This is a genomic window from Arthrobacter sp. zg-Y1171, from assembly GCF_025244845.1.
In the GTDB taxonomy this organism is placed as follows: Bacteria; Actinomycetota; Actinomycetes; order Actinomycetales; family Micrococcaceae; genus Arthrobacter_B.
Genome location: NZ_CP104264.1, coordinates 2332564 through 2389371, shown reverse-complemented (window position 1 = coordinate 2389371; position 56808 = coordinate 2332564). Strand labels below are relative to the sequence as shown.

General features: G+C 65.7%; 53 protein-coding genes and 1 other RNA gene (1 of these 54 only partly in view). 28 read left to right on the top strand and 26 right to left on the bottom strand.

Going from position 1 to position 56808, the window contains the following annotated elements; genetic code table 11:
- Positions 1–32: 32 nt before the first annotated feature.
- Positions 33–2732, bottom strand: a complete 2700-nt coding sequence (locus N2L00_RS11250; RefSeq protein WP_304659651.1) for a GH25 family lysozyme — start codon at positions 2730–2732, stop codon at positions 33–35.
- Positions 2733–2961: 229 nt separating this feature from the next.
- Between N2L00_RS11250 and N2L00_RS11240 the strand changes: the two genes are divergently transcribed.
- Positions 2962–3405 (top strand): DUF2304 domain-containing protein, encoded by a 444-nt coding sequence (locus tag N2L00_RS11240; protein ID WP_255764698.1) that lies wholly within the window; start codon positions 2962–2964, stop codon positions 3403–3405.
- Here N2L00_RS11240 and N2L00_RS11235 read toward each other — a convergent pair.
- Positions 3402–4289, bottom strand: a complete 888-nt coding sequence (locus tag N2L00_RS11235) for a glycosyltransferase (protein ID WP_255764697.1) — start codon at positions 4287–4289, stop codon at positions 3402–3404. The genes N2L00_RS11240 and N2L00_RS11235 overlap by 4 nt on opposite strands.
- 306 nt (positions 4290–4595) lie before the next feature.
- Between N2L00_RS11235 and N2L00_RS11230 the strand changes: the two genes are divergently transcribed.
- Genes N2L00_RS11230 through N2L00_RS11200 form a run of 7 tightly spaced genes read left to right on the top strand, consistent with a single transcriptional unit; the run spans position 4596 to position 9235 of the window.
- On the top strand, positions 4596–5822 hold the full coding sequence (locus N2L00_RS11230; RefSeq protein WP_255765691.1) for a CpaF family protein: 1227 nt from the start codon (positions 4596–4598) through the stop codon (positions 5820–5822).
- Positions 5819–6676, top strand: coding sequence for a type II secretion system F family protein (locus N2L00_RS11225; RefSeq protein ID WP_255764696.1), 858 nt, complete (start codon positions 5819–5821; stop codon positions 6674–6676). Before N2L00_RS11230 ends, N2L00_RS11225 begins: the two co-directional genes overlap by 4 nt.
- Positions 6673–7611 (top strand): type II secretion system F family protein, encoded by a 939-nt coding sequence (locus N2L00_RS11220; RefSeq protein WP_255764695.1) that lies wholly within the window; start codon positions 6673–6675, stop codon positions 7609–7611. The genes N2L00_RS11225 and N2L00_RS11220 overlap by 4 nt, the downstream gene beginning before the upstream one ends.
- Positions 7612–7658: 47 nt before the next feature.
- Positions 7659–7931 carry a hypothetical protein gene (locus tag N2L00_RS11215; protein WP_255765759.1) on the top strand — a complete coding sequence of 91 codons (273 nt, stop codon included), beginning with the start codon at positions 7659–7661 and terminating at the stop codon, positions 7929–7931.
- The gene (locus N2L00_RS11210) at positions 7928–8344 is read left to right on the top strand and encodes a TadE/TadG family type IV pilus assembly protein (RefSeq protein ID WP_255765690.1); all 417 of its coding nucleotides are present in this window, start codon (positions 7928–7930) and stop codon (positions 8342–8344) included. The genes N2L00_RS11215 and N2L00_RS11210 overlap by 4 nt, the downstream gene beginning before the upstream one ends.
- Positions 8328–8765 (top strand): hypothetical protein, encoded by a 438-nt coding sequence (locus tag N2L00_RS11205; protein ID WP_255764694.1) that lies wholly within the window; start codon positions 8328–8330, stop codon positions 8763–8765. Before N2L00_RS11210 ends, N2L00_RS11205 begins: the two co-directional genes overlap by 17 nt.
- Positions 8762–9235: a pilus assembly protein TadG-related protein gene (locus N2L00_RS11200; RefSeq protein ID WP_255764693.1), complete on the top strand. Its 474-nt coding sequence runs from the start codon at positions 8762–8764 to the stop codon at positions 9233–9235. The genes N2L00_RS11205 and N2L00_RS11200 overlap by 4 nt, the downstream gene beginning before the upstream one ends.
- Positions 9236–9239: 4 nt before the next feature.
- Here N2L00_RS11200 and N2L00_RS11195 read toward each other — a convergent pair whose 3' ends face one another.
- A complete protein-coding gene (locus N2L00_RS11195; RefSeq protein ID WP_255764692.1) occupies positions 9240–9536 on the bottom strand; it encodes a hypothetical protein in 297 nt (98 codons plus the stop codon).
- A gap of 166 nt (positions 9537–9702) precedes the next feature.
- Between N2L00_RS11195 and prfB the strand changes: the two genes are divergently transcribed.
- The 8 genes from prfB to N2L00_RS11155 all read left to right on the top strand — a co-directional run bounded on the left by prfB (position 9703) and on the right by N2L00_RS11155 (position 16305).
- On the top strand, positions 9703–10821 hold the full coding sequence (prfB, locus tag N2L00_RS11190) for a peptide chain release factor 2 (RefSeq protein WP_227933148.1): 1119 nt from the start codon (positions 9703–9705) through the stop codon (positions 10819–10821).
- 194 nt (positions 10822–11015) lie between these two features.
- Positions 11016–11771, top strand: coding sequence for a cell division ATP-binding protein FtsE (gene ftsE / locus N2L00_RS11185; protein ID WP_255764691.1), 756 nt, complete (start codon positions 11016–11018; stop codon positions 11769–11771).
- Positions 11768–12670: a permease-like cell division protein FtsX gene (gene ftsX, locus N2L00_RS11180; RefSeq protein WP_255764690.1), complete on the top strand. Its 903-nt coding sequence runs from the start codon at positions 11768–11770 to the stop codon at positions 12668–12670. The genes ftsE and ftsX overlap by 4 nt, the downstream gene beginning before the upstream one ends.
- 62 nt (positions 12671–12732) lie before the next feature.
- On the top strand, positions 12733–14124 hold the full coding sequence (locus N2L00_RS11175; protein ID WP_255764689.1) for a M23 family metallopeptidase: 1392 nt from the start codon (positions 12733–12735) through the stop codon (positions 14122–14124).
- A gap of 44 nt (positions 14125–14168) precedes the next feature.
- Positions 14169–14642 carry an SsrA-binding protein SmpB gene (gene smpB / locus N2L00_RS11170; RefSeq protein WP_230020787.1) on the top strand — a complete coding sequence of 158 codons (474 nt, stop codon included), beginning with the start codon at positions 14169–14171 and terminating at the stop codon, positions 14640–14642.
- On the top strand, positions 14639–14998 hold the full coding sequence (locus N2L00_RS11165; protein WP_255764687.1) for a hypothetical protein: 360 nt from the start codon (positions 14639–14641) through the stop codon (positions 14996–14998). Before smpB ends, N2L00_RS11165 begins: the two co-directional genes overlap by 4 nt.
- Before the next feature lie 64 nt (positions 14999–15062).
- Positions 15063–15434: a transfer-messenger RNA gene (ssrA, locus tag N2L00_RS11160) on the top strand.
- A gap of 238 nt (positions 15435–15672) precedes the next feature.
- Complete coding sequence (locus tag N2L00_RS11155; RefSeq protein WP_255764686.1) at positions 15673–16305, top strand: uracil-DNA glycosylase; 633 nt, start codon at positions 15673–15675, stop codon at positions 16303–16305.
- Positions 16306–16550: 245 nt separating this feature from the next.
- Here N2L00_RS11155 and N2L00_RS11150 read toward each other — a convergent pair whose 3' ends face one another.
- Together N2L00_RS11150 and N2L00_RS11145 are read right to left on the bottom strand one after the other, a co-directional pair.
- Positions 16551–16928, bottom strand: a complete 378-nt coding sequence (locus N2L00_RS11150) for a hypothetical protein (protein WP_255764685.1) — start codon at positions 16926–16928, stop codon at positions 16551–16553.
- A 95-nt stretch (positions 16929–17023) separates the two neighbouring features.
- Positions 17024–17524 (bottom strand): DUF1269 domain-containing protein, encoded by a 501-nt coding sequence (locus tag N2L00_RS11145; protein WP_255764684.1) that lies wholly within the window; start codon positions 17522–17524, stop codon positions 17024–17026.
- A gap of 200 nt (positions 17525–17724) precedes the next feature.
- Here N2L00_RS11145 and N2L00_RS11140 point away from each other — a divergent pair, with 200 nt between their 5' ends.
- Positions 17725–19428, top strand: a complete 1704-nt coding sequence (locus N2L00_RS11140) for an alpha-glucosidase (protein WP_255764683.1) — start codon at positions 17725–17727, stop codon at positions 19426–19428.
- A 17-nt stretch (positions 19429–19445) separates the two neighbouring features.
- Here the strand turns inward: N2L00_RS11140 and N2L00_RS11135 are convergent, their stop codons facing one another.
- From N2L00_RS11135 to N2L00_RS11110, 6 genes are all read right to left on the bottom strand, one after another.
- Positions 19446–20540, bottom strand: coding sequence for a glutamate--cysteine ligase (locus tag N2L00_RS11135; RefSeq protein WP_255764682.1), 1095 nt, complete (start codon positions 20538–20540; stop codon positions 19446–19448).
- 69 nt (positions 20541–20609) lie between these two features.
- On the bottom strand, positions 20610–21401 hold the full coding sequence (locus N2L00_RS11130) for a class I SAM-dependent methyltransferase (protein ID WP_255862720.1): 792 nt from the start codon (positions 21399–21401) through the stop codon (positions 20610–20612).
- A gap of 2 nt (positions 21402–21403) precedes the next feature.
- Positions 21404–22213 (bottom strand): histidinol-phosphatase, encoded by an 810-nt coding sequence (gene hisN / locus N2L00_RS11125; RefSeq protein WP_227918322.1) that lies wholly within the window; start codon positions 22211–22213, stop codon positions 21404–21406.
- Positions 22214–22330: 117 nt separating this feature from the next.
- Complete coding sequence (locus N2L00_RS11120) at positions 22331–23446, bottom strand: ribosome small subunit-dependent GTPase A (RefSeq protein ID WP_227918321.1); 1116 nt, start codon at positions 23444–23446, stop codon at positions 22331–22333.
- Positions 23443–24759 (bottom strand): 3-phosphoshikimate 1-carboxyvinyltransferase, encoded by a 1317-nt coding sequence (gene aroA, locus N2L00_RS11115; protein ID WP_255764680.1) that lies wholly within the window; start codon positions 24757–24759, stop codon positions 23443–23445. Before aroA ends, N2L00_RS11120 begins: the two co-directional genes overlap by 4 nt.
- 5 nt (positions 24760–24764) lie before the next feature.
- The gene (locus N2L00_RS11110; protein WP_229949595.1) at positions 24765–25313 is read right to left on the bottom strand and encodes a DoxX family protein; all 549 of its coding nucleotides are present in this window, start codon (positions 25311–25313) and stop codon (positions 24765–24767) included.
- Positions 25314–25625: 312 nt separating this feature from the next.
- Between N2L00_RS11110 and N2L00_RS11105 the strand changes: the two genes are divergently transcribed.
- Positions 25626–26309: a sigma-70 family RNA polymerase sigma factor gene (locus N2L00_RS11105; RefSeq protein WP_227918318.1), complete on the top strand. Its 684-nt coding sequence runs from the start codon at positions 25626–25628 to the stop codon at positions 26307–26309.
- Complete coding sequence (gene rsrA, locus N2L00_RS11100) at positions 26306–26566, top strand: mycothiol system anti-sigma-R factor (protein ID WP_255764679.1); 261 nt, start codon at positions 26306–26308, stop codon at positions 26564–26566. Before N2L00_RS11105 ends, rsrA begins: the two co-directional genes overlap by 4 nt.
- Positions 26567–26671: 105 nt before the next feature.
- On the opposite strand, the gene N2L00_RS16225 is transcribed toward rsrA, so the two are convergent.
- Both N2L00_RS16225 and N2L00_RS11095 read right to left on the bottom strand, forming a co-directional pair.
- Positions 26672–26746: a 50S ribosomal protein bL37 gene (locus N2L00_RS16225; protein ID WP_104061284.1), complete on the bottom strand. Its 75-nt coding sequence runs from the start codon at positions 26744–26746 to the stop codon at positions 26672–26674.
- An 81-nt stretch (positions 26747–26827) separates the two neighbouring features.
- Positions 26828–27961, bottom strand: a complete 1134-nt coding sequence (locus tag N2L00_RS11095) for an acyl-CoA dehydrogenase family protein (RefSeq protein WP_255765689.1) — start codon at positions 27959–27961, stop codon at positions 26828–26830.
- 310 nt (positions 27962–28271) lie between these two features.
- On the opposite strand from N2L00_RS11095, the gene N2L00_RS11090 reads away from it, so the two are divergent.
- Positions 28272–28778 carry a MarR family winged helix-turn-helix transcriptional regulator gene (locus N2L00_RS11090; RefSeq protein ID WP_255764678.1) on the top strand — a complete coding sequence of 169 codons (507 nt, stop codon included), beginning with the start codon at positions 28272–28274 and terminating at the stop codon, positions 28776–28778.
- Positions 28779–28801: 23 nt separating this feature from the next.
- Here N2L00_RS11090 and N2L00_RS11085 read toward each other — a convergent pair whose 3' ends face one another.
- From N2L00_RS11085 to N2L00_RS11040, 10 genes are all read right to left on the bottom strand, one after another.
- Positions 28802–29581 carry an enoyl-CoA hydratase gene (locus N2L00_RS11085; RefSeq protein WP_255764677.1) on the bottom strand — a complete coding sequence of 260 codons (780 nt, stop codon included), beginning with the start codon at positions 29579–29581 and terminating at the stop codon, positions 28802–28804.
- Between the two features lie 55 nt (positions 29582–29636).
- Complete coding sequence (mmsB, locus tag N2L00_RS11080) at positions 29637–30584, bottom strand: 3-hydroxyisobutyrate dehydrogenase (RefSeq protein ID WP_255764676.1); 948 nt, start codon at positions 30582–30584, stop codon at positions 29637–29639.
- Positions 30577–31650 carry an enoyl-CoA hydratase/isomerase family protein gene (locus N2L00_RS11075; protein WP_255764675.1) on the bottom strand — a complete coding sequence of 358 codons (1074 nt, stop codon included), beginning with the start codon at positions 31648–31650 and terminating at the stop codon, positions 30577–30579. The genes mmsB and N2L00_RS11075 overlap by 8 nt, the downstream gene beginning before the upstream one ends.
- Entirely contained in the window at positions 31650–33149 is a 1500-nt protein-coding gene (locus tag N2L00_RS11070; RefSeq protein ID WP_255862822.1) for a CoA-acylating methylmalonate-semialdehyde dehydrogenase, read from the bottom strand. Before N2L00_RS11070 ends, N2L00_RS11075 begins: the two co-directional genes overlap by 1 nt.
- Positions 33150–33367: 218 nt before the next feature.
- Complete coding sequence (locus N2L00_RS11065; RefSeq protein WP_255862721.1) at positions 33368–35152, bottom strand: ABC transporter ATP-binding protein; 1785 nt, start codon at positions 35150–35152, stop codon at positions 33368–33370.
- A complete protein-coding gene (locus N2L00_RS11060) occupies positions 35149–36192 on the bottom strand; it encodes an ABC transporter permease (RefSeq protein ID WP_255764673.1) in 1044 nt (347 codons plus the stop codon). The genes N2L00_RS11065 and N2L00_RS11060 overlap by 4 nt, the downstream gene beginning before the upstream one ends.
- 11 nt (positions 36193–36203) lie before the next feature.
- Positions 36204–37736 (bottom strand): ABC transporter permease, encoded by a 1533-nt coding sequence (locus N2L00_RS11055; RefSeq protein WP_255764672.1) that lies wholly within the window; start codon positions 37734–37736, stop codon positions 36204–36206.
- A 111-nt stretch (positions 37737–37847) separates the two neighbouring features.
- Positions 37848–39608: an ABC transporter family substrate-binding protein gene (locus N2L00_RS11050; RefSeq protein ID WP_255764671.1), complete on the bottom strand. Its 1761-nt coding sequence runs from the start codon at positions 39606–39608 to the stop codon at positions 37848–37850.
- Positions 39609–39855: 247 nt separating this feature from the next.
- Positions 39856–40455 carry a GDSL-type esterase/lipase family protein gene (locus tag N2L00_RS11045; protein ID WP_227918308.1) on the bottom strand — a complete coding sequence of 200 codons (600 nt, stop codon included), beginning with the start codon at positions 40453–40455 and terminating at the stop codon, positions 39856–39858.
- A 63-nt stretch (positions 40456–40518) separates the two neighbouring features.
- The gene (locus tag N2L00_RS11040; RefSeq protein WP_255764670.1) at positions 40519–44328 is read right to left on the bottom strand and encodes a multifunctional oxoglutarate decarboxylase/oxoglutarate dehydrogenase thiamine pyrophosphate-binding subunit/dihydrolipoyllysine-residue succinyltransferase subunit; all 3810 of its coding nucleotides are present in this window, start codon (positions 44326–44328) and stop codon (positions 40519–40521) included.
- Positions 44329–44799: 471 nt separating this feature from the next.
- On the opposite strand from N2L00_RS11040, the gene N2L00_RS11035 reads away from it, so the two are divergent.
- From N2L00_RS11035 to N2L00_RS11015, 5 genes are all read left to right on the top strand, one after another.
- The gene (locus N2L00_RS11035; RefSeq protein ID WP_255862722.1) at positions 44800–46188 is read left to right on the top strand and encodes a hemolysin family protein; all 1389 of its coding nucleotides are present in this window, start codon (positions 44800–44802) and stop codon (positions 46186–46188) included.
- Positions 46185–47252, top strand: coding sequence for a hemolysin family protein (locus N2L00_RS11030; RefSeq protein WP_255764668.1), 1068 nt, complete (start codon positions 46185–46187; stop codon positions 47250–47252). The genes N2L00_RS11035 and N2L00_RS11030 overlap by 4 nt, the downstream gene beginning before the upstream one ends.
- Positions 47253–47358: 106 nt before the next feature.
- Positions 47359–48336: a metal ABC transporter solute-binding protein, Zn/Mn family gene (locus N2L00_RS11025; protein ID WP_255862723.1), complete on the top strand. Its 978-nt coding sequence runs from the start codon at positions 47359–47361 to the stop codon at positions 48334–48336.
- Between the two features lie 26 nt (positions 48337–48362).
- The gene (locus N2L00_RS11020) at positions 48363–49163 is read left to right on the top strand and encodes a metal ABC transporter ATP-binding protein (RefSeq protein ID WP_227918534.1); all 801 of its coding nucleotides are present in this window, start codon (positions 48363–48365) and stop codon (positions 49161–49163) included.
- Positions 49150–50037, top strand: a complete 888-nt coding sequence (locus tag N2L00_RS11015; protein ID WP_255764666.1) for a metal ABC transporter permease — start codon at positions 49150–49152, stop codon at positions 50035–50037. The genes N2L00_RS11020 and N2L00_RS11015 overlap by 14 nt, the downstream gene beginning before the upstream one ends.
- Here the strand turns inward: N2L00_RS11015 and N2L00_RS11010 are convergent.
- Positions 50034–50465 (bottom strand): Fur family transcriptional regulator, encoded by a 432-nt coding sequence (locus N2L00_RS11010; protein WP_255764665.1) that lies wholly within the window; start codon positions 50463–50465, stop codon positions 50034–50036. The two genes, N2L00_RS11015 and N2L00_RS11010, sit on opposite strands and share 4 nt — an antisense overlap.
- A 131-nt stretch (positions 50466–50596) precedes the next feature.
- Between N2L00_RS11010 and N2L00_RS11005 the strand changes: the two genes are divergently transcribed.
- The 3 genes from N2L00_RS11005 to N2L00_RS10995 all read left to right on the top strand — a co-directional run bounded on the left by N2L00_RS11005 (position 50597) and on the right by N2L00_RS10995 (position 52644).
- The gene (locus N2L00_RS11005) at positions 50597–51256 is read left to right on the top strand and encodes an MBL fold metallo-hydrolase (RefSeq protein WP_255862724.1); all 660 of its coding nucleotides are present in this window, start codon (positions 50597–50599) and stop codon (positions 51254–51256) included.
- Positions 51256–52122 (top strand): sulfurtransferase, encoded by an 867-nt coding sequence (locus N2L00_RS11000; protein WP_255862725.1) that lies wholly within the window; start codon positions 51256–51258, stop codon positions 52120–52122. The genes N2L00_RS11005 and N2L00_RS11000 overlap by 1 nt, the downstream gene beginning before the upstream one ends.
- 93 nt (positions 52123–52215) lie before the next feature.
- Entirely contained in the window at positions 52216–52644 is a 429-nt protein-coding gene (locus tag N2L00_RS10995; protein ID WP_255862726.1) for an HIT family protein, read from the top strand.
- Here N2L00_RS10995 and hrpA read toward each other — a convergent pair.
- Both hrpA and N2L00_RS10985 read right to left on the bottom strand, forming a co-directional pair.
- Positions 52641–56573, bottom strand: a complete 3933-nt coding sequence (hrpA, locus tag N2L00_RS10990; RefSeq protein WP_255862727.1) for an ATP-dependent RNA helicase HrpA — start codon at positions 56571–56573, stop codon at positions 52641–52643. The two genes, N2L00_RS10995 and hrpA, sit on opposite strands and share 4 nt — an antisense overlap.
- Before the next feature lie 13 nt (positions 56574–56586).
- Positions 56587–56808, bottom strand: the 3' portion of a protein-coding gene (locus tag N2L00_RS10985; protein WP_255862728.1) for a YafY family protein. The gene runs 777 nt beyond the window's last position; only the last 222 of its 999 coding nucleotides appear in the window; the start codon falls outside the window, past its right edge; the stop codon is at positions 56587–56589.

Sequence of the window (56808 nt, the reverse complement as noted above, 5' to 3'; positions counted from 1 at the left end):
TGCCCCAGCCAGTCTACTTTACCCGCAGTGCCCTAGGCCCGGCGCGGGGTTACCCGGACACCGCCTGACTGTGTCCACGTAACGGTTGTCCGCTCGAAGTTCTGCGTGCAGGAGGTGCTGCCGGAGCAGGTCTGGTTTCCCGTCGACATTCCCCAGGTGCCGTGGATTCCGCCGGAGGCGGTCCACGCGGTGCCGATCTGGCCGGGCAGGTAGATGCTGCTCACTCCGTTGGCCTGGGTCCAGTACGCGGTGGTCCGTTCAAAGTCCTGCGTGCAGTAGGTCGGGTAGCACACCTGGTTTTCCGTCGGCATGCCCCACGTTCCGTGGATCCTGCCGGACGCGGTCCAGGCCTTGCCGATCGGATCCGCAAGGACAACAGTCTTGACGCCCTTGGCCGCAGTCCAGTACGCGACGGTCCGTTCAAAGACCTGCGTGCAGTAGGTGGGCTCACAGGTCTCGGGAGACTGGGGCAGGCCCCAGGAGGAGGAACCGAAGATGGTTCCCGAGGCGGTCCAGGCCTTGCCGATGGGGCCGGTGGTCTGGACCGTGGTTACGGCTCCGTTTTTCGGCCAGTAGGCCGTGTGGCGTTCGAATACCTGCGTGCAGTAGGTCGGGTAGCACGCCTGGTTGGTCAGGGGGATGCCCCAGGACGCGGCGCCGCCGAGCCCGCCGGAGGCTTTCCAGGCCTTGCCGACGCTCTCATTCAGTGCCACGGAGGTGACGCCGGTGGCCTGCATCGAATAGACGGAACGGCTCTCGAACTCCTGCGTGCAGTAGGTCGGGTAGCAGGCCTCGTTGCCGGTGGGCCTGCCCCAGCCGGAGGTTTTGCCAGCACCGGTCCAGGCGCCGCCGATGAGGGAGGACGTCCTGACGGTGTGGACTCCCGAAGCCTGGGTCCAGAACGCGGTGTCCCGTTCGAAGGTCTGGGTGCAGACGTTGCCGGTGCAGGTTTCCCCGCTGGTGGGCATACCCCAGGAAGCGGCGCCGTAGATGGTTCCGGCAGCCCGCCAGGCGCTGCCGATGGCGCCGGGCAGGTAAATGGTGCGCACGGCGCCGTCGTTGCCGCGGTAAGCGGCGGTACGTTCAAAGGACTGTGTGCAGTACGTGGGCTCACAGATGTGGTTGCTGCTGGGGATGCCCCAGGACGCAGAACCGTAGATTGTGCCTGCAGCGGTCCATGCCCGGCCGATCTCCGTGTTGAGGAGGACCGTGCTGACGCCCGAGGACGGCCGGAAGTAGGCCACCGCCCGTTCGTAGCTCTGCGTGCAGTAAACGCTGCCGTAACAGACTTCTGCGCCCGTGGGCAGGCCCCAGGACGAGGCGCCGTAAATGGTGCCGGCGGCCTTCCAGGCATTGCCGATGGCTCCGGCGGTGTAAACGGTCCTGACTTCTCCTGTGGAGGTAATCAAATAGGCCGTCGTCCGGTCGAAAGCCTGGGTGCAGTAGGTCGGATAGCAGCTTTCGTTGCCTGTCGGCAGCCCCCAGGAGCCGTCAACGCCGTTGGCTGCCTGCCAGGCCGCACCGATCGGCCTGCGGGTATCCACGTTGTAGCTGTCGGCGCGGCGGCTGAATTCGTGGAGCTCGGTGGAGCTGCCGTTGAAGACGTTGGAGTCCCCGGCGAACGGTCCGCTGCTGCTGTACTGCCAGACGTTGTAGCTTGACCAGCCGGCGGGCAGGGCGCCTGCACCTACCTGGTTGTAGTTGGCGATGTGCAGCGGGTGGTCGGCAAACGCCGTGCTGCTGCCCGTGCACCGGTTCCACCAGTCCGTCGTGGAATAGATCATGGGCAGCCGGCCGGTCCGTGCCTTCACCGTATTGGAGAAGTCCCGGATCCAGGACACCATCTGCGCCGCGGAAAGGTTGTAGCAGGTGTTGCCCAGCTCGGCGTAGGGGTTGTACTCGATGTCCAGCAGCGGGGGCAGCGTGCGGCCGTCGGCGGACCACCCGCCGCCGTTGTTGACGAAGTAGTTTGCCTGATCCGCGCCCGAAGAGACACCGGGAATGGCAAAGTGGTAGGCCCCGCGGTACATGCCTACGTCCACCGAGCCGTTGTACTGCTGGTTGTAGTAAGGGTTTTTGTACGACGTCGCTTCGGTCGCCTTCACGTACGCGAACCGGGAACCCTGGTTCCAGGCGTAGCGCCAGTCGACGTCGAGCTGGTGGCTGCTGACATCCATGCCCTGGATGCCCGGCGGACGCCAGTCCGCTGCGAGCTGGATGTTGGCTGCCAGCGAGATGGAGGCGGCCGGGGCAGCCTGCGGTGTTTTCGTTGCCGGAGCGTCCGGCAGCACGCCGTCCCCTGCCAGCCGCTCGACCTTTGCTTCCAGCGCTGTTTCCTCAGCGGTGGGCACCTGGGCATTTCCCGTTTCTTCCAGCCGTTCCAGGCCCTGCCCCATTTTCGCTCCGAGCGGTCCGATGAGTTCGGCCAGCCAGTCTTCCTCGACGGCGCCGCTTTCGGGCTCCACCGGCGGGGTCGCCTCGGGCGTGCCCTCAGCGGGCGCGGACGGTGTGGCGGGCACCGGAGCCGCTGTCGGCCGGGGTGCCGGCGCGGCGCTCTCGGCGGGCTCCGCGGGTTCAGCCGTGGGTGCCGGGCTGGTTGCGGGTGTTTCGACCGGTGCCGGCTGCTGGACGGCGCCAGGTTGTTCCGCGGCTACGGCGGGAAGTGTGCCGGAGGTCAAGGCAACGGCGAGGGCGACCCCGGAAAGCCATTTAAGGGAAAGGGTGCGTGTCATGGGAGCTCCGGTGGGGCAAATGTTAAAGAAGGGGCGGGTGAGAAGAGAATACCGGAAGAACCGGGACGTTTCGGGATATCGGCAATAAGCCGGAGAAGCGCCTGTCGGAGAACGAATTGACCGCGTAACACTCGTTTTTAAAGCAGTGATCTTCTAGTGTCGGGCTTCAAGTCATCACAGGAAGTAAGGACCAATACCCCGTGCGGCTCACCTTGATCCACCCTGAACAATGACCGGTTTTCCGGTAATCGCCGGTGCGGTCGTAGTGCTGGCGGCGATTACTGTCCTGCTTCGCCGGCGGAAGCTGCGGGAGAAATACACGTTTCTCTGGTTGATCGTCGGGACGGTGACCCTGGTACTCGCCCTGTTCCCCGGAATCCTGCGGTGGGCGAGTGAACTTCTGGGCGTTCAGGTGCCCTCCAATCTGCTTTTCGCCGTGGCAATTGTTTTTCTGGCCGGGGTGTGCCTCCACCTTTCACTCGAGGTGACAGCAGTGGAAGATGAAAGCCGCATATTGGCAGAGGAACTTTCGATTCTGCGCGCACAGTTCGAGCAGGCACGGCAGCGCGGCGAACCGGGCAAGCGCGGCGAACCGGGCAGGGGACTGCCGGGCGACGGCGGGCAGGAATCCGGAGGCAGGGCCGGCGGGAACGGGGAAGACCCGCCGGGCTAGGTCAGTGCGTGGCGGCCCAGGACCTGGATCCCGGTGGACGTGGGCCGCGGCAGGGAACGCATCAGCAGCGACACGGCGTGCAGCCGGGATGTCCAGTGCAGCCGGGCGGCGCGGGCCGCCCGGTTCCAGCCGAGCCCGGTGAAGCGCAGCGCCTGGTCCTGGAAGAACCGGCGTTCCTCATCAAAGCGGCGGCCGTCCATCGCCCGGACCGAGGAATCCGAGGCGTCGTGGCGGCGGTAGTGGAAAACGACGTCGCCCGTGGACACCACAATGGAGCCGCCCGAGGCGGCAATGTCCATCAGCAGCGCAAGGTCCTGCACGACGTCGTACTCCGGCCGGAAACCGAATCCCTGGATCACCTCCCGGCGCCAGGCCAGCGAGGGAAAGTAATGCCAGCCGGCGTGCAGGAGGCTGGCTGCCATTTCTTCTCCCGCGAGGGACACCGTTCCCCCGGAACCCGGCGTCAGCACGGATTTGATCCGGTCCACCAGGGTCGAGACGGCCAGCCCGTCACCGTCGATGACGCTGACCCCCGGCTGTACGACGGCGGCCCCGGGGTAGGCGTCCAGCAAACCCAGGACGGCGTCCAGGTAACCGGGGAGCATCACGTCGTCGGCGCCCATCATGACCACTACCGGAGCCTCGGCAAGGCCGAGTGCCTTCTGGAAATTCCTGTTGGCACCGAGGTTCTCTTCGTTGCGTTCGTAGTGGATCCGCGGATCCTGCAGCGAGGTGAACCACCCGCGCGGATCGCCGCCGGGATACGCATCATCCAGCACCAGCAGCCGCCAGTCCGGACTGTCCTGGTCCTGGACGCTGCGGACGGACTGCCGCATCAGGTCTTCGTCGCCGTAATAGGGGAGCAGAATGTCGACCGCAGCCATGGCGCCGCCCTTGAATCGCGCCTTTGGCGCCGGGAAAGCAGAGAAACCCGGCTGCCTTGAATACGGCCAGTTTAGGATCCGGGTACCTAGCCAACAATAGAAAATCACCTAGGTGGTACCTGCTTCCGGTGATTCTCCTGCGGAGTTTCGCGGGCCGCATCCACCGGGGCGGTCTTTATCCACAGCTGCCGGGCACTACCCTCGCCTTCGCCCGGCGCAGCCTTTATCGTGTGGCCCGTTGGCCGGAGCGGACCAACGCCAGTCTCGTGCCGGTGCCTTCGGGCAGCGGCCATGCCGGGGGTAGCGATGGATGCAGCGCGGATAGTCGAAGACGAGGTACGCGAGCTCATCCGCGTGCGCGGGCTGGATCCGCAGGAACAGTCCGCGGAGGTTCGCCGGCTCGTGGATGCTGCCGTCTCCGATTACGACGACCGCTCCCTGCTGGGGACCCTGCCGCCGCTGGGGCGGCCGGAATCCGTTCGCCGGCAGGTCTTCGACGCCGTGGCGGGCTTCGGTGCGCTCCAGCCGCTGCTGGATGATCCCACGGTCGAAGAAGTGTGGATCAACTCGCCCTCCGAGGTTTATGTCGCACGGGACGGCCGGTCCGAGCTGACTTCCCTGACGCTGACGGCCGAGCAGGTCCGGCTGCTGGTGGAACGGATGCTGAAGTCCTCCGGCCGGCGGCTTGATCTTTCCTCCCCGTTCGTAGACGCGGCGCTACCGGACGGGTCCCGCCTGCACGTGGCCATCCCGGACGTGACCAGGCGGCACTGGGCCGTGAATATCCGCAAGTTCGTCGCCCGGGCCCGCCGCCTCGACCACCTTGTGGAACTGGGCACGCTGACCCCTGATGCTGCCCGCTTCCTCGGAGCCGCCGTGGCTGCCGGGTTGAACATCCTCGTCTCCGGCGCCACGCAGGCGGGGAAAACCACCATGCTCAACTGTCTTGCTGCGGCCATCGGACCAAGGGAACGGGTGGTTACGGTCGAGGAGATCTTTGAACTGCAGCTCCCCCTTCGGGACGTGGTGGGGCTGCAGTGCCGTCAGCCGAACCTGGAGGGACAGGGTGAAATCCCGCTCCGCAGGCTCGTGAAGGAAGCATTGCGCATGCGCCCGGACCGGCTGATCGTGGGGGAGGTCCGTGAAGCCGAGAGCCTCGACATGCTGATTGCGCTGAACGCGGGTTTGCCCGGCATGTGCACCATCCACGCGAACAGCGCCCGGGACGCGGTAACCAAGCTGTGCACACTGCCCCTGCTGGCGGGGAACAATATTTCCAGTGCCTTCGTGGTTCCGACCGTGGCGTCCTGCATCGACCTGGTGGTCCACTGCTCCAGAACCGGCACGGGACGACGCGAGGTCACCGAAATCCTGGCCTTGGGACGGCGGGTGGAAGGCGGAATCATCGAGTCGTCCCCGGTATTCGGCCCGGTGGACGGCAAGCTGGCCGTGACGGCTTCCTCCATGCCGTCGGCTGACAAATTCGCTCTGGCCGGCGTGAACGTCGCTGCCCTGCTCGGGGCGGCAGCATGAGCGCTGCAGCGGGGTTGACCCTGGGCATGGGATTGCTGCTGCTGTGGCAGTCCTGCTGGAGCACGACAGCCCGTACCCCTTCCCGGCGGCGTCGAACCGGATACCTGGACGATCTGCTGCGGCAGGCCGGCATCGAACGGGTCAGGGCCGCCGGACTCCTCGCCGCGTGCGCCGTCACGGGTGTTTTCGTCCTTCTCCTGTTCTTCATCCTGACGCTGTCATTACCCATCGCGGCCTGCTTCGCGCTTTTCGGGGCGGGACTGCCTTACGCGTTAGTGCGTATGCAGGCCCGACGCAGGAGGGCCTCGCTGGCGGAACTGTGGCCCGACGTCGTCGACCACCTGCGCTCTGCAATCCGGGCAGGCCTGTCGCTTCCGGAGGCCCTCATCCAATTGGCCGGGAACGGCCCGGAGGAGCTGCGGGGATACTTCCGGGCCTTTGCCGCCGACTACCGGTCCGGAGGCAACTTCGAGGATTCGCTGACCCGGCTCAAGGACAACCTCGCGGACCCGGTGGCGGACCGCATCATCGAAGCCCTGCGGATCACCCGCCAGGTAGGCGGCACCGATCTGGGCAGGCTCCTCGGCACACTGGCCGGTTTTCTCCGTGAAAACGCGCGGACCCGGAGCGAGCTGCTGGCACGGCAGTCCTGGACCGTCAACGCAGCGAGGCTGGCCGTGGCGGCGCCCTGGGCGGTGCTGCTGCTGCTGGCGGCGCGCCCGGAAACCGCCGCAGCCTACAACTCCGCTGCGGGCGCGACGGTCCTGGTCGCCGGAATCGGCATCTCCGTCCTTTGCTACCGCCTGATGCTCCGGATAGGCGCGTTGCCCGAAGACGTGCGGGTGCTGCGGTGACGCCCGGGATGGCGGCAGCGGTGCTGGCTGGAGCCCTGATGGGCACCGGGCTGTTGCTGGTCCTCCACCGGCTGCCGCCGCTGCGGCAGAGGACCTTCACTGCGCGCGTGGAACCGCAGCTGCGTTCCGTGCGGCCCGCGTCGGGGCTCCTGCTGTCCGCCTCCGACATCACGCCTTTCGGCCCGCTGGAGCGGATCCTGCGTCCGTTGCTCCACGACGCCGTCCGCCGGCTGGCCCGCTGGTCTCCGGCCAACCGGACCCTCGCGCAGCGGCTGCAGCAGGCAGGCGGGAACAAATCCGTGTCGGACTACCGTGCAGAGCAGGTCTTATGTGCCGGTTCGGGGTTCCTGGCCGGGGGAGCCGCAGGCGCGCTTCTCGCCGGGAGCGGTCGCATAGGACTTGTATCGGTGGCCTTTGGTATATGTGCCTGCGCCGTTGCCGGATTCCTGCTGCGGGACTACCTGCTGACCCGGCAGATCGAACGGCGCAACAGCCGCATCCTCGCCGAATTCCCCAGCCTTGCCGAAATGATGGCGCTCGCCGTCAGCGCAGGGGAAAGCGCCGTCGGTGCGCTGGAACGCGTTTCCGTCGCTGCGCAGGGGGAACTGGCAGACGAGTTCAGTCGTGTCCTTGCCCAGACCCGCTCAGGACACCCGCTCACCAAAGCCCTGCAGGACTTCTCCGACCGGATCCGTCTGGCGCCGTTAACCCGTTTCGTCGACGGAGTCACCGTTGCCGTCGACCGCGGAACACCATTGGCAGATGTTATGCGTGCACAGGCCCAGGACGTCAGGGACAGCGCCAAGCGTGAACTGATGGAGACCGCAGGCAAGAAGGAAATAGCCATGATGGTGCCCGTGGTTTTCGGAATCCTGCCGTTGACCGTGCTGTTTGCGGTGTTTCCGGGCCTGGCGCTGCTGAGGCTGGGGCTATGAGGCGGCAGGTGAAGGCAAGGCCAAGCATGTCGAGGGATGGAGACAGGATGAGCAGCAATAATGCGAGCAGGCACCGGAACAGCGCACATGCGCCAGGTGAAGGATGGAGAGCGGCCGTCGCACTGGCAGCGGGATGGTGGTACCGGCTGGTGCGGCAGTGCCAGGCAGCTCTGCACCCGAAGGACCCGGAGCGCGGAGATGTGCCCGGGTGGGTGATGATCACCCTCATGTCCGCCATCCTCGTGGCTGGACTGCTGCTCCTGGTGCAGCCGGCCCTTGAGCGGTTGTTCGAATCCGCAATAGAACAGGTGCAGCCATAAAGCGCTGGCAGGGTCGCCGGGCGGACCGGTTTGCCGGCTGCGGTCCGGAGCGGGAACGGGGATCCGCCGTCGTCGACTTCGTTATGGTGGGCGCGCTGGTGAGCCTGGTGTTTATGGCTGTGGTGCAGTTGGCGCTGGTGCTGCACGTTCGCAACACCCTGATCGACGCCGCAGCCACGGGCGCGCGCTACGGCACGCTGGCGGACCGCACCCCGGCGGACGGCGCGGCGCGTACGGCCGCCCTGATCGGCAGCTCACTCGGCGAGGAGTATGCCGGGGACGTTAGCTACGCAGAGCAGACCGTGGACGGCGCACGCCTGCTGGAGATCACGGTGCGGGCACCGCTGCCGGTCATCGGTTTCATCGGACCCGGTGACGGAATCGAGGTGAAGGGGCATGCGGCCAGACGGTGAGGGAGAGACGGGACAGGCACCAAACGACGCCGGCAGTGCCGTCGTCGAGTTCATTTTCCTGGGCCTGATCCTCCTGGTGCCCGTGGTGTATCTCGTGATCACCGTCGGCCGGATCCAGGCGGCGTCCTTCGCAGTGGTCGGTGCGGCCGACGCTGCGGCCAAGGTCTATGCGGCAGCACCCGACGCTGTGGTTGGCGAACAGCAGGCGGCAGATGCGGCCGAGCTCGCGCTGAGCGACTTCGGGCTGCAGGCGGACGGCATGCTGATGGACATCAGCTGCTCCGAAACCTGTCTGGCACCCGGCTCGACCGTCACTGTCAGCGTCCGGTATGAGGTGCCGCTTCCCGGGCTTCCGCGGGCTGACGGGTCGCCGGTAGCGGTGGATTCCGAGTCCACGCAGGTTGTGGAGCGCAACGGATGAGCCGGGGGTTTGGGAAACGGCCGCCGGCCGGGCAGCGGGAGGACGGGGAGCGCGGGCAGGTCGGGGTGCTGATCATCGGGTACACCGTGCTGGCACTGCTGACCGTCACAGTGGTGATGGCGGCGTCGTCCGTCTATCTCGGGCAGAAAAAGCTGCTTTCGGCTGCCGACGGTGCGGCCGTGGCTGCGGCGGACACGTTCTCGCTGGGGGAGGCCGCCGCAGGAACGGGGCCGGCGGCCGTGCTGGAGGCCGACGCCGTCCGCAGCGCCGCCCGCCGCTATCTCGCCGAAACGGGTGCGGAGGAACGGTTCACGGAGCTTGCGGTAACCGAAGAGACCGGCACGGCGGACGGCCGGACCGCGCGCGTGGTTCTGGCGGCGCGGGTCCATCCGCCCATCGTCAATTTCCTGGTGCCGGACGGAATCTCCATCACCGCGGTCAGTGAAGCCCGGGCCCGGCTGCTGCAGTGAAAAGTTACGAAGCCTTCCGCTGTGCCTGCGCCTGCGCCTGTGCCTCGCGCACCGGGCCGTGGCCCCAGCCGCCGTGGTCCACGTCCAGGATCCGGCCGTCCTCGCCGTAGCAAATGGTCACCGGCTCACCGAACTGTTCGCAGTCGCTGTCAGGGCACTTGTCCTTCATATTGCCCACATACTCGTTGGAAAAGTGTTGCTCCCACTCGTCCACTTTGCCCATGGCCCAGGGATCGCCCTGCTCGGCAAGGTCGTTGAGTTCGTCCAGGGTGTACATGCGTCCGCGCTCGGGATGGGTCAAGAGAGGCTCCTTCGAAAGGGCGTACATTCCATATCCGTCCCCATTAATCTAACGCCGCCCACGGACACCGCCGCGCGCATCGGCCCCGGCGCGTCCCGGTGTCGGCATTGCCCGGCACGACGACGGCGGGCAGCGGCGCAGGGACATGGCGTAGTCTGTAAGCACCATGGCAGAAATAGATTTTCCCGCAGAAATCCGCGCCCTCCGCTCCACTTTCGCCTCCATTGAAGAGGTCTCGGACGTGGCAAAGATCAAAGAGGACATCGAAGAGCTGAGCGAGATGGCCGGCGTCCCCGATCTTTGGGACGACCCCTCCGAGGCGCAGAAGATCACTTCCAAGCTCTCGCACCGCCAGTCGGAGCTGGAGCGCCTGCAGACCATCGAATCCCGCATCGACGACCTTGAGGTCCTGGTGGAACTGGCCCAGGACGAGGCCGACGCGGATTCCAAGGCCGAGGCCGTGACGGAACTGGAGTCCCTGCGCCGGTCCCTGTCCCAGCTGGAAGTCGTCACCCTGCTTTCCGGTGAATACGACGAACGCGAAGCCGTGGTGACCATCCGTTCCGGTGCCGGGGGAGTGGACGCCGCAGACTTCGCCGAGATGCTGCTGCGCATGTACCTGCGCTGGGCCGAACGGCACGGATACCCCACCACCGTCCTGGATACCTCCTACGCCGAAGAGGCCGGCCTCAAGTCCGCCACCTTCGAGGTCAAGGCTCCCTACGCCTACGGCACCCTGGTGGTGGAGGCCGGCACGCACCGCCTGGTCCGCATCAGCCCGTTCGACAACCAGGGCCGCCGGCAGACGTCCTTTGCCGCCGTCGAGGTCATTCCGCTGATCGCACCCACGGACCACATCGACATCCCGGACAACGAAATCCGCGTCGACGTCTTCCGCTCCTCCGGTCCGGGCGGCCAGTCCGTGAACACCACCGACTCCGCCGTCCGGCTCACCCACCTTCCCACCGGCACGGTGGTCTCCATGCAGAACGAAAAGTCTCAGCTGCAAAACCGTGCCGCCGCCATGCGCGTGCTCCAGTCCCGCCTGCTGCTGTTGAAGAAGGAGCAGGAGGACGCCGAGAAGAAGGCCTTTGCCGGCGACGTCAAGGCTTCCTGGGGCGACCAGATGCGCTCCTACGTGCTCAACCCGTACCAGATGGTCAAGGACCTCCGCACCGAACACGAGGTGGGCAACACCTCCGCAGTGTTCGACGGCGAGATTGACGACTTCATCGATGCCGGCATCCGCTGGCGTGCGCACGGCAGCGTCTCCGCCCGCAAATAGGCCGCGGCGGCTGCGGTCGGGGACTGGACCCCGTCCGCGGGCAGGTTCCCGGCCCCCTGGTGCCGGTGTGCAGTCCGACACGCGCTATCGGGTTGTGGCTCACTGCGTCGGAAGCTGGCTATAGTCGAGAGGCCGGTGCCCATACCCCGAACCAAGGCCCGTGTCTCCGGCCGCTTCATGGGCACTAAGTAGTGATGATCACTTTCGACAATGTCACCAAGCTCTATGACCGGAACTCCCGGCCTGCGCTCAACTCGGTCAGCCTTGACGTGGACCGCGGCGAGTTCGTGTTTCTCGTAGGCGCTTCCGGCTCCGGTAAATCGACGTTTATCCGGCTGATCATGAAAGAGGAGCACGCCACCAAGGGCACCGTCTACGTAGCCGGCGCCAACGTGGCGAAGATTCCGAGCTGGCGGGTGCCGCGGCTCCGCCGGGGGATCGGCGTCGTATTCCAGGACTTCCGCCTGCTTCCCAACAAGACGGTTTTTGCGAACGTTGCCTTCGCCATGCAGGTGATCGGCCGCAGCCGTGCCGTTATCCGCGACTCGGTGCCCGAAGTCCTCAAGACGGTCGGGCTCGAGGGGAAGGGTAACCGCATGCCGCACGAACTTTCCGGCGGTGAACAGCAGCGCGTGGCAATCGCAAGGGCGATTGTGAATAAGCCCGGCATCCTGCTCGCCGATGAGCCGACCGGAAACCTGGACCCCACCACGTCTTTGGGCATCATGAAGGTGCTGGACCGGGTGAACCAGAACGGCACCACGGTGGTGATGGCTACGCACGACGACGATATCGTCAACGCCATGCGCAAGCGCGTGGTGGAACTGCGCAACGGCAAGATCATCCGTGACGAGCATGAGGGCATCTACCTGGGCGAACCGGAGCCGGAGCGGGACGGATCAGACGTGCCGGATGGGTCCAGCCGTACGGAGAGCGGGGTAGCCGAATGAGGCTCGCATTTGTCCTGGGCGAGATCGGTTCCGGGCTCCGCCGGAACCTGTCCATGGTTGTCTCCGTAATCCTCGTGACCTTCGTGTCGCTGACGTTTGTGGGGGCGGCAGGGCTGCTGCAGCTGCAGATCGGCCAGATGAAGGGCTATTGGTATGACCGCGTGCAGGTTGCGGTCTACCTGTGCACAGAGAACGACACCTCCGCGTCCTGCGCTTCCGGTGCCGTCACCGACGAGCAGCGCTCTGCCATCGAGGCGGACCTGCAGGCGGACCGTTACGTGGAAACCGTTGAGTATGAAGACCAGGAAACCGCGCTGACCCACTTCCGCGAGCAGTTCGCGAACTCTCCGATCGTGGACAGCATCACCGCCGACATGCTGCCGGAGTCCTTCCGGGTGTCCCTGGTGGACCCCGAAAAGTATGAGGTCATCAACGAGGCGTTCTCCTCCAAGCCTGGCGTCGAGTCCGTCAGCGACCAGCGTGAACTCTTCGAAAAGATGTTTACGTACCTGAACCTTGCCTCCGTTGCCGCGCTGTCCATCGCCGGCGTTATGCTGGTCTGCGCCATCCTGCTGATTGCCACCACCATCCGGCTTTCGGCGTTCAGCCGACGGCGGGAAACGGGCATCATGCGCCTGGTGGGCGCCTCCAAGGCCGTCATCCAGCTGCCGTTCGTGCTGGAAGGTGTGATCGCCGCCGTCATCGGTGCAGTGCTGGCCTCAGCGGCACTATGGAGCACCGCGCACTTCTTTATCGGAAACCTGGCGCGGCAATACCCCACCACGGCCTTTATCTCGTCGGAACAGGTCCTGTACCTGACACCCGTTCTACTTGTTCTCGGAGCGCTGTTGGCGGGAGTATCCTCGCTCTTGACACTCCGCCGGTACCTGAAGGTCTAGAGTCATGAGCACTGGGAATGGAATCTGCAAGATCATGGAGAGTCTCATCAATGGATAATGCTGTGCCTAAACGAATCGGACGTGCGCCGGCGTCCCGGGCCCTGGCGGCGGTTGTCGCCCTCCTGACGCTGACGCTCTCCGTTGCGTTCAGCAGCGCGGCAAGTGCAGACGACCTCGAGGACCGCAAGGCTGCCATCGAAGCCGAGAAGCAGAAGGTCCAGGAAGACTACGAGTACCTCGGCGAAGATATTGCCGAGACGGTAGCCAAGCTCAACATCTACAAGGGCCAGCTCCCGGCCGCACAGCAGCAGCTCGCCGATGCCGAGGGACGTGTCGACAGTGCCGCCGGCAAGGTGAGCGCCTTGAATGAACGCGTTGCCCTCGCCCAGAACACCCACGAAACCATTACGGCGCAGATCGAGAAGGACCGTGAGAACATTGCGGCCACCGAAAAGGCGATCGGACAGATTGCCTCCCAGGCCTATAAAAACGGCGGTGTTCCCTCCACCCTCTCGCTGATGTTCGGCGCCAAGGGTGCGGACAGCCTCACCGATTCGCTCGGCATGGCGGAACAAGCGCTTAAGGGCCAGAACGCCGCCGTGGAAAAGCTGTCCCAGCAGAACGCCAATAACGTGAATTCCGAGGCGCGGCTGTCAGCTGTGGCCGACGAGATCAGCAAGCTCAAGGCCCAGGCGGAAGAAGCACTCAAGGCCGAACAGTCCGCGCGTGACGCGGCAGCCGCGGAGAAGCAGAAGGTGGACGACCTGGTTGCCCAGACCACGGCGATGAACCAGGAGCTGGAGGCGCAGAAGCCGAAGCTCCAGTCCCAGATGGCCAGCTTGGAAAAGGAAAGTGCCCAGGTCACTGCGGATATCGCGGAGCGGCAGCGGGTCCTGCTCGAGGAACACCGCAAACGCGAACAGGCCCGCATTGACGAAGCCAACCGCGCAGCGGCCGAAGAAGCAGCGCGGAACAACCGTCCCGCACCGCCGGCCCAGAACATTCCGCAGCCGGGCAGTCCGTCCTCCTTCGGGCTTCGCCCTCCGGTAGTCGGCGCTCCTATTTCCTCCGGCTTCGGCTGGCGCGCAACCCCGGCCGGATCCATCGACTTCTTCGGCAACGGCGGTTACCTGCACTCCGGCATCGACTATGCGCCGTCCTGCAACACGCCGGTCTATGCGCCTGCCGCAGGCGAGGTCTGGCGGGCCGACCAGGGCGGCGGGGAAATGATCGGAACGGGCAACCGGATTGTCCTCAATCACGGTGTGGTGAAGGGCAACGTCCTGGCCACCAACTATTACCACCTCAACGGCTTCGCGGTGGGCGCCGGACAGTGGGTGGAGCAGGGCCAGCTGATCGGATATGTGGGGAGCACCGGAAATTCCACCGGCTGCCACCTGCATTTCGAGACAGTGCTCAATGGTGCCCTGGTGGACCCGAGGACGTTGCTCTAGGCCTACAATAGAGCTTTCGCTAGAACCTACTAAGGAGTTGCCCCGTGCCTAAGGAAAGTGGCCGTAAGGTAGTGGCCACCAATCGCAAGGCCCGGCACGACTACGAAATCCTCGATACCTACGAGGCCGGGATGGTTTTGATGGGGACCGAGGTGAAGTCGCTGCGTGAGGGCCGCGCCTCATTGGTGGACGGGTTCGCCACGTTCTACAACAACGAGCTCTGGCTCGAAGCCGCCTACATTCCCGAGTACCTCAACGGCAGCTGGACCAACCACTCCGCCCGCCGCCGCCGCAAGCTGCTGCTGCACCGCGAGCAGCTGGAAAAGATCATGCGCAAAACCAGCGAATCGGGTTTTACCATCGTGCCGCTGCAGCTGTATTTCCTGGACGGACGGGCCAAGGTGGAGATCGCCGTCGCCCGCGGTAAGCGGGAGTACGACAAGCGCAATACCCTGCGGGAGAAGCAGGACAACCGTGAAGCACTTCGCGCGATGCGCGAGAAGAACCGCGGCGCATGAGTGGAACGTTCTGGGAGCCGCAGGCAGAAGTGGACGAGGAAGCCGCCGCCCGCAAGCCGGCCTGGACGTGGATCGTTACGGCCGTCGACCTCCTGATAGTCCTCGCAGTGTTGCCGGTGGTCATCCTGGTAGTGGTTCCGTTCTTTGCCGCGTACTACCTGTTCCTTGCACACGTGCTGGTATGGCTCGCGCCGGTGCTGGTCCTGGCGAACATCGCCTTGTTCGCCTGGGCCTTCCGCAGCAAGGCGCCGGGCATGACCGCGCTGAGCATCCTCTCGGTCCTCTTCGTGCTCGTCTCGTGGATTCTGCTGGTGGTTTGGGGCTCACCCGTAGTGGTCTTCGGCATCCGGCTCTGAAGCGCTCTGTGAATCATGCGGTACAATGAGTGTTCCGGCTTCGGCCGGATTGGTAACTCAATAAGGGGATGACCGGTTTCGACGATGTTTTGTTGAGACAGGGGAAGCGGGCCGAGGATACAGGGTTATCTCGTTAACGATCTCTGTAAACCAATAAGTGCCGAATCAAAGCGCACTGACTTCGCTCTTGCTGCCTAAGCAGTAAGGCATAGTCCGTCAGCCCGGGGATGCTCTCGCCCCGGTGCCTGGCGTCATTTAGAGGGCCACTGCTGAACACCTTCGCCGTTGGGGTGTTCGGGACTTTTAGACGGCTGGGTCCGGATCAGCCACTTGTCTGCGTGATGGCTGGGACCGAGAAAATCCGCTGCAGACTGCGCCCGGAGAAGCCCTGACAAAGCGACATCGGACGGGGGTTCGATTCCCCCCATCTCCACTGAGAAATCTCCAGCCAAAGCGGGAAGCGCCTTAGGGCGTTCCCCGCTTTGCTGGTTTAAGCCGGGTTGCACGGGAGAGTTGTTTCTCACACCCGTGCGGTTTACCCCGTTGCGGGGCCTCTTCCCGTCCGGCAGGGCAAGGTGCGTTGGTAAACTTTGTCGTAGGCAGTACCCGCGCCGGCAGGACCCGGAGCGGGCGATATAACCGGTCGGAAGACCTTGTAGGAGACGCACCACTTTATGCAAAGCCCGGCACTCGAATCCCAGCATGACGACCTTTGGAACCGACGCTATGAGCCCAATGTCGCTGAGGTGAACCAGCTTTGCGACTCCCTGGCTGAAATGAAGCCGGGAAGCCAGGTGCCCTACGTCGATCCCATGCACGATATCGGGGAATGCCGGATCGTGAGCCTGTTTTCCAACATCGGCACCGCCCACGAGTCCGGGTTCATCACGGCAGGTGACAATGAGGCCGTGGCACGGCTGCTCGGCGTGCACTGGCAGGCAGGACTGCGGCCGGAGTTCGTTATGCCGTGGAACGCCTACCCGTGGCATGTGCCGGGTGAGCCCAATGGCAAGCTGAGCAAGGAACAGGTCCAGGAGGGGCTGCGGCCGCTGCTGCGCTTCCTGGCCCTGGTGCCCCGCGCTTCCGTCATCGTGGCCCACGGCACCGAGGCGCAGCGCCTCGCCGCGCTGTTCCTCAAGACCGAGAACCGGATGATCTACCGTCGCAGCATCAAGGTCTACAAGGCCCGCTCGCTTTCCGGGCGGTCCTTCGGCGCCACCGCGGAACGTCAGCAGGAGGCGCTGGACGATATGCGCGCTGCCTATACCGACGCTATGGCCCGCACCGGGCTGACTGCCGCACGCTAGGCATGTGACCGGCCGGCGCCGGTCAGGTTCCGGCCCGGCCGTTCCGGCCCGCACCGGGCTGACTGCCGCACGCTAGGCATGTGACCGGCCGGCGCCGGTCAGGTTCCGGCCCGGCCGTTCCGGCCCGCACCGGGCTGACTGCCGCACGCTAGGCATGTGACCGGCCGGCGCCGGTCAGGTTCCGGCCCGGCCGTTCCGGCCCGGACAGGCCCCGGCCGGAACGGTCCGGCGGGGCAGCGAGCGGGTCAGGCCTCGGCCGGCTCAGCCGGGGCGTCCACTACCCCGATGAAGCGGGAGCCCACTCCCGGGTACTCGGTGCGGACTGATCCGGCGGCCAGCTCGGGAAGTTCCCGTACCCGGTGGTCTTCGCACGCTATGAAGGTGAACTCGGGCCACCACTTCTTGGGTCGGGCAGCCTCCGTGTAGCCGCAGACTGTGCAGGAAAGCTGTACCCACACGGGACGTTTTCCGGTGCGGTTGGCCCTGGACTGGACCAGCCATCCGGGCGGGTCGGCCTGCATCCGTGCCAGCTCGGCGTCATCCACGTGCGCGGGAATACCGTGGCGGATGGCCATTTCAAGCGGAATATCAAGGATCAGGGCGGCCTGGCGTCGAGTAGTCATCAGTTAAACGATACGCGTTGAAGCATCGCCGCACGCACCGCGGGGCGGCGGCCGCCCGGCCGCCGCCCCGCCGTCGTGCAGGGGAAATATCCGCCCTAGGCCGGCGTTGACTCGAAGAAGGCATCCCGCAGGTTGGCTTCCTCATCCTTGGAGAGGTTCGTGTAGATCAGCTTTACCCCCGAGAAGTCCTTGAAGGCCTCGGCTACCCGGTCCTCCACCGCATCGGAGGACAGGACGAACAACGCCGAGGTGCCGGGAGTGACCTCCTGGCGTACCCGCGAGATGAAATCGTCGTTGATCCCCACGTCCACCATGGAGCCGGACATCGCGCCGATGGCGGCGCCCACCGCCGCACCGATGAGCGGAACAAAGAAGATGAGCCCAAAAAGAAGTCCCCAGAAGCCGCCGCCCAAGGCACCGGCCCCCACCATGTTGTGTTCCTGGATGGTCTTGGGCTTCTTGCGCCCTTCAGGCCAGGTCACGATGGCTTCGTCCTGGACAGCGATGAGGCCCTGGGACTGGAGGCTGGCGAGGGTCTGCGTGGCGCGTTCCGCAGCGTCCGCATCCGAAAATTTCCAAACGGTCAGTGTTGCCATGTCAGTTACTCCAAACGCTAGAGTTCGGGGCAGGTCCGCATACGGAACCTGTCGGCAGCGCCAACGTTAGTGCCGCGCCCGGGCACGTACAAGGAAAACTGCCGTCCCGGGCAGAGCCTGCACTGTAACTCCCGGCAGCCCTGTGCGGGCTGACGGCTCGGACGTATTATGCACAGGACACGCTGAAAGGACGGCCGTCCATGGTGCCTCCCAACGATCCCGCCTGGTGGACGAACGCCGTCGTCTACCAGATCTATCCCCGCAGCTTTGCAGACTCGACCGGTGACGGCATCGGCGACCTCGGCGGCATCATCGAACACCTGGACTACTTGGCCGAACTGGGGGTGGACGTGGTGTGGCTGTCGCCGATCCAGCAGTCGCCCCAGTTCGATAATGGCTATGACATCAGCGATTACCGCCGGATCGACGAAATGTTCGGCACGGAGGAACAGTTCGACCTCCTGTTGGAAGGCCTGCACGAACGCGGCATCCGCCTGATCATGGACCTGGTGGTCAACCACACCTCCATCGAATACCCGGGCTTCCAGTCCTCCAGGAACAAGACGTCGCCGAAGCGGGACCGCTATTGGTGGCGGGACGCCCGCCCGGGCTTCGAACCAGGGGAACCGGGGGCGGAGCCGAACAACTGGCGCTCGTTTTTCGGCGGTTCGGCGTGGACCTTCGATCCACTCACCAGCCAGTACTACCTGCACCTGTTCACCCCGCAGCAGCCGGACCTGAACTGGGAGAACCCCCGGGTCCGGGCAAAGGTGTACGCGATGATGAACTGGTGGCTGGACCGGGGCGTGGACGGATTCCGGATGGACGTCATCAACTTCATTTCGAAGGACCCGGCATTGCCGGACGGAGTGGTGGAAACCGGCGGGATCTGGGGCGACGGATCGCCGTACTTCGTATCGGGGCCGCGTATCCATGAATTCCTGCAGGAAATGCACCGGGAGGTCTTCGACGGCCGCAGCGGCCAGTACCTGACGGTGGGGGAGACGCCCGGAGTCACGGTCGAACAGGCGCTGCTGTTCACCGATGCGCAGCGGCGGGAGCTGGACATGGTGTTCCAGTTCGAACACGTCAGCCTGGACCAGGGCACCGGCAAGTTCGACCACCGGCCGCTGTCCCTGCCGGAGCTGAAAACGAGCTGGAACCGCTGGCAGCGCGGGCTCGCCGACAGGGGATGGAACAGCCTGTACTTGAACAACCATGACCAGCCGCGCGTCGTCTCCCGCTTCGGGGATGACCAGCGGTACCGGTACGAATCAGCCACCATGTGGGCCACCCTGCTGCACCTGCAGCGGGGCACCCCCTACATCTACCAGGGCGAGGAGATCGGCATGACGAACGCCGGGTTCACCTCGATAGACCAATACCGGGACGTGGAATCACTGAACTACTATGCGGAGGCGCTCGAACAGGGGATGGACCGGGAACGGGTCCTGGAAGCGCTGCGCCGGATGAGCAGGGACAACGCACGCACCCCCATGCAGTGGACCGCGGGCGAGAATGCCGGTTTTTCCGAAGTGGAACCCTGGATTCCGGTGGCTGCGAACTACCCCTCGGTCAACGTGGAAACGGACCGGGCCGCCGAGCAGTCCGTCTTCGGCTACTACCGGGAGCTGGTTCGGCTCCGGCACGAATCGGACCTGGTGTCGCTCGGGGACTTCCACCTGCTGGACCCGGGGCATCCGACACTGTTTGCCTATAAGCGCACCCGCGGGGATCGGGCGCTGCTGGTCCTGGGCAACGTGTCCGGCGAGGAGCTGGGGGTGCCGTCCAACCTGGAGGCCGGAAGCCTCGTCCTGGGCAACTACCCCGACCCCGGCGACCATCACCTGCTGCGCCCCTGGGAAGCCCGGATCCTGGACATTTCCACCTATGCGGGGGGCTAAGGCGGGGGCCAAGCCGGCTATTCGGCGCTGAGGCTGCGGGTGTAAAGGTCCGCGAGACCCGCGTAACCGCCGGACCGGAAGGCGGTGCGCTGCCGTTCCGCGCCGGTACCGCCGGCAAGGACGCGGGCGACGCCGGCAACCGCGTATTCCCGGTCGCCGGCTTCCTCCAGCGCCGGTGCAACATACTCCAACAGCGCAGAGAGGTGATCGGCCGCGGGCAGGCTGCCGCCGGGATGCGAAACCAGGTTACCGCTCATGCCGAAGCGGGCAGCCTGCCACAGGCCGACGTCGAGCAGTTCCGGATCCGGGACGGCTGCCGGAACCGCGGGGACGGCAGACGCCAGGGTGGCCACCAGCGCCCGCACGAGGGTTGCCAGCAGCAGGGAGTCCCGGGCCTGGAGCTGGGCATCCGCAATGCGGACCTCGACCGTGGGAAAGGTATCGGAGAGCCGTGCCGCCCAGCCCACATGGCCGGCGTCGAGCACCACGTCGGTGGCGAGCAGGCTTTCCAGCCGTCGGGTGTAGTCCTGCGCATCGGCGAACAGGGGAGGGCAGCCCTGTACTGACCAGCGCCGGTAGTGTACCATGCGCCAGCTGGCGAAACTGCTGTCCTGTCCCCGCCAATAGGGGGAATTCGCGGCAACGGCACCGAGCAGCGCGAGCCAGGGGCGGAGCCCGTTCAGTACGCGTACCCCTGTGTCGCGGGAGGGGATGCCGACGTGGATGTGGGTGCCGTTGACGTACTGTTCGTGCGCGACGGCTCCCGTCAGGATTCCCATCCGCTGGTACCGGTCGGAGGAATTGAGCACCGGCGGTCCCTCCTGGATCCGCGGTGCCGCTCCGGTGGGGGCAACCCGTACGCCCGCCGACGCTGCCGCTTCGGCCAGCCGGGAGCGGAACCCCAACAGGGCGTCCAGGGCCTCCTCCCGGGTGGTGCAGACCCGGGTGGAGCTCTCCACCTGTGCGTCCAATAGCTCGGCGGAACTGGAGAAGACGCCGTGCTCCGGGGAGATCAGGGCGCGTGTCAGTTCCTGGGCTCCGGTGGGGAACCCGGTGGAGGCATCCATGAGGAGGAACTCTTCTTCGATGCCGAAGGTGAAGACCATACGCATTTCTCCTAAACACCCGCCATGCCGGACTTGGACAATTGTAGGTAGGCGGGGAAGGCGGCGCACCAGGGGTCAGACGGACAACCCCGCCCGTACTGCCCGCCACGTCAGCGTGAGGTAGGGCAGGTCCAGGACGTCCCCCGGTGCGTGTCCGAGGTGCTCGTAAAGGTACCAGGACAGGTTCGAGTGCAGTTTTTCCCGCGCGGCAGCGCCGGCCGACAGATAGAACGCACGTGACCGGGCCAGCTCAAACAGGTCTTCCGGGGTCATCGGCTGCGTCCAGGCTACGGTGGAGGACTCTTCCAGCGTGAACTCCGGTCCGAGCTCGGGCCGGAAGCCAGGGCGCAGGACATCTCCGGCATGGATGATGCGCGAATAGCGGTGGACCCAGGGGATGCTCACGTCGAGCTGGTTCCAGACCAGGCCGAGGATCCCGTGCGGCCGCAGGATGCGGGCGAACTCCCGGCTCGCCGCGGCAGGATCGCACCAGTGCCAGGCCTGGGCCACGGTCACGGCGTCCAGCGAAGCGGCGGGCAGGCCCGTCTGCTCCGCCTTGCCGACCCGCACCGGAACGTCGGGCAGCAGCCGGGAGAGCTGGTCGAGCATGTCGCGGGACGGGTCGACGGCGCAGACATCCAGTCCGGCGGCGTGCAGCTCCCGGGTGTACTTGCCGGTGCCGGCGCCGACGTCGGCCACGTCCCGGACCGCGGGGCCGTCGGGGATGCCGGGACGGGCGAACAACCACTTCACGGCCTCGGCCGGATAGCCGGGGCGGATGCGGTCGTAGTGTTCCCCGCCCGCCTGGTAGCTGTCCGCCAGCTGCCGGCGGCGCAGCGCCTCGAGCCGTGGTCCGGAGGTGCCCACAGTTACAGGAGGTCGTCCAGATCGGGATTCAGGCGCTGCAGCACTTCGCTGTGCAGCGTCCCGTTGGTCGCCAGCGCGTTTCCGCCGAAGGGGCCGTCCTCGCCGTCGAGTGAGGAAAAGCGGCCGCCGGCCTCGGTCACGATCGGAACGAGGGCCGCCATGTCATAAAGGTTCAGTTCGGGTTCGCAGGCAATGTCCACGGCACCCTCGGCCACCATGCAGTAGGACCAGAAATCGCCGTAGGCGCGGGTACGCCAAACGGACTCGGTCAGGTCCAGGAATTCTTCGAGGTTGCCGCGGTCCTTCCAGCCGCCGAGGCTGGAGTAGGACATCGAGGCGTCGGACAGCCGGGAAACGTTGGAGACGTGCAGGCGGGTGGCCGCAGCCAGGGACCGGCCCATGTAGGCCCCCGTGCCGGTGGCTGCCCACCAGCGCTTGCCCAGCGCGGGCGCGCTGACCAGGCCGACCACCGGGACGCCGTCGTCCACCAGTGCAATCAGGGTGGCCCACACGGGGACGCCGCGGATGAAGTTCTTGGTGCCGTCGATCGGATCGATGATCCAGCGCCGCGGGCCGGAGCCGCTGGAACCGAATTCCTCGCCCAGTACGGCATCGCGGGGCCGGGCGCGCGAGAGCTGCCCGCGGATGGCATCTTCAGCGGCCTTGTCGGCGTCGGTTACCGGTGTGAAGTCCGGCTTGGTCTCGATCTTCAGATCCAGGGCCCGGAAGCGCGACATGGTCTGGTCATCCACGGAATCAGCCATCACATGGGCCAAGCGCAGGTCATCGTTGTAGTTCTGAACGAAGGGCATACTCTTCAACTTATCCTTATTCGGCGGGCACAGCCCCGCATTAGGCCCGTTAGCGGGCGGTGTCCTCATGATTCCCGGGTGGATTCTTCGGCGGCGGGAACTCCGCCGTCCGTGGGGCTATTGCTCGCCGAGCTCCTTCGCGGACGACTTGTTCTCCGTGCGGGTTCCGGTGCCCAGCAGCCGCCGCAGCGACGCGAGCCGCGCGGGGCCCGCCGGGCCCGCATGGCCGCCTTCCACCCACGGGTCCAGCCCGCAGCCGACGGCGACGGAATCGTGCCGGCAGCCGCGCTCACAGTCGGCCGTTCCCGGCTCAAGGTCGGGGAAGGCCTGCAGGATCCGGTCCGGGTCCACGTGGGCCAGGCCGAAGGAACGGATGCCCGGGGTGTCGATGATCCAGCTGCCTGCGGGGGAGTCGCTCAGCCGCAGGGCCAGTGCCGAGGAGGACGTGTGCCGGCCGCGGCCGGTGACGGCATTGACGCCGCCGGTGGCCCGGGCCGAACCCGTCAGGGCGTTGACCAGGGTGGATTTGCCGACTCCGGAGGGCCCCACCAGGACGCTGACGTTGCCCTTCAGCACCTCGTGGAGGGCCTCGACGGCGGTGCCCTGGAGGCGTGCGGAAAGGCCGTCGTCGGAGCGCGCATCGATGCCCGAGGCATCAGCTGCCGCGGTGCGGCTGATAATGACGTCCATGTCCAGGTGTTCGTAGTTGGCCAGCAGGTCGGCGGGGTCCTTGATGTCCGCCTTGGTGATGCAGAGGACGGGGGAGATCCCGGCGTCGTACGCAGCGACGAGGGCGCGGTCGATGAAGCCGGTTCGGGGTTCGGGGTTGGCGGCAGCAACCACGATCACCAGCTGGTCGGCGTTGGCCACCACCACGCGTTCCACGGGATCTGTGTCGTCGGCGCTGCGCCGCAGCAGGGTGCGGCGTTCCTCGACACGGACAAGCCGGGCGAGGGTGTCCGGAGCGCCGCTTACGTCACCGACCAGCGCCACCAGGTCCCCGGCGACTACCGGCGTGCGCCGCAGCTCCCTGGCGCGGGCGGCAATGACGGTGCGCTCGTTGGCGGTGTCTTCATCAACCACGGCGGTATACCGGCCGCGGTCCACGGTGATGATCCGCCCGATGACGGCGTCGTCGTGGGCGGGGCGGTCCTTGGTGCGGGGCCGGGAGCCTTTTTTGTTCGGACGGACCCGGACATCGGACTCGTCCCAGCCGCTGGTACTGCGTGTCATGCTTCCGCCGATCGGGTCAGCTGCTGCCAGAGTTCGGGGAACTGCGGCAGGGTCTTGGCTGTTGTGGAGATGTCGCGTATGACGACGCCGGGCACGGCCAGGCCGATCAGGGCGCCGGCAGTGGCCATCCGGTGGTCCGCGTAGGTTTCCCAGGTGCCGCCGTGCATTGTCGACGGCCGGATGACCAGGCCGTCGGATGTTTCTTCCGCGTCGCCGCCGAGCCGGTTAATTTCGGTGACGAGTGCGGCCAGCCGGTCCGTCTCGTGGCCGCGGAGGTGCGCTATCCCGGTGAGGCGGGACGGCGTATCTGCAAGGGCGCAGAGTGCGGCAACTGTCGGGGCCAGCTCGCTGGTGTCTGCCAGGTCGGCGCCGCGGATGCGGCCGGTGCCGGTGACGGTGAGGGTGCCGTCGGCCAGGTCCACGGACGCGCCCAGGGCCGGGAGGATGCTCTGCCACTTATCGCCCACTTGGGTGGTTGAGGCGGGCCAGCCGGTCACGCGCACGGTCCCGCCGGCCACCAGCGCCGCGGCGAGGAAAGGCCCGGCATTGGACAGGTCCGGTTCAATCACGGTGTCGAAGGCGGCAATGGGGCCGGGGGTCACCCGCCATTCGTTGGGAACGGAATCATCAACGTCTACGCCGACGCCGCGCAGTACGGAGACCGTCATGGCAATGTGGTCCGGGCTGGGCAGCGTACTGCCGCGGTGGACCAGGTGCAGGCCGTTGTCGAAACGGGGTGCTGCCAGCAGCAGGGCCGAGACGAACTGGGAGGAGGCGCCGGCATCGATTTCCAGGCGGCCGCCTGCAACGCTGCCGGAGCCGGTGACGGTGAAGGGCAGGGAACCGGCGCCGCCGTCGTCCACCTGCACCCCGAGCGAGCGCAGGGCGTCGATGATGGCGGACATGGGCCGGGTGCGGGCGTGGGGATCGCCGTCGAACCCGGTGGTTCCGGTGACGAGTCCTGCCAGGGGCGGGACAAAGCGCATGACCGTCCCGGCCAGGCCGCAGTCAATCTGCCGGGTGCCCGGGGCTGCTGCCGGGACCGGATCTATGACCAGGTCCGGGCCGAAGCTGCCGTCGCCGGGGATTTCCGTAACGGTGGCTCCGAGGGAGCGCAGGGCGGAGACCATAAGCTCCGAATCCCGCGAATGCAGGGGTGCCCGCAGCCGGGACCTGCCGTCTGCAAGGGCGGCGAGGACCAGGTATCGGTTGGTCAGCGACTTCGAACCCGGCACCGCGACTGTTGCGTCGACGGGCGAGGTGGCGAAGGGTGCCGGCCAGGTAGCCGGCACCCCGGCATTCGGAGCACTCATTGCTGCTAGGAACCGACGATGTCCGAAGCGGCGTTGGACACTGCCTTGAGCTGCTTGCGCGTGCTCTTCGAAACCGACTTGGAGACGGCGCGGGTCTTGCGGCTGGTGCCCGAGGCAAGGTGCCCGGCGCGCCAGGCAAGTCCCGGACGGCCGTTGGTGTCAACGGCAGCGAGCAGGACGCCGCCGATCAGGGAGAGGTTCTTGAGCAGCTGGTTGCGGCGTTCCTTGCGCTCGGCCGCGGTGGAAGCCTCGGCATTGCGGTATTCCACCACGGAGTTCAGTGCGGCGGTGCCGGCGAGCAGGAGGGACGCCAGGCGGGCGAACTTGCCCGTGCCGAGCATCGAGGCTGCGCCGACCTGCGTGTAGCCGACAACCTTGGCTACGAGTGCCGGATTGGACGTGAATGCTGCGGCGGCCGGAACGGTGCTGCCGATCTTCTTCAGCGTGGGGGCGAGCTGTTCGGCGGTCTGGTCAGCGTTGCGAAGGCGCTCCACGCCTACAGCCACGAAGCCGGTTGCGAGCAAAGGTCGGGCAATCAAACGGACTATCGACATAGTGCCTCCTGGGAAATCCCTCAGTTACGCGAAAAAAACAACATTTGGTGCTGCTTCCACCTTAGTCTGGCATTTTGCGGCCTGCGGCACACGTTTCGTCCCGCGGCCCCTCGGCTGGCCGTTCCCGCCGCCTGCCGGGGAGGGAACGGGAATAGCGGGCCCGGCGTCGTCGTTGGCACCAGTATCAGGATGTGCTTTGTCGACAGTCAGGAGAAAAGCATCGTGCCAGCCGCCACGCTGAACTCAGCGCCGACTGCCCGCGGGCCGAAGCTACGCGTACGGGTTCCCGCCCGCACCGTAGACTGGGAGGTGATGAGAACTGACGCGCCGGAAGGCAGCCCCCACGTGGAAAACTTCGAACTCGACGTTGCCACCGAATCGGATGAGGCACGCAAGCTTCGTTTTGAGCAGGACGCCATGCAGTATGTGGACCAGCTCTATTCCGCCGCCATGCGCATGGCTCGCAATCCCTCGGACGCGGAGGACCTCGTGCAGGAGGCCTACACCAAGGCTTTCTCCGCTTTCCACCAGTACCGGCCGGGGACCAACCTCAAGGCCTGGCTGTACCGCATCCTGACCAACACGTACATCAACCTTTATCGGAAGCGGCAGCGGGAACCCCTGCAGGCCAACTCCGACGGCGTTGAGGACTGGCAGCTGGCCCGTGCGGCTGAGCACAGCTCAACCGGGCTTCGGTCCGCTGAAGCAGTTGCTTTGGACCACCTGCCGGATTCCGATGTCAAGGATGCCCTGCAGTCCATTCCGGAGGAGTTCCGGCTTGCCGTGTATTTCTCCGATGTGGAGGGCTTCGCGTACAAGGAAATTTCAGAAATCATGAATACGCCGATCGGCACTGTGATGTCCCGGCTGCACCGTGGACGCAAGATGCTCCGCGAGCTTTTGGCGGAGTACGCACACGAGCGCGGTATCAAGGGCAAAGTGCCCGCAGCCGAAGCCGCCGGCGCATCAACCAAGAAACAGGGGAATGAGCTATGAGCGATTGCCAGAGCCTGGGCGATTGCGACGACGCCCGCATCGAACGGCTGTACGAGTACCTGGACGGCGCCCTGTCCCACGAGGACCTGGTGGAAATCAAGGAACACCTCGACGGCTGTCCCGAATGCGCCCAGGAACATGACCTTGAGTGCGTCATCCGTTCGGTCGTCAAACGGTCCTGCACTGAGGCAGCACCCGAGACGCTGAAGGCCAGCATCCTTAGCCGCATCAGCCAGATCCAGACGGCGGACCACTAGTCCCGTCGTCGGGCCTCACCACAGGCACAAAGAACCCCCGGTACCAAAAGGTTCCGGGGGTTCTTTGTGCCTGGCCGTCCGGCCACGCGGCTACCTAAGCTCTGCTTAGGCGTTGGGACGCTTACCGTGGTTAGCGCCGCCGCGCTTACGGTCACGACGCTTGCGTGCACGCTTGCTCATAGCTGCCTCCTTTGATTCGAAAAGTTCTGCCCTCCAGTGTCCCACATGCCTTACGCGCACGCCTAACGCGGATCCGGCTGCCTAGACGAAGGCCGATTTCCCGGTCACGGCCCGCGCCACGATCAGGGAATTGATCTCGTAGCTGCCCTCGTAGGTGTAGAGGATTTCGGCATCGCCGAAAAGCTTGCCCATCTCATAGTCCGTGCTGATCCCGTTGCCGCCCAGCAGGGACCGCCCCATGGCCACCGAGGCCCGGGCCAGCCGGGTAGTGGTGGACTTGGCCATCGCCGCCTGCACCATTTCGAGCTTGCCGTCCTGCTGGATGCGGGCGAGCTGTGCCATCAGTGCGAGCGAGACGGAGGCGTTGCCCAGGATTTCGGCCAGCTGCTGCTGGATCAGCTGGAACCGGGCGAGCTCTTTGCCGAACTGCTTCCGGCTCAAGGCGTAGGAACGTGCGACGTCGAACGCGGCCAGTTGTATGCCCGCGGCCTGCCAGCCCACCCAGGCACGCGAATCGCGCAGCAGCTCATTGGCTTTGGAAAAATCGGTGGCACCCGGCAGGAGGTTCGCCGCCGGGATGCGGACGTCGTCGAGGACGATGTCCGCGTTCTGCATAATGCGCAGGCCGATCTTGTTTGCGATCTTTGCGGCGGTGTAGCCGGGACGGTCCGTTTCGACGAGGAAGCACTTTATCTGCTGGTCGGCGGCGTCCCGCGCCCAGACCAGGGCAAAGTCGGCGATGGTGCCGGCGCCGATCCACCGCTTGGCGCCGTTGATCACCCACTCGTCCCCCTCGCGGCGCGCGGTGGTGGCCAGCCCGCCGGCTATGTCCGAGCCGTGATCGGGTTCGGTCAGGGCGAAGGCGCCGATCTGCGTGAGGGCGGTGAGGCCCGGCAGCCAGCGCGCCTTCTGCTCCTCCGAGCCGAGCTGGTGAACCATGCCGACGATCAGCTCGTTGTGGATCCCCACCAGGGCGGAGAGGGAAACATCGGCCCGCGCCACTTCCGCGTACATAAGTCCCTTGAACAGCTTCGAGGTGCCGTCTGTCTGCAGGGCGCCGAGGCCGTACTTGCCCAGCTCCGCGACCAGCTCGAAGGGGAATTCCTCCCTGTTCCAGTAATCGATCGAAGCGCCCCGGATCCGGGACTGGAGGAAGCTGCGGACCTCGAGATAGCGGGACTGTTCCTCCGGCGGAAGCAGGTCAACGACGTACATGAGGTCAACGTCCGGGAAAGGCGGGACGAACGCGTTGTCCGCCTCCGTGCGGTTCTGTCCGGTGGCACGTCTCTGTGTCTGCACGGGGGAGCATCCCTTCGTAGTGATCCGGTATGAAATGAACCGGCTCCGCCTAACCCTTGGACGTCCTACTATATTGCAGCGTGATGTAGATCACCATCCCGCCGGTGGCCGGGCAGGGCCCGGAACGCGGAGCTCGTCGGCAGGCCCCGAGCCGCCGAAGCCGACTTTCCGACGCTGAAAAGCTAGGCTGGGCCTATGAAATCCATAACGGGAAGCCGGGGGTGCCGTGGCAACGCCGCTGCCGCGTGATCCCATTGCGGATGCCAGGGGAAATTGGGAACGGCACGGTTGGTCCGACGTCGCCGCACCGATGGCTGCCATCACTGCCATCATGCGGACCCAGCAGATTCTGCTGGCCCGGATTGAGGGGGTCCTGAAGCCGTTCGGGCTGACGTTTGCCCGCTATGAACTCCTCACCCTGCTCAGCTTTGCCCGCAGCGGCGCGCTGCCCATGAACAAGGCCAGTGCGCTTCTCCAGGTGCACCCCACTTCGGTGACGAACGCCGTCGACCGTCTGCAGGACGCGGAACTGGTGATCCGCTCACCGCATCCCACAGACGGGCGTACCACCCTGATTGAGCTCACTCCGGAGGGGCGGACGCTGGCCAAGCAGGCCACCCTGGCCCTGAACTCCGCGGTGTTCGCACAGTCCGGATTCGGCGAGCAGGATGTGGACCAGCTGATCCAGATCCTCGGCAGCTTCCGCAGGAACGCCGGCGACTTCAGCGACTGACCGGCACGGCCGGACGCGCCGCCTCAGCGGTGGGTGAAGTCCGGCTTGCGCTTCTCGACGAAGGCGGCCATGCCTTCCTTCTGGTCCTCGGTGGCGAACAGCGAGTGGAAGACACGCCGTTCGAAGAGCACTCCCTGGGCCAGCCCTGTCTCGAACGCTGCGTTGACGGCTTCCTTGGCAACCATGGCTACCGGCTTGGACTTGGAGGCAATGGCCTCGGCGGCTTCCATCGCTTCCTCGACCACGTCAGCCGCCGGGACTACCCGGGAAACGAGGCCGGCGCGTTCGGCTTCCTCGGCGCCCATGAAGCGCCCGGTCAGGATCATGTCCATCGCCTTGGACTTTCCCACGGCGCGGGTGAGCCGCTGGGAGCCGCCCATCCCGGGGAGCACTCCGAGATTGATTTCGGGCTGGCCGAATTTGGCATTGTCACCGGCAATAATGAAATCGCACATCATCGCGAGCTCGCAGCCGCCGCCGAGGGCGAATCCGGACACTGCAGCTATCACCGGGATGCGCAGGCGGGTGAAGTCTTCCCAGCCGCGGAACCAGTCCGCGGCATACATGTCCATGTAGCCCTTGGACTGCATTTCCTTGATATCCGCCCCGGCCGCGAAGGCCTTGCCGGACCCGGTCACCACGACCGCCCCGATTGCGGGATCGGCATCCATGGCGGACACGGCCCTCACGAGTTCGTCCATGGTTGCCTTGTTCAGCGCGTTCAGCGCCTCGGGCCGGTTGAGCGTTACGAGCCCCACCCGCCCGCGCTGTTCTACGAGAATGCTGGTGTACTGCTCCGTCATGTCTGGCCCTTCAGCTGCTGTTTCAAATCGTGTCGTTTGTCCGGTGCGCAAAAAGCTAGGGCGCGGACTTGTCCCGGATATCGGTGATGATCCCGGAGAAATCCCGGCCCGCGCCGCCTTCCGCAGCAAAGTCATCGTAAATTGCAGAAGCGAGCGGTCCTAACTGCGCGGCGACACCCGTGCTTTCGAGTGCGTTGAGGGCGAGCTTCAGGTCCTTCGCCATCAGGGCTCCGGCGAAACCCGGCTGGTAGTCGCGGTTGGCGGGGCTGGCGGGCACCGGACCCGGCACGGGACAGTTGGTGGTCAGCGCCCAGCACTGGCCGGAGGCTGCCGAGGCAACATCGAAGAGGGCCTGGTGGGTCAGGCCCAGCTTTTCGCCCAGCACGAAGGCTTCGCTGACCGCGATCATCGAGATTCCGAGGATCATGTTGTTGCAGATCTTGGCGGCTTGGCCTGCGCCGTGATCTCCGCAGTGCACTACGCGCCGGCCCATCACTTCGAGCATCGGGCTGACTGCCTTGAAGTCCGCCGGCAACGCGCCCACCATAAACGTCAAAGTGCCTGCCTCGGCACCCACGACGCCGCCGGAGACCGGTGCGTCTACGGCACGGTGGCCGGCGGCAACCGCGAGCTCTGCCGCTTCCCGGGCTTCCTCCACGTTGATGGTGGAGCAATCCAGGAAAAGGGTATTCGGTGCGGCAGCGGCGAGCAGGCCCGGCTGGCCTCCGGTGCCCCGATACGCATCCAGCAGATGTTTGCCGCTGGGCAGCATGGTGAGGACGACGCCGGCGCCGGCCACCGCCGCGGCGGCGCTGCCGGCCGTGGCGATGCCGTTTGCCTCAGCCGTTTCGAGGGCGGCGGGCACCACATCGAAGCCGGTTACGGAGTATCCGGCGTTCACGAGTCGAACGGCCATCGGCCCGCCCATGTGGCCCAGCCCGAGGAAGGCGACCGGAGCGGCCTGCTCCTCGGCGTTCAGTGCCGAAGCGAATGGTTCAGACATTGTTGTGCTCCTTGGAAAGTATCAGTTCACGGTTCCCCAGCGGCGCGAAATAGGATTCGACGTCCTCGCCGCTGACCTCGGCCAGCGTGGCAGGCCGCCAGTGCGGGGAATAGTCCTTATCCACCACCTGGGCACGGATGCCCTCCCGGAAATCGGGCCCGGCGAGGAACCTCAGGCCCACCCGGTACTCCTGTTCCAGGGCTTCCTCCAGGCCCAGCCCCTTCACCCGGCGCAGCGATTCCAGCGCCACTTTCACCGCGGTGGGTGACTTCGCTGCTATTGCCTCGGCAGCCTTGGCCGCTTCCTCCCGGGCCTGCCCGTCGAAAGCCCGCAGCCGCCGCAGAATCTCCTCGGCATCGTTCCCCGCATAGCAGGTGTCTATCCAGTCCTGCCCTGCGAGTCCGGACGGCGGGGCCTCCTCTGCGAAGCGTGCGACGGCGGAGTCCACGGGTTCGCTTTCGAGCGACTGGGCGAGGTCCGCCAGCTTCGCCGACGGAACGAAGCGGTCCGCGAACCCCAGGTACACCGCATCGGCGGCGTTCAGATGGGCGCCGGTCAGTGCTGCATGGGTGCCGGCCTCCCCGGGCGCGCGGGAGAGCAGCAGGGTTCCGCCGACGTCGGGCACGAAGCCGATGGTGGTTTCCGGCATGCCCAGCCGGGTCCGCTCCGTGACGATCCGGATGGAGCCGTGGGCGGAAATACCCACTCCGCCCCCGAGCACCAGCCCGTCCATAAAGGCCACATAAGGCTTGGGGTAGTTCGAAATAAGCGAGTTGAGCGTGTATTCCTCCGCCCAGAAGGCGGCCGTGGCAGTGCCGCCGTCGAGCATGTCGCGGTAGATGGCCACTATGTCGCCGCCCGCGCACAACCCCCGTTCGCCGGAGCCCCGTACCAGCACGGCCGCGACGGCGTCGTCGCCGGCCCAAAGCCTGAGCTGCTCCAGCATGGCCGATGCCATGCCGGCCGTCAGCGCATTGACCGCTCGGGGGCGGTTAAGCGTGATCACGCCCAGCCGGCCGCGGCATTCGAACAGCACCTCGTCCGTGACAGGCGTCCCGGGGCCCATCAGCTGCCTTCCGGCATAACGAAGCTGGCACCGGTGCGGATCCCCGACGGCCAGCGCGTGGTGACCGTCTTGGTCTTGGTATAGAAGCGGAAGGCGTCCGCGCCGTGCTGGTTGAGGTCGCCGAATCCGGAAGCCTTCCAGCCGCCGAAGGTGTAGTAGGCGATGGGGACCGGGATGGGGACGTTGATGCCCACCATGCCGACCTGGACGCGGCTTGCGAAATCACGGGCGGAGTCGCCGTCCCTGGTGAAGATGGCCACTCCGTTGCCGAACTCGTGCTCGCTGCACAGGCGGAGGGCCTCGTCGTAGTCCTCTGCCCGGAGCACGCTGAGCACGGGACCGAAGATCTCTTCCTTGTAGATGGTCATGTCCTTGGTGACGTGGTCGAAGAGGGTGGGCCCCACCCAGAAGCCGCCCTCGTAGCCCTCTACCGCGAGGCCGCGCCCGTCGGCCAGCAGGGTGGCGCCCTCATCCACGCCGGCCTGGATGTACCCTTCGATCCGTTCCTTCGCGGAAGCCGCGACCACCGGGCCGAAATCCGAATCATCTGCGAGGCTGTGGCCAACCTTCAGACCTGCGATCCGCTCCTCAAGCTTCGCAACGAGCGCGTCGCCGGTGGCCTTGCCGACCGGCACGGCCACGGAGATCGCCATGCAGCGTTCACCGGCGGAACCGAAGCCGGCCCCGATCAGGGCATCTGCTGCCATATCCAGGTCGGCATCCGGCATGATCACCATGTGGTTTTTCGCGCCGCCGAAGCACTGGGCGCGCTTTCCGTGTGCAGCGGCAGTGGCATAGATGTACTGCGCAATGGGGGTGGAGCCGACAAAGCCGATGGCAGAGACCCTCGGATCCTCCAGCAGGGCATCAACCGCTTCCTTGTCACCGTTGACCACATTGAAGACACCGGCCGGAAGGCCTGCCTCCGTAAAGAGCTCGGCGAGGCGCAGCGGCACCGAAGGGTCCCGCTCGGAGGGCTTGAGGATGAAGGAATTGCCTGCAGCCAGTGCCGGTCCGGATTTCCACAGCGGAATCATGGCCGGAAAGTTGAACGGTGTGATTCCGGCTACGACGCCGAGCGGCTGGCGCAGCGAGTGGACATCGATGCCGGCCCCCGCGTTGTCCGAGAATTCACCCTTGAGCAGGTGCGGGGCGCCGGCAGCGAATTCCACCACCTCGATGCCCCGTTGGATGTCGCCCTTCGCATCGAGGAGGGTCTTGCCGTGCTCCGAGGACAGCAGGGTGGCCAGTTCATCTATGTTCCGGTTCACCAGGTCAACGAACCGAAGCAGGATCCGTCCGCGCCGCTGCGGATTCATGGCCACCCATTCCAGCTGGCCCTTCTCCGCGTTGGAAACAACGTTGCGGACTTCCTCGGTGCTGGCCAGGGGCACCCTTGCCTGGACCTCGCCGGTGCAGGGATCGTAGACATCGCTGAAGCGCCCGGAAGTGCCTCCGACATGCTGTCCGTCAACGTAATGCGATAGCTCGCGAACCATCATGGAATGCTCCTTTGCACCGTGAATTGCGAAGCTGCACCGCGGCCGAGTGTGAGTCGCGACACTGTCTTCCCACCCCAACATAGTCCAACTTAGTTCCAGACCGGCAACGGAACCCTGACAACGACGACGGCGGCGCCGTGGGGAAGATGGTCTTCCGCCACTGACGCCGCCGCCGCGGTTTCGTTCTGCTGTGTTTACCTGTTCGGCAACGTGCCCTATTCGGTGTTGCCGGCCGCGAGGAGCGCGTGGCGCTGCTCGCGGCGGTAGGCCTGTTCGGCCGGGTCCGGCACCGGTGCCGCTGCCAGCAGGCGCCGCGTGTACGGATCCTGCGGGTACTTCAGGACCTGCTCGGTGGAACCCTGCTCCACCATCCTGCCCTTGTTCAGCACGGCGATATGGCTGGCCAGGATTTCGACCACCGCCAGGTCATGGCTGACGAACAGGCAGGCGAAGCCGTACTCCTTCTGCAGGTCCTGCAGCAGCGCCAGCACCCGTGCCTGCACTGACACATCCAGCGCCGACGTCGGCTCGTCCGCCACGAGCAGGGACGGCCGCAGCGAGAGCGCCCGGGCAATCCCCACCCGCTGGCGCTGGCCGCCGGAGAGTTCGTGCGGGTACCGGTTACGGAAGCTCTTGGGCAGCTGGACGTCATCGAGCAGGTTCGCCACCCGGTTATCCAGTTCGGCCTTGGACAGCTTCTCATGCAGGAACAGCGGCTCGCCGATGCTCTCGCCGATGGACATCCGCGGATTCAGCGATGCTGCCGGGTCCTGGAAGACGATGGCGAACTTCCGCCGGAGCGGCCGCATTTTTTTCGGTGACAGCCCCGCGATGTCTGTTCCGTTGATCCGGACGCTACCGTCGGCCACCGGCAGCAGGCCGGTGACAGCGCGCCCGATGGTGGACTTTCCCGAGCCGGATTCGCCCACGAGGCCCATGACTTCGCCGGGCATGATCGTGAAGGAAACGTCGGAAACGGCGCGGAAGGCCGGGGTGCGGAACCGCCCGGGATACTCGATGGCCACGTTCTCGAGCTGCAGGGCGGGCGTCTGCGACGACGTCGGTTCGGCCACTTCCTCGGAGGCCTTCATGACCGACAGGGGTGCGTCGGTGATCTGAAGGGATCCGTCATCCTCCACCTCGACGGCTGCCAGTACGCCGCCCACCTTGGAACCGAGGTGCGGCACGGCGTCGAGCAGGGCCTTGGTGTAGTCCTGCTGCGGTGCAGCGAAGAGATCCACCACGGCGGAGGCTTCCACGATCCGCCCGTTTTGCATCACCACCACGTTGTCCGCAAGGTCGGCCACTACGCCCATGTCATGGGTGATGAGCAGGATGGCGCTGTTCAGGCGTTTGTTGAGCTTGCGCAGCAGTTCCAGTACTTCCGCCTGGACCGTGACGTCCAGGGCGGTCGTGGGTTCATCGGCGATCAGCAGGATCGGATCATTGGCAATGGCAATGGCAATCATGGCCCGCTGGCGCTGCCCGCCGGAGAACTGGTGCGGGTAGCTGTCGTAACGGGTCTCCGGATCCGGAATCTCCACCATGCGCAGCAGCTCAATGGCGCGTGCCTTGGCATCGGCGGGGGACGCATCGGTGTGCTGCTCGATGATCTCCTTCACCTGTTCACCCACCGTGAGGACCGGGTTCAAGGCCGTCATGGGCTCCTGGAAAATCATGGCAATGTCATTGCCGCGGATCTTCCGCAGCGCCGACTGCGGGGCGCCGATGAGTTCCTTGCCGTGCAGTTTCGCACTGCCTGTGGACCGCCCGTTGCCGGGCAGCAGGCCGAGCAGTGCCATGGAGGACATGCTCTTTCCCGAGCCGGATTCGCCGACGATGGCCAGGATCTCCCCGGGATAAACCTTGTAGTTCACGTCTTCGGCGGCCATGACCCATTCGTTGTCAACGTTGAAATCGACGCCGAGTCCGGTGACCTCAAGGATGGGGGAACCGGTTCCCGTTGCCGGGGTGTCGCTGTATACCGGTGTGGAGGTCATTGCTTGTTCCTTGTCTGTCGGGGATCAAACGCATCCCGGAGCCCGTCGCCGATGAAGTTGACGGCGAGGGCAATGGCCACGATAAACACGCCGGGCCAAAGGAAGACCCACGGGCGCACGGTCATGGCTGACCGGTTTTCATTGATCAGCTTGCCCAGCGAGGTGTCCGGCTCCTGCACGCCCAGGCCCAGGAAGCCGAGCGCGGTTTCCAGCAGGATGGCGCCGGAGATGGCGAGCGTGGCCGAGACGATGATGACGCCCACGGTGTTGGGCAGGATGTGCTTGAAGATGATCCGGGCCGAGCTGGCGCCTACGGACTTCGCCGCCTCCACGAACTCCTTTTCCCGGAGGGAAAGGAACTCGCCGCGCACAATCCGGGCGAGGTTGGTCCAAGTGAGCATGCCCAGGAAGACCGCGAAGACGACGATTCCGAAGTCGGCCACGATGGTGGCCAGCACTGCGGCGACCACCAGGAGCGGGATGGTGATGATGACGTCGGTGAAGCGCATCAGGACGGCTTCGACCCGGCCGCGGTAATAGCCGGCCAGCGCACCGACGACGGTGCCGATGACGGTGCCGACAATACCCACGATGAAGGCAATGATCAGGGAGATCTGTGCCCCGCGCATGGTCATCGCGAAGTAGTCCCGGCCCAGGGCGTCCTGGCCGAACGGGTGGTCGCCCAGCCCGGTCCAGGACAGGGTGGGCTTCCCGCCGTCGGCGGTTTCCTGCACCTCGTAGAAGGTGTGCTGCCACCAGCCCGGAATATGCAGCGGGCCGACGTTGAAGCCGATTGAGGAGAATGCCAGCAGCACGATAAAGAGCAGGCCGATCATTCCGCCCATGGCGCCCTTATGCCGCAGGAAGCGTTCGCGGACCAGCTTGGACTGGCTTTTGGCCTCGGTGATTCTAGGTTCAGCTACGACACCCCTGGTTGCGGGGGAGTCCGCCGTGACGGTCCGCTGGCTCTCCAGCGTCATGGCCGTCAGCTCCGGGCTGCTTTCCTTTGGCCCGTCCGCGGGAATCTTGTTATCAGTCATTGCTCTACCAATCAGTTCAGGCTGATGCGCGGATCGAGGAACGCGTACGCGATGTCAGCCAGCATGTTGAAGGTCACCGCGGCCACGCCCGTGACGAGGAAGAACGCCATGATGACATTGGGGTCCACGTTGGTGAGTCCGTCGGTGAACATCTTGCCCATGCCGTTCCAGCCGAACACCGATTCCGTGACCACGGCGCCGCCGAGCACGCCGGCGAAGTCGAAGGCCATCAGGGTCGTGATCGGGATCATCGCGTTGCGGAACGCATGCTTGACCACGACGGTCCGCTCGCTGAGGCCCTTGGCCCGAGCGGTGCGGATGTAGTCCTGGGTCATGACGTCCAGCTGGCTGGCGCGGGTGTAGCGGGTGTACATGGCAAACGAAATCAGCATGATCGCGATGGTCGGCAGCACCAGGTACAGCGCATAATCCAGGTTCACTTCCCAGAAGGTTCCCTCGAGGTTGGGCGTGGAGGAACCGGTAGTGGGAATGGGCCGGCCGCCGGTCTTGCGGGACAGCGTCGGGTAGGCGTGCAGGAGCGAATCCAGGAACACGATGAAACCGATCAGCAGGCCGACGACGGCGGTAATCTGCCGGGTCTGCTTGGCGTACGGTCCGCCCACGAAATGCCCGATGGCAGCGGAAACCGCAACGGTCACCAGTGCCAGGCCGGCAATGGTCAGCCAGTCCGGGTCTTTCATGATGCCCATCGTGACCAGATAGCCGACAAAACCGGCTGCGGCCGTAGCAAGGGCTGCGTAGACAATCCGGTGACGCCGGAACCCGGCGAACAATGCCGTGACTCCGAGGGCGATGGCGAAGGCGCTCACCAGGATGCCGACGGGACCGAAGCCGGGGGTTTTGAACCAACCGGACATCAGCAGCACGAGCATGGTCCCCGAAGTTGCCACGGCCGATACTGCGAATACCTGGATGCGGCGTCGGCGGTCGCCGCCGACGACAACCATCCAGATCACCCCGGCCACCAACCCCAGCAGCACTATGCCCAGATAGGACATGGTTGGATTCTCCAGCCAGGTGTTGAGACCGATGGCGAGGTACTGCTTGAGGAGTGTGGAAAGCCAGAAGAGCGGCATGGAGAACAGGAGGAAGGCAACGAACGTGATCGAGTAGTCGAACACGCTGTACTGCCGCAGGGCGGTAACAACACCGATAAGCACGCCCAGGATGATCGCGAGCACCGTTGCTACGACCACCAGACGGAAGGTTGAACCGGCGGCGGATTGCAGCTGCTCGATGACGGGGTTGCCCACGCGGTCCAGGCCCAGCGTGCACTGTGCGCCGCCGGGCATGATGCAGCGGCCGATTTCCTGCAGCCAGAGCAGATAGCGGATGTGGATCGGCTGATCCAGGTGCATGGCTTCGGTACGGGCGGCTATGCGGGATTCCCGGTCGTCGTTGCGCAGTTCGGCGAGGTCATGGAGGGGATCGCCGGAGTTGACGGCCAGGACAAACATCAGTGCCGTGGCGGCCAGGAGGATAAAGAACGAAGTGACCGCTCTTTTAAGAATGAAGTAGAACACCGTGGGGCTCCTTGGGGTGGGACTAAAGAACGCCGCGGACATAAGCAGGGGGATGGGCAGACTTTGAGTCTGCCCATCCCCGCTTATGCTGCGGCTAGCGTGGTGCTGCGGCTAGACCTGCTTTGTCCACTTGTAGGCGTTCCAGGTGATGCCGTTCTGGCTCGGGTTCAGTTCCACGTTCTCCAGCTTGGAGGAGTGTGCAACCACACCGGAGTTCGCGTACAGGACCACGTTGTAGACCTCGGCGGCGAGGATTTCCTCTGCCTTGGTCTTCAGTTCCTTGACCTCTTCTTCGTCAGTGGAGGTAGCGATCTGGTCCCAGAGCTTGTCGAGTTCAGCGTTGGCGAACTTGCCGTAGTTCTGCTCGCCGTCGGAGACGTAGATCGACTGTGCGCTGGCGGCCAGGCCGGAACCGGCCCAGGCGAACAGGATGGCGTCCCAGGCTCCGGGCTCGGCGAGCTTGGCGCTCCACTTGGGGTCCGGGGTGGGAACAATGTTGAAGCCGGCCTGGTCGCAGGAGGTCTTGATCAGGGTGACGATGTCAGCGCGCAGCTGGCTCGTGGAGGAGAACATCAGGCGGACCGACACGGGTTCGGTCTTGCCGGCATCGGCGAGCAGCTTCTTGGCGCCCTCGAGGTCGACTTCGTCGTACTCGCTGGCGGACGGAGCGCCTTCGAGGACCTCTTCGTAGTCTTCCTGGCCCGGCTGGTATTCGCGCAGGTTGTCCACCGTGGCGTTTTCATCGATGGGCTTGGCGAACTTCTCGACAATGTCCTCGCGCGGTACGCACTTGGAGAAGGCCTGGCGTACGGCCAGGTCCTTGAACACGCCGTTCTCCGACTGGTCCAGGTCAATGTGGCTGAAGGTCAGTTCCGGGCCGGTGAGCATGGTGACCGTTTCGCCGATGTTCTCGATGGCGGTCTTGGTGTCAACGGTGGGTCCGGACGGCTCGATGATATCGACCTCGCCGTTCTCCAGGGCCTGGACTGCTTCGGTGTCTGCGATGGTCTTGAAGACGATGGTCTCCGTCTTGCCCTTGCGCTCTTCGCCCCAGTAGTTCTCGTTGCGCTTGAGGGTCAGGGTGCCGTCGGTGGCGTTGTCCAGCATGTACGGGCCGGAGGACGGGATCATTTCGGCGTCCGGAAGCTTGGTGAGGTCGGCTTCGTAGTTCCAGCCGGTGTTCCAGAATTCGGCCAGCGGGGTCAGCGCCGCGATGTCCTTGTCCTGGATGGCCTTGATCAGCGCTTCGCCGTTATTGTCGGTGGCGAGGCCGCCCTTTTCCGCTGCGATATGTGCGGGCATGATGGGGCCGATCATCAGGGCTTCCCAGTCCGCGTACGGGGTCTCGAAGACCATGTCGAACTCTTTGTCGCCGGCCTCGCCCTCGATCATCTTGGTCTGGGAGAAACCGTTGGTGGAGGACGGCTGGAAGATGTTCTCGCCCTCGGCGGGACCGACCTGTCCGGAGAAGGCCGCCCAGTTCAGCAGTACGTCATCGAAGTCAATGGGGGTGCCGTCGGACCACTTGGCGTCCTCATTGATCTTGTAGTGCACCGTCAGCGGATCGTCGCTGGTCTTTTCGAAGGTGCCGAACTCTTCATCGTGGATGACGCCGTTGGGGCTGTATTCGACAAAGTTGCTGTGCACCAGGTTGTCGACGTAGCTGTTGTACGTGCTGTTGGTGTTGGCGGTGCTCGAGTTGTAGGCGTCAGGTGCCTGGCTGATGGCGATATTGATGGTGGAAGCGATGTTCTCGGTTGTTGCCTCCGAGCTGCTTTCACTTTCGGTTCCGCCCCCGGCGGAGCCGCAGGCGCCCAGGAACAGGGCCCCCACGGAGAGTGCGGCAAGAGCTGCCGTGCGCTTAGTACGCATAAGTAGTCCTAACTGGTGATGAGGAGTCAGGAACCACCGATGATGGCCCCCCAAAGCGGCCGTGAAGACCGCTGCATGTGGAGCAACACTAGCCACATATTGTTTCCACTGTGAGACAAGTTACACGTTGTTAACTGATCGTTACGCCGGACACGGTGGTTTTTCTACCCGAAACAGCCCCCGCATGCGCAAAAAACCCTTCCGGCTATTGCCGGAAGGGTTTTTTGACGTCTTTATGACGGAGGTTTCAGTTCATGTCGGGGAGGTCGAGCCACTGGTACCAACCTCGGTGAAGCACCAGCCACGCCATGAGGCCGTAGCCGGCCTGGCCCGGCGTTCCGCCGTTGGCGGCCAGGTCCGTGCGCCACTGCTCATGGTTCAGCAGCGGGTTGAGGGTGTCCACGTACACGTGCTTCCGCCGTGTGGTCACGTCGCCGAACGCTGCGGAGAGATCCGCGAGCTTCCGGTTCCGTTCCGGGTCGAGGCCCGGAGGAGGGCCCACCACGAACACCTTGATGCTCATCTGTGCGGCGCCGTCGAGGATGTTCGCCAGGTTCAGGCGGCTTCGCGCCGTCGTCAGCTGAAGGTCCAGGTCCCGGTCCGACAATCCGATCACGAGGCGGTTCTCGCACCCGTCCTCGAACCGCCTGCCGGCTTCCGCGAGCCATCTGTTGGCCAGCGCCTCGGTGCCCTCGTTGGGTGCAGCCAGGCTGTATGCCTGGAGGTTGACGTTCTCGGGCGATGTTCGGGCCAGGACACGTCCCAGCCAGCCGAGTGCGCGCGGATCCCCGTGTCCGGCCAGCAGCTCATCACCTACAGCAGCAAGCCGAATTCTGCGTTGTTCCACTAGTCACCTTCTCGAATCAAAAAAACAGGGTGGGACGCCGAAGCGCCCCACCCTAAATCTAGCCTACTGACGTTCGAAGGCCTTTTTCACCAGGATGTCCTGCTCCACTGCGTGGCGCTTGGCAGAGCCCGTAGCTGTGGAGGCCGACGCCGGGCGTGAGACCAGGCGCAGGCGGCTGTCCAGGTGCTGGGGCAGGTTGAGGCCGATGAAGGGCCACGGACCCTGGTTCGCCGGTTCGTCCTGCGCCCAGACGATGTCCGCGTTGGGGTACTTGCCCACAGCGGCCCGGATCTCGTCGACGGGGAGCGGGTAGAGCTGCTCCACGCGGACGATCGCCGTCTTGTCATCGCCGGTCTTCTGGCGGTTTGCCAGCAGATCGTAGTACAGGCGGCCGGACACCAGCAGCACGCGGTCAACGGCGTTGGCATCCAGTTCGGCATGCTCGGCGATGACCGGCTGGAACTCGCCGTGCGTGAACTCCTCCACCGACGTTGCGGCCGCCTTCAAGCGCAGCAGCTGCTTCGGGGTGAAGACCACCAGCGGCTTGCGCGGCCGGCTGTACGCCTGCCGGCGCAGCAGGTGGAAGTGCGAGGCACCCGTGGTCGGGTTGGCAACAATCATGTTGTCCTCGGCACACATCTGCAGGAAACGCTCGATCCGTGCGGACGAGTGGTCCGGTCCCTGTCCCTCGTAGCCGTGCGGAAGCATCAGCACCAGCGAGGACCGCTGGCCCCACTTCTGCTCAGCCGACGAGATGAACTCGTCAATGATGGTCTGGGCGCCGTTGACGAAGTCACCGAACTGGGCTTCCCAGAGCACGAGGGCATCCGGACGCTCCACCGAGTAGCCGTACTCGAAGCCCATGGCGGCGAATTCGGAAAGCAGGGAGTCGTAGATCCACAGCTTGGCCTGGTTCGGGTCAAGCTCAGCCAGCGGCATCCACTCTGCACCCGTGGCGCGGTCGTGGAAGACGGCGTGGCGCTGCGTGAAGGTTCCACGGCGTGAATCCTGCCCGGCGAGGCGTACGGGGACGCCTTCCATCAGCAGCGAACCGAAGGCCGCGATTTCGGCGAAGCCCCAGTCGATGTTGCCCTCACGGGACATCTGGTCACGCTTTTCCAGCAGGGACTTCAGCTTCGGGTGGACCGTGAAGCCCTCGGGGACGGCCACGTGGGCCTTGCCGATGTGCGCCAGGACCTCGGCGGAGACCGCAGTGCTTGCCGGCTTGATGATCGTGGTGCCTTCCTGCTGGGCAGCAGGACGTTCCAGATCGGAAACCGCTTCGGAATCCTTGGTGATCACCGGGATGGGCGAGGTCTGGGCAGCGTGCGTTTCCGCGAAGACGCGCTCGAGGCGGCCCTGGTAGTCACGCAGCGCCTGCTCGGCCTCGTCCTGGCTGATATCGCCTCGTCCGATCAGGGACTCGGTGTACAGCTTGCGCACGGAGCGCTTGGCCTCGATCAGGCTGTACATCATCGGCTGGGTCATCGAAGGGTCATCGCCTTCGTTGTGGCCGCGGCGGCGGTAGCAGACCATGTCGATGACGACGTCCTTGTGGAAGCGCTGACGGTACTCGTAGGCCAGCTGGCCAACCCGTACAACTGCTTCGGGATCATCTCCGTTGACATGGAAGATCGGTGCCTGAACCATCTTCGCGACGTCGGTGGAATAGACCGAGGAGCGCGAGGATGTGGGCGACGTCGTGAAGCCCACCTGGTTGTTGACCACCACGTGGATGGTGCCGCCGGTGCGGTAGCCGCGCAGCTGGGAGAGGTTGAGCGTTTCCGCCACCACGCCCTGGCCCGCGAAGGCGGCATCGCCGTGCACGAGGATCGGCAGCACGGGGAACTCGTCACCCTTGTCCAGCCGGTCCTGCTTGGCGCGGACAATGCCCTCCAGCACGGAATCGCCGGCTTCGAGGTGGGACGGGTTGGCCGCCAGGTAGACCTTGGTCTGCTTCCCGTTGTCCGAAGTGAAGGTGCCCTCGGTGCCGAGGTGGTACTTCACGTCGCCGGAACCCTGCACGCTGCGCGGGTCCTGGGTGCCTTCGAATTCGCGGAAGACCTGTGCGTAGGTCTTGCCTGCGATGTTGGTCAGGACGTTGAGGCGGCCGCGGTGGGCCATGCCGATGCCGACTTCCTCGAGGCCGTCGTCGGCGGCACCTGAAATCACGGCGTCCAGCAGCGGAATCAGGGATTCGCCGCCCTCAAGGGAGAAGCGCTTCTGTCCAACGAACTTCGTCTGGAGGAACGTTTCGAAAGCCTCGGCAGCGTTGAGCTTGCTGAGGATGCGCAGCTGCTCTTCGCGGGTCGGCTTCGTGTACTTGGTCTCCAGGCGGTCCTGGAACCAGAGGCGCTCCTCGGGATCCTGGATGTGCATGTATTCGATACCTGCCGTGCGGCAGTACGCGTCCCGCAGCACACCGAGGATCTTGCGGAGCTTGAGCATCGGCTTGCCGCCGAAGCCGCCCGTGGGCCACTCCCGGTCCAGGTCCCAGAGGGTCAGGCCGTGGTTCAGGATGTCCAGGTCGGCGTGCCGGCGCTGGACGTATTCCAGCGGGTTCGTGTCCGCCATGAGGTGGCCGCGGACCCGGTAGGCGTGGATCAGCTGCTGGATGCGGGCAACCTTGTTGATCTGCTCGTCCGGGTTGACCTGGATGTCCGGGCTCCAGCGGACCGGCTCGTACGGGATCCGCAGGGATTCGAAGATCTCGTCGTAGAAGTTCTGCTCACCCAGCAGCAGCTGGTGGATGATGCGCAGGAACTCGCCGCTGCCGGCACCCTGGATGACGCGGTGGTCATAGGTGGAGGTCAGGGTGATGATCTTGCTGATGGCGTTGCGGGCCAGGATCTTCTCGTTGGCACCCTGGAATTCAGCCGGGTACTCAAGGGCGCCGGCGCCGATGATGGCGGCCTGTCCCTTGGAGAGGCGGGGCACCGAGTGCACGGTGCCGATGCCGCCCGGGTTGGTCAGGGAGATGGTGGTGCCGCGGTAGTCGTCCGCGCCGAGCTTGCCGTTGCGGGCACGCTTGACCAGCTCTTCATAGGCGTGCCAGAACTCCGAGAAGTTCAGCGTTTCTGCCTTCTTGATGTTCGGCACCACCAGCAGGCGGGTTCCGTCCGGCTTGGGCATGTCGATGGCCAGCCCGAAGTTGACGTGTGCGGGCTGGACGGCAACGGGCTTGCCGTCCACTTCGTCGTAGTGCACGTTCATCGACGGGAACTGGGCGGCAGCGCGGATGATGGCGTAGCCCAGCAGGTGGGTGAAGGAGATCTTGCCGCCGCGGGCACGTTCCAGGTGGCTGTTGATGACAATGCGGTTATCAATCAGCAGCTTGGCCGGAATGGCCCGCACGGTGGTTGCCGTGGGGACGCTCAGGCTGAGGTCCATGTTCGTGGCGATGGCCTTGGCCGGACCGCGCAGCACGGTGACCTTGTCCTCTTCCGCAGCGGCATCGCTGGGCTGGGTCTTGGGCAGCTGCGCAGGAATCGGCGCCGCCTTGGGTTCGGCCTTCGGCTCGCTCTTCGCAGCGGGTTCGGCCTTCGCCTGTTCCTTGGCTACCGGCGGCTTGCCCGACTGCTGCGTTGCAGCGGGCGATTCGCCTGATGCCTTCGGTGCGTTGGGTGCCGTACTTTCGGCTTTCACTACCGGAAGCTGGCGGGTGGCGGGCCGGGAACCGTCCGGGGATCCGGCGCCGTTTCCGTTGGATCCGTTGCCGGACTGGGAGTCTTCAGCCTTGAAGGATTCGAAGATGCTCCACCACTTTTTGTCAACGGAGTCCTTGTTCGACAAATACTGCTCGTACAGTTCATCGACAAGCCACTCGTTGCCGCCGAATTCCTCCGGCAGGCGGTGGTTGGATTGGTCTGGCACTAGATATACGCCTCTTCCATGAGTTGCCGTTTGCCCTGATGGCACCATGTTCTGACGCTTCCGCCTCAAGTACTGGTGCGGCCCGGTGCGCAGTGACCGAGACTTCATGCCAGTCTAGTGACATAGTCGAACATGTGGCCAATCCCGCACCAGTTGATGAAGGCGCCTGCTGCCGCAGACCGGCGGGAATCACCCAGGGAAGCCGCTGTGGCGGGCCCGGAACAAACCTGTAAACTGGGGATTCTATGGACAGTTTCTCTAGGCGCCGGCCTGCGTCACGGACTGCGGTTGCCGCAGTCGGTGCGCCACGAGCCGGCAACGCCCGCACACCCACGGCCCAGCATTCACCTGCCTCGTCATCGGAGCCTTCCAGTCCGGCCGCAGCCGACCACCCTCCGTCTGAACATTTCCGTGCAGTAAATCATCCCTTTCTTTTAAGCCGGTCTGCCCCGACGGCGGGGGAGTGCTGACATGGAGTGGCTATACCTCCTCTTCGGCCTCCTGCTCATTCTCGGCACCGGATTCTTCGTCGCCGTGGAATTCGCCCTCGTGGCACTGGACCAGCCTGCCGTCCGCCGCGCAGTGGACGAGGGCGACAAAGCGGCTGAACCGCTGCTGCGCTGCCTGACCACCCTCTCCACCCAGCTCTCCAGCTGCCAGCTGGGCATCACCATGACCACCCTGCTGACCGGGTTTGTTATGGAACCCTCCGTTGGGCGCCTGCTGGAGGGTCCGTTGGCCTCCTTTGGCCTGCCGCCCGTGGCCGTGGACTCGGTGTCCGTCACCGTTGCGATGATCCTGGCGACCTTCCTTTCGATGCTGCTGGGCGAACTGATCCCCAAGAACATGTCCATCGCCATGCCGTTCCGTGTCGGTAAGGCACTGGCACGGCCGCAGCTGGCTTTCACCGTGGTCTTCAAGCCCGCGGTGCTCCTGCTGAACGGTTTCGCCAACAAGATCCTCCATCTCTTTGGCCTCGAGGCCAAGGAAGAGGTCAGCGGAGCGCGGACGCCGGCCGAGCTGTCCTCCATGGCGCGGCGCTCCGCGGAGATGGGCACCCTGGACAAGGGCACTGCCGACTTCCTCTCCCGGACCTTCTCCTTTGCGGGACGAACCGCTGCCGATGTCATGACTCCGCGCATCCGGCTAGAAACGATCGACGCCGAGCAGCCCGTGGCCGATGTCATCGAGGCGGCGCGGCGCACCGGGTACTCCCGCTTCCCTGTCCTCGGGGATTCACCGGACGACATCCGCGGCGTTGTCCACGTCAAGAAGGCCGTGGCCGTGCCGCGCAGCAGGCGGGCCACCCTGCCGGCGGCCGCGATCATGAGCGAGATCCTCCGGGTGCCGGAAACGGTCCACCTGGACTCACTGCTTTCCGAACTCCGCAACGCCAACCTGCAGCTCGCCGTCGTCCTCGACGAATACGGCGGAACCGCCGGCGTCGCCACCCTGGAGGACCTGGTGGAAGAGATCGTCGGCGAAGTATCCGACGAGCACGACAAGGCCAAGCCCGGCGTGCTGCAAAGCGCGTCCGGTGCCTGGTACTTCCCGGGCATCATGCGGCCAGACGAAGTCACCGCCCTGGTTCCGCTGCTGCGGATGCCGGACGAAGCCGGATACGAAACCGTGGGCGGCTACATCATGGCCGAACTCGGCCGCATCGCCGAGGCAGGGGACCGCGTAGAGGTGCCTGGCGGCGTGCTCGAGGTGGAACGGATGGACGGTCGGCGCATTGACCGCGTCAGCTTCATCCCCGCCGCCGAGGGGGCCGAATCCGGCCAGGCCGAACACATTGAAGACGAAGACAACACCGGCCGAAGCGCGGAGCGCCCGGCACGCAGGGAAGGCATCCGATGAGCGGCGATCTGGCGGGAATCTTCTGGCTGGTGGTCCTGCTCCTGGGCAACGCCTTTTTCGTCGGCAGCGAATTCGCGGTGATGTCCGCGCGGCGCAGCCAGATCGAGCCGCATGCCGAAGCCGGATCGAAGCGGGCCAAGACCACCTTGTGGGCCATGGAGCACGTGTCCCTGATGCTCGCGTGTGCGCAGCTGGGTATCACCGTCTGCTCCCTGCTGATTCTCTCGGTGGCCGAACCTGCTATCCACCACCTGCTTTCGGTGCCGCTGAAAGCCGTGGGCCTGCCGATCGAAATAGCTGACGGTGCCGGGTTCCTGGTGGCGCTGCTGCTCGTGACCTTCCTGCACGTCACCATCGGCGAGATGGTTCCGAAGAACATCTCGGTGTCCGTTGCCGACCGCGCAGTGCTGCTGCTCGCCCCGCCGCTGGTCTTCATTTCCCGCCTGGTGCGCCCGATCATCGGCACGCTCAACTGGATGGCCAACCACGCGCTGCGCCTCATGGGGATCACCCCGAGGGACGAAGTCGCCTCGGCCTTCACTCTGGAGGAGATGCAGTCCATCGTGGAGGAATCCACGAAACACGGGACCGTCGCCGACGATTCCGGCCTGATCTCGGGTGCACTCGAGTTCTCCGGACAGACCGCGGGGACGGTGATGGTGCCGCTGGACGAACTCGTGAGCCTGGGCACGGACTCCACCCCGGCGGAATTCGAGCGTGCCGTGGGCCGGACCGGCTTCTCCCGCTTCGTCCTCGTGGACGACGCCGGGAACCTCACCGGGTACATGCACCTGAAGGACGTGATGTCCATCCCGCTGGAGGCCTATGAACGGCCGATCACGGAGAACAAGGTCCGTACCCTGGCCAACCTGCGCCTGGACGACGAAATCGAGGATGCCCTGGCCGTGATGCAGCGGACCGGCTCCCATCTGGCCCGCGTGCTGGGCCCGGATGGAACCACGCGCGGCGTCCTGTTCCTGGAAGACATCATTGAACAGCTGGTCGGCGAGATCAGGGACGCGACCCAGGCGCAGGGCATCCGCCGGACCGGAGAAAGCCTCTAGCGCCTAGATGCGAATGATTCGCGTTTAGGTTATGCTGAAAAAGCTTCGGCGGTGCCGGGGCCCGTCTTCGCCGCCATGAACCGCCTACCCAGGGATACCAAACCTTATGCGCCGCTTTCCCGTCCGCCTGGCCGGAACCGTCCTTGCAGCAGCCGCACTCGCCCTGACCGGCTGCAGCGGCGGCAGCGGGGACGACGGTGGTGAAGCCGAGGGCAGTGACGGCGTCGTTCGCGTGGTGGCGTCCACCGATGTCTACGGCAGCATCCTCGCCGGGATCGGCGGGGACAACGTCGAAGTGACCTCCCTGATTGACCGGCCCAGCCAGGATCCGCACTCCTACGAAGCCTCGGCGCGGGACCGGCTCGCCGTATCCAAGGCGGACCTGGTGGTGCTCAACGGCGGCGGGTACGACACCTTCCTGGAGAAGCTCGCGGCAGACGAAGGCATCCCCGCCGAGAACATCCTCAACGCCGTGGAGATCTCCGGCCTCGAGGACTCCGACTCAGCGGAAGCCGAAGAGAGCCACGACGCGGGCGAAGACCACCACGGCCATAACCACGGCTCCTTCAACGAACACGTCTGGTACAGCCCCGAGGCCATGGGGCGGCTTGCCGACGCCGCCGCCGAACGCCTCGGCGAACTGGATGCCGATGCCGCCGGCACGTTCCGCAGCAACGCGGCGGACTTCACTGCGGGCATTGCGGACATCGACGCTTCCCTTGCCGCGCTTCGGGAAACGGCGGGCGGACGCGACGTCGCCCTGACCGAACCGGTGCCGGACTACCTCGTGGAAGCCGCGGGGCTGCACAACGCCACCCCGTCGGACTTCACGGAGGCCGTCGAGGAAGGCTCGGATGTTCCGCCGCATGTACTGAAGGAGATGCAGGACCTGGTGACGGGCGGCTCCATTGCCTTCCTGGGCTACAACGAACAGACCTCTACCTCGCAGACGGAGGCGGTGCGCAAGGCCGCGCTGGACGCCGGTGTGCCCGTGATCGACTTCTCCGAAACCCTTCCCGAGGGCCAGGACTACCTGCAGTGGATGGCCGATAACACCGCCAACATGGAAAGCGTGCTGCAGTGAATGCTTCCGGTCAGCCCGCCCCGGTGGTGCGACTGCGGGACGCCGGCCTGTCCTACGGTGACCGCACCCTGTGGAAGAACCTTGACCTGGACATCAATGCCGGTGAATTCCTCGCCGTCCTCGGCCCCAACGGATCAGGCAAAACGAGTTTCCTGAAGGTCCTGCTGGGACTGCAGCCGCTCACCGGAGGCACTGTCACCGTCAACGGCCGCAACGTGCAGCGGGGCAGCAAGGACATCGGCTACATCCCGCAGCAGAAGTCCTTCAGCCCCGGCACCCCGCTGCGTGGCCGGGACCTGGTGGGGCTCGGCGTCGACGGCGACCGCTGGGGCCTGCGGCTCCGCGGAAAGCCGGTGCGCCGCCGCGTGGACCGGCTGCTCGAGCAGGTGGGGGCCACGTCCTACGCGGATGAACCCGTGGGACGGCTCTCCGGCGGCGAGCTGCAGCGCCTGCGCGCGGCCCAGGCGCTGGCCACCAACCCGGATCTGCTGCTCTGCGACGAGCCGCTGCTCTCGCTGGACCTGCACCACCAGCAGGCCATCAGCTCCCTGATCGAACGGCGCTGCCATGACGACGGCGCCGCCGTCGTCTTCGTGACCCACGAAATCAATCCCGTCATCGAGTACGTGGACCGCGTGCTGTACCTGGCCGGCGGACAGTTCCGCACCGGCACCCCCGCCGAAGTCCTGCGCAGCGACGTGCTTTCGGAAATGTACGGCAGCCGCGTCGAAGTCCTGCGCAGCCACGGCCGGATTGTGGTCCTGGGCATCCCGGACGCCACCACCCACCACCACGGAGAAAGCGAGGGCGACCTTGGACCTGCGTAGTTTCTTCGATGCGGTTTTTGATTTCAGCGATTACGGCGAGCTGCTTCCGCTGGTGAGCAATTCCATCTGGGCCGCCGCGATCCTCGGCCTGGTCGGCGGGCTGATCGGCACCTTCGTCCTGATGCGTGACCTGGCCTTCGCCGTGCACGGCATTGCCGAGCTCTCTTTCGCCGGGGCGTCCTTTGCCCTGCTGATCGGCGTGAACGTGGTGGTCGGTTCGCTGGTCGGATCTGTGGCGGCGGCCGTCCTGCTGGCCGTCATGGGCCTGCGGGCCCGGGACCGGAACTCGATCATCGGTGTCATCATGCCCTTCGGGCTGGGCCTGGGCATCCTGTTCCTTGGCCTCTACGAGGGCCGTTCCGCCAATAAGTTCGGGCTGCTGACCGGCCAGATCGTCTCGGTGGATACCGTGCAGCTGAACCTGTTGGCAGGGGTTGCCGCCGTCGTGGTGGCTGCCCTGCTCTTCATCTGGCGCCCCCTGACCTTCGCCAGTGCGGACCCGGACCTCGCAGAGGCCCGCGGCGTGCCCGTGCGGGTGCTGTCGATTGTCTTTATGTTCCTGCTGGGCCTGGCCGTGGCCCTGTCCATCCAGGTGGTGGGGGCCCTGCTGGTGCTCTCCCTGCTGATTACTCCGGCGGCGGCAGCCCTGCTCGTGACGTCCTCGCCGCGCCTGGTGGTGTTCCTGAGCGTGCTCTTCGCGCTGGCTTCCTCGGTCGGCGGCATCCTGCTGGCGCTGGGCGGCCGGATTCCGATCAGCCCCTACGTGACCACGGTGTCCTTCGCGATCTACCTGGCCTGCCGGATCATCCGGCGCATGCGCGGCGGGCACCGGCGCCGGGAGCTCAGCGCAAACACGGCTACAGCCGCAGCCTAGCCCTTACGCGCGCTGCACTCCGGGCACAGGCCGAAGACCTCGACGGTGTGCGCCACTTCGGTGAAGCCGTACTTGGCGCCCAGGCCCGCGGCCCAGCTCTCCACCGCAGGCGCTTCCACCTCCACGGCCTTGCCGCAGTTCCGGCAGACCAGGTGATGGTGGTGGTGTTCGACGGCGCACCGCCGGTACAGCGCCTCGCCGTCGCCGCCCCGCAGCACGTCCACGAGGTTCTCGTCCGCCATGGACTGCAGGACCCGGTAGGTAGTAGCCAGGGAAACCCGTTCGCCGCGCTCCTGCAGCAGCCGGAAGAGGTCCTGGGTGCTGACGAAGTCGTCGAGTTCGTCCAGGGTGCGGCCCACGGCCAGCCGCTGGCGGGTTACACGCTGCTCCGGTGCGCGTTTGGATGTCCGGGATGTCTCGGGTGACACGGAGGTTCCTCCAGCGGGTGGGACGGCAGGCGGGCGGCACCGTGGCCGCAGGGATGTAGACCCCTAAGATTATCAGCAGTACCGCAGCGCCCGTCCTGCGCGGCCGATCACCTCCGGAGTAGGGTGGCGCTATGAAAATGACGAAGTTCACGCATTCCTGTGTCCGGTTCGAGCAGGGCGGACACGTCCTGGTGCTGGATCCCGGCACCTTTTCCGAAGTTGAAACGGCGCTGAAGGAGGCAGATGCCATCCTGGTGACGCACGAGCACGCGGACCACTTGGACCGCCCGCGGGTGCTTGCCGCAATGCAGGAGCAACCGTCGCTGGAGCTCCATGCCCCGGCGGGTCTTGCTGCACTCCTTCGCAGCGAAGCCCCGGAGGAGGTGGGCGGCCGCATCCACGATGTTGAGCCCAACACCAGCTTCACCGTTGCCGGTTTCGGCATCCAGTCCTTCGGCGGCCAGCATGCCCTGATCCATCCGTTGATTCCCGTCGTGGCCAACATCGGCTACCTGGTGGAAGGCCGGGTCTACCACCCGGGGGATTCGTTCGTGGTTCCCAACGGCCTGCGGCCGCGGACCGTGCTGGTGCCGATGCATGCACCCTGGTCCAAGGCGGGGGAGGTCATCGACTTCGTCATCGCCACCGGTGCGGAGCGGGCCTATCCCATCCACGACGCGCTTTTGAACGAGCGGGGGCTGGGGATGGTCGAGGGGCATGTGACCCGGTTCGGCAAGGTTTACGGCACCGAGTTCCGGCATCTGGACGCCGGGGAAACCGTGGACCTGTAATGGATGTCCTGATCTCCCCGCACCAGCTGCACGAACGCCTCGGCACGGCGCGCCGGCCCGTGCTGCTGGATGTGAGGTGGGTCCTTGGCGCCGCCGACGGCGAGGAAAAGTACCTGCACGAACATCTGCCCGGTGCGGTGTACGTGGACATGGACACCGAGCTTTCGGCCCCTGCCGTTCCCGCGGAGGGGCGGCATCCCCTGCCGGATCCCGCTGCCTTCGCCGCGGCCGCCCGCAGCTGGGGCCTGAATGACGGGGACACAGTGGTGGTGTATGACGACGCCGGGGGCACGGCCGCCGCACGCGCCTGGTGGCTGCTGCGGCACGCCGGCTGCCAGGACGTGTTCCTGCTCGACGGCGGCCTCGCGGCCTGGCGCAGGGCAGGACTGCCGCTGGAAAGCGGTCCGGTGGAGCCGTTGCCCGGGACGGCGCACCTGTCCTGGGGGCACATGCCCGTGGCATCCCTCCGGGACGTCAGCCGGGTGGCGGCCGAGGGGATACTCATCGACGCCCGTGCGCCGGAACGATACCGCGGAGAAACCGAACCGGTGGATCCACGGGCCGGGCATATCCCGGGCGCGGTCAACCGGCCCTCCACCGACAACCTCGCCCCGGACGGCAGCTTCCGGTCACCGGGGGAACTGGGCCGCGCCTTCGAGGACCTCGGCGTGCGGCCGGACCGGCCCGTTGCGGCGTACTGCGGTTCGGGGATCTTCGCCTCCCACGAGGTGGCCGCACTGGCGCAGGCAGGCATCACCGCGGCGCTTTACCCGGGCTCCTGGTCGCAGTGGTCCAACACGCCCGGTACCCCGGCGGCCGTTGGCCCGGATCCGGGCAAGGCCGAAAACCCGCCGCAAAAGGGGTAGCGTCGAATCATGTTTACCGGCCGACCAGTTCCTCCGCCGCTGCGGGCACCCCTGTCCGCCGCCGCGTCAAAGGGACAACCTGAAGGAGCACCCATGCCTACACTCTTTACCCGGATCATCAACGGCGAAATCCCCGGACATTTCGTCTGGAAGGACGACGACGTCGCAGCGTTCCTCAGCATCGGTCCGCTCAGCGACGGTCACACCCTGGTGGTGCCGCGCGCGGAGATCAACAAGTGGACGGATGCGCCCGCGGACCTCCTGCAGAAGCTCACCACGGTGGCCCAGGCCATCGGCCAGGCGCAGGTGTCCGTCTTCGGCTCGGAGCGGGCCGGCCTCAGCATTGCCGGCTTCGAGGTGGACCACCTGCACCTGCACGTCTGGCCGGCCAATTCGCTGCAGGACTTCGACTTCAGCCGGGCCGAGTCCAACCCGGACCCCGAGCGGATGGCGGCCAATGCGGAAAAGCTGCGCCAGGGCCTGCGCGATGCCGGGCACGGGGAATCCGTTCCCGCAGCCTAGGCCGGAGCCAGCGCCGAGTTCAGGGCGGTCCGGATCCGTTTCTCCGAAACGGTCCGGGCCGTTCCCAGTTCCTGCGCAAAGAAGCTGATCCGCAGCTCCTCGATCATCCAGCGGACCTCCGCGAGTTCCGGGGGAGTGCCGCGGCCGGGCGCCAGCGCCGCCACGGCGTCGTCGTACTCGTCCTCGAGGCGGTGGATCACGGCCATGGACAGGCCGTCCCGCTGTACGTTGCCCGGAAGTTTTTCCAGCCGCCGTTCAATACCGGCCAGGTAGCGGGGCAGGTGCATCAGCTGCGCATAGCCGGTGCGGGCCACGAAACCGGGGTACACCAGGGCATCCAGCTGCGCCCTGATGTCATTCAGGGCGCTGATCAGCGCCAGCGAGGTGGTGCCCTTGAGCGCCTTCGTGATCCGCCGGGTGCTGGCCAGGATCTTCTCCACGATGGCCGTGACGGTGAAGACGGTGTCGATCAGTTCGGCACGCACTGTCTCATACAGGGCGTCGAACTCGGCCCGCGTCCACGGGAGCTTCTCCGGCGTGAGCTTGTCCACCGCGGCCAGGGTGCAGTCTTCGATGAGCGCGGCCACACTCCCGTGCGGGTTCTGGCTGAAGGTCAGCTTTTCGGTGTTGCTCAGGTGCTCCAGTACGTACTTGGCCGGGCTGGGAACGCGGAGCACCAGCAGCCGGATGACGCCGGCACGCATGGCGGCCTGCTGCTCGCCGGCACTCTGGAAGATCCGGACCCCGGCGGTGCTGCCCTCGTCCACGAGCGCCGGGTAGCCGGTCACGGTGTGGCCGGCCACGAGCCGCTGGACCTGCTTCTCCAAGGTGCCGATGCTCCACTCGGTCAGGCCGGTCTGCTCCGCCACGGAGGAACCGGTGCCGGAACCGATGCCCGTGCCGTTGGCTGAGCCGATGCCTGCGCCGTTTCCGGTGCCGGCCTTGCCCTTGCCGTTGGGTCCCTTGGGGCCGCGCGGCTGGACGGTGGACGGCGTGGCGCCGAGGGATTCGGCAATGGCGCGGCGGGTGGCCGGGGCCAGGGACTCCTGCAGTGCGGCCAGGTCCTTGCCCTCGTCCAGCACCCGTCCGGCGGAATCCACTACGGTGAACGTCATCCGCAGGTGGTCCGGCACGGCGTCCCAGTTCCAGGACCCCGGCGGAATGATGGATCCCTTCAACCGGCGCAGCACCAGTTCCAGGGACGGTTCCAGCTCGTCCGAAGCGGGGTCGAAATCCGCAGCCAAGGCAGCGGCAGCCGAGCGGGCGACGTCGGGCGCCGGGACGAAATTCTTCCGCACCGCCTTGGGCAGGGACTTGATCAGCGCCGTAATGAGCTCGGCGCGAAGTCCCGGGATCTGCCAGGCAAACGGCCCCGGGGTGAGCTGGTTCAGGAACAATACGGGCACCTCGACGGTCACGCCGTCGTTGGCCGAGGGCACGCCGGGGGTGAATTCGTAGGTGAGCGGGAGTTCGAAGGACCCGTAGAAGAAGGACTTCGGGAAGTCGTTCTCGTCCAGGCCCTCGGCATCGTCCGTGCGTAGGGCGTCCGGGTCGAAGTCCAGCAGGGACGGGTTTTCGTGCCGGGCGTGCTTCCACCACTTGTCGAAGTGCCGCTCGGAGACGACGTCGGCACCCACCCGCTCGTCGTAGAACTCGAAGAGGGTTTCATCGTCCACGCGCAGCCCGCGGCGCCGGACCCGGTTCTCCAGCTCCTCCACCTCGGCCAGCAGCGCCTGGTTGCGGTGGAAGAACTTGTGGTGCGTGCGCCAGTCGCCCTCGACCAGGGCATGGCGGATGAACATCTCCCGGGAGAGCACCGGGTCGATGCGGCCGTAGTTGATGCTCCGCTGCGGAACCACCGGTACGCCGTAGAGGGTGACCTTTTCGTAGGCCATCACGGCTCCGCGGCTCTTGGACCAGTGCGGTTCGCTGTAGCTGCGTTTGACCAGGTGCGGGGCCACTTCCTCGGCCCACAGCGGATCGAACTTCGCCGCCACCCGCGCCCACAGTCGCGAGGTCTCCACGAGTTCGGCGGCCATCACCCAGTCCGGGGACTTCTTGAACAACGCAGAGCCCGGGAAGACCGCGAACCGGGTGCCGCGTGCACCGGCGTATTCGCGCTTGCGCTGGTCGTAGAGGCCGATGTGGCTGAGCAGGCCGGCCAGCAGGGACATGTGGATCTCCCGGTACTTGCCGACCGGGTCCACCGGCTCCGGGGCGAGCGTGATACCCAGCGGCTTGGCCAGCTGGCGCAGCTGGGCAAAGAGATCCTGCCATTCGCGGATGCGCAGGAAGTTCAGGAACTCGTTCTTGCACAGGCGGCGGAAGGCCGAGGAGGAGAGCTCCTTCTGCTTTTCCTCCACATAGCGCCACAGGTTCAGGAAGCCGGTGAAGTCGGAGTTCTCGTCCACGAAGCGCTTGTGCATTTCGGCGGCCTTCTGGGCCCGGGCGGGGTCATCCTTGGATGGACGCTCACGGGGATCCTGGATGGTCAGGGCGGCAGTGAGCACCATGACCTCCTTGGTGCAGCCGCGGTTGCCCGCTTCGACAATCATCCGGCCCAGCCGGGGGTCCACCGGAAGCTGGGACAGCTTGCGGCCCACCTCGGTGATGCCGCCCTGGGGGTGCAGCGCTCCGAGTTCGCGCAGCAGCACCGCGCCGTCGTTGATTGCCTTGGAATCCGGGGGCTGGACGAACGGGAAGTCGGCAACATCCTTGGGTCCCTTGGCCACGCCCATGGCGGCCATCTGCAGGATCACGGCGGCGAGGTTGGTGCGCAGGATTTCGGGATCGGTGAATTCGGGCCGGGACTCGAAGTCCTCCTGCGAGTACAGCCGGATGGCGATGCCGTCGGAAACGCGGCCGCAGCGGCCTGACCGCTGGTTGGCGGAGGCCTGGGAGATCCGCTCGATCGGAAGCCGCTGGACCTTGGTGCGGTGCGAATAGCGCGAGATGCGCGCCGTGCCGGTGTCGATCACGTATTTGATGCCCGGGACCGTCAGCGAGGTCTCGGCGACGTTGGTGGCCAGGACAATCCGGCGGTTCCGGCCCGGGGAAAAGACCTTGTGCTGCTCGGCAAGGGAAAGCCGGGCGAAGAGCGGCAGGATTTCGGTATTGGCCAGCCGGGGATTGCGGGCAACGGAGGAACGCAGGGCGTCTGCGGCATCACGGATTTCCCGCTCGCCCGAGAAGAACACCAGGACGTCGCCGGGTGCCTCGCGGGAGAGCTCGTCGACGGCGTCGCAGACGGCGTCCACCGGGTCCCGGTCCTCTTCCAGCTCGTCTTCGATGCCGTCTTCGTCGCTGCCCCCGTCCGCCGGCTGGTTCAGCGGGCGGTAGCGGATCTCCACCGGGAAGGTACGGCCGGACACCTCGATGATGGGTGCAGGGGTGCCGTTGAGGGCGAAGTGTTCTGCGAACCGCTGCGGATCGATGGTGGCCGAGGTAATGATGACCTTCAGGTCCGGGCGCGCCGGCAGCAGCCGGCGCAGGTACCCGAGAATGAAGTCGATGTTCAGGCTGCGCTCGTGGGCCTCATCGATGATGATGGTGCTGTACTTCTTCAGCTTCGGATCATGCCGGATCTCCGCCAGCAGGATGCCGTCGGTCATCAGCTTGACCTTGGTTTTCCGGCCGGTCTCACCGGTGAAGCGGACCTGGAAGCCCACTTCTTCGCCGAGCTCGACGTCGAGCTCGGAAGCGATCCGCTCGGCGACGGTGCGCGCGGCAAGGCGCCGGGGCTGGGTGTGCCCGATCAGGCCGTTCTCGGCCAGGCCCAGTTCCAGGCACATCTTCGGAATCTGCGTGGTTTTTCCGGACCCGGTTTCGCCCGCGATGACGGTGACCTGGTTGGCGGCAATCGCTGCCATGATGTCTTCGCGGCGTTCGGAAACGGGCAGCTGTTCGGGATAGGAAATTGTCAGTGCCATGATTGCCACCAGTCTAGTGGCTTGGCCGGACGGTCTTTCCGGATTCCGCCGTGGGCGGGATTTCGATGGCGCGCTGCAGCAGGGAGACCACGCTGCGGGCCCGCTCGCGCATCTCCGGCGGGTCGAGGATTTCGAAGGGCACGCCCCAGGCTGTCAGGTTGATCAGGGGCAGGTCCAGGGAGTCCCAGCCGCCGCGCACGATGGTGTGCCCGGGGCCGTCCGCTTCAATGCTGGC

Bases quoted from the DNA above. Each gene is read 5' to 3' on its own strand.
- N2L00_RS11240 (WP_255764698.1), top strand. From the start codon at position 2,962: ATGACCGGTTTTCCGGTAATCGCCGGTGCGGTCGTAGTGCTGGCGGCG.
- N2L00_RS11135 (WP_255764682.1), bottom strand. From the start codon at position 20,540: ATGCGTATGGTCTTCACCTTCGGCATCGAAGAAGAGTTCCTCCTCATG.
- N2L00_RS11150 (WP_255764685.1), bottom strand. From the start codon at position 16,928: ATGACTACTCGACGCCAGGCCGCCCTGATCCTTGATATTCCGCTTGAA.
- N2L00_RS11165 (WP_255764687.1), top strand. From the start codon at position 14,639: ATGAGTGGAACGTTCTGGGAGCCGCAGGCAGAAGTGGACGAGGAAGCC.
- N2L00_RS11200 (WP_255764693.1), top strand. From the start codon at position 8,762: ATGAGCCGGGGGTTTGGGAAACGGCCGCCGGCCGGGCAGCGGGAGGAC.
- N2L00_RS11095 (WP_255765689.1), bottom strand. From the start codon at position 27,961: ATGTACGTCGTTGACCTGCTTCCGCCGGAGGAACAGTCCCGCTATCTC.
- N2L00_RS11065 (WP_255862721.1), bottom strand. From the start codon at position 35,152: ATGACCTCCACACCGGTATACAGCGACACCCCGGCAACGGGAACCGGT.
- N2L00_RS11120 (WP_227918321.1), bottom strand. From the start codon at position 23,446: ATGACACGCAGTACCAGCGGCTGGGACGAGTCCGATGTCCGGGTCCGT.
- N2L00_RS11050 (WP_255764671.1), bottom strand. From the start codon at position 39,608: ATGCGTACTAAGCGCACGGCAGCTCTTGCCGCACTCTCCGTGGGGGCC.
- rsrA (WP_255764679.1), top strand. From the start codon at position 26,306: ATGAGCGATTGCCAGAGCCTGGGCGATTGCGACGACGCCCGCATCGAA.
- N2L00_RS11155 (WP_255764686.1), top strand. From the start codon at position 15,673: ATGCAAAGCCCGGCACTCGAATCCCAGCATGACGACCTTTGGAACCGA.
- N2L00_RS11140 (WP_255764683.1), top strand. From the start codon at position 17,725: ATGGTGCCTCCCAACGATCCCGCCTGGTGGACGAACGCCGTCGTCTAC.
- ftsE (WP_255764691.1), top strand. From the start codon at position 11,016: ATGATCACTTTCGACAATGTCACCAAGCTCTATGACCGGAACTCCCGG.
- N2L00_RS11005 (WP_255862724.1), top strand. From the start codon at position 50,597: ATGAAAATGACGAAGTTCACGCATTCCTGTGTCCGGTTCGAGCAGGGC.
- N2L00_RS11235 (WP_255764697.1), bottom strand. From the start codon at position 4,289: ATGGCTGCGGTCGACATTCTGCTCCCCTATTACGGCGACGAAGACCTG.
- N2L00_RS11110 (WP_229949595.1), bottom strand. From the start codon at position 25,313: ATGTCGATAGTCCGTTTGATTGCCCGACCTTTGCTCGCAACCGGCTTC.
- N2L00_RS11075 (WP_255764675.1), bottom strand. From the start codon at position 31,650: ATGGGCCCCGGGACGCCTGTCACGGACGAGGTGCTGTTCGAATGCCGC.
- hisN (WP_227918322.1), bottom strand. From the start codon at position 22,213: ATGCCCTTCGTTCAGAACTACAACGATGACCTGCGCTTGGCCCATGTG.
- N2L00_RS11030 (WP_255764668.1), top strand. From the start codon at position 46,185: ATGAGCGGCGATCTGGCGGGAATCTTCTGGCTGGTGGTCCTGCTCCTG.
- hrpA (WP_255862727.1), bottom strand. From the start codon at position 56,573: ATGGCACTGACAATTTCCTATCCCGAACAGCTGCCCGTTTCCGAACGC.
- N2L00_RS11035 (WP_255862722.1), top strand. From the start codon at position 44,800: ATGGAGTGGCTATACCTCCTCTTCGGCCTCCTGCTCATTCTCGGCACC.
- N2L00_RS11070 (WP_255862822.1), bottom strand. From the start codon at position 33,149: ATGGTTCGCGAGCTATCGCATTACGTTGACGGACAGCATGTCGGAGGC.
- N2L00_RS11225 (WP_255764696.1), top strand. From the start codon at position 5,819: ATGAGCGCTGCAGCGGGGTTGACCCTGGGCATGGGATTGCTGCTGCTG.
- N2L00_RS11105 (WP_227918318.1), top strand. From the start codon at position 25,626: ATGAGAACTGACGCGCCGGAAGGCAGCCCCCACGTGGAAAACTTCGAA.
- mmsB (WP_255764676.1), bottom strand. From the start codon at position 30,584: ATGTCTGAACCATTCGCTTCGGCACTGAACGCCGAGGAGCAGGCCGCT.
- ftsX (WP_255764690.1), top strand. From the start codon at position 11,768: ATGAGGCTCGCATTTGTCCTGGGCGAGATCGGTTCCGGGCTCCGCCGG.
- N2L00_RS11250 (WP_304659651.1), bottom strand. From the start codon at position 2,732: ATGACACGCACCCTTTCCCTTAAATGGCTTTCCGGGGTCGCCCTCGCC.
- N2L00_RS11060 (WP_255764673.1), bottom strand. From the start codon at position 36,192: ATGACTGATAACAAGATTCCCGCGGACGGGCCAAAGGAAAGCAGCCCG.
- N2L00_RS11085 (WP_255764677.1), bottom strand. From the start codon at position 29,581: ATGACGGAGCAGTACACCAGCATTCTCGTAGAACAGCGCGGGCGGGTG.
- N2L00_RS11025 (WP_255862723.1), top strand. From the start codon at position 47,359: ATGCGCCGCTTTCCCGTCCGCCTGGCCGGAACCGTCCTTGCAGCAGCC.
- N2L00_RS11145 (WP_255764684.1), bottom strand. From the start codon at position 17,524: ATGGCAACACTGACCGTTTGGAAATTTTCGGATGCGGACGCTGCGGAA.
- N2L00_RS10995 (WP_255862726.1), top strand. From the start codon at position 52,216: ATGCCTACACTCTTTACCCGGATCATCAACGGCGAAATCCCCGGACAT.
- N2L00_RS11230 (WP_255765691.1), top strand. From the start codon at position 4,596: ATGGATGCAGCGCGGATAGTCGAAGACGAGGTACGCGAGCTCATCCGC.
- N2L00_RS11205 (WP_255764694.1), top strand. From the start codon at position 8,328: ATGCGGCCAGACGGTGAGGGAGAGACGGGACAGGCACCAAACGACGCC.
- N2L00_RS11215 (WP_255765759.1), top strand. From the start codon at position 7,659: ATGAGCAGCAATAATGCGAGCAGGCACCGGAACAGCGCACATGCGCCA.
- N2L00_RS11000 (WP_255862725.1), top strand. From the start codon at position 51,256: ATGGATGTCCTGATCTCCCCGCACCAGCTGCACGAACGCCTCGGCACG.
- aroA (WP_255764680.1), bottom strand. From the start codon at position 24,759: ATGAGTGCTCCGAATGCCGGGGTGCCGGCTACCTGGCCGGCACCCTTC.
- prfB (WP_227933148.1), top strand. From the start codon at position 9,703: ATGGCAGAAATAGATTTTCCCGCAGAAATCCGCGCCCTCCGCTCCACT.